Annotated in this window: 49 protein-coding genes and 1 pseudogene (2 of these 50 only partly in view); 28 read left to right on the top strand and 22 right to left on the bottom strand. The window is 64.0% G+C overall.

The features are described 5' to 3' along the window. From hrpB to nhaA, 4 genes are all read left to right on the top strand, one after another. Positions 1-752 carry the end of an ATP-dependent helicase HrpB gene (gene hrpB / locus NKI49_RS04395; RefSeq protein WP_352605310.1) on the top strand. Its footprint begins 1,708 nt before the window's first position, so 752 of the gene's 2,460 nt are visible here — the last part of the coding sequence; the start codon falls outside the window, past its left edge; its stop codon occupies positions 750-752. 117 nt (positions 753-869) lie between these two features. Then, on the top strand, positions 870-2,201 hold the full coding sequence (locus tag NKI49_RS04400) for an ActS/PrrB/RegB family redox-sensitive histidine kinase (RefSeq protein ID WP_352605312.1): 1,332 nt from the start codon (positions 870-872) through the stop codon (positions 2,199-2,201). 63 nt (positions 2,202-2,264) lie between these two features. After that, positions 2,265-2,828, top strand: coding sequence for an ActR/PrrA/RegA family redox response regulator transcription factor (locus NKI49_RS04405; RefSeq protein WP_352605314.1), 564 nt, complete (start codon positions 2,265-2,267; stop codon positions 2,826-2,828). 95 nt (positions 2,829-2,923) lie between these two features. Further along, complete coding sequence (gene nhaA, locus NKI49_RS04410; RefSeq protein WP_352605316.1) at positions 2,924-4,126, top strand: Na+/H+ antiporter NhaA; 1,203 nt, start codon at positions 2,924-2,926, stop codon at positions 4,124-4,126. 76 nt (positions 4,127-4,202) lie between these two features. Here nhaA and NKI49_RS04415 read toward each other — a convergent pair whose 3' ends face one another. Then, a complete protein-coding gene (locus NKI49_RS04415) occupies positions 4,203-4,703 on the bottom strand; it encodes an MmcB family DNA repair protein (protein WP_352605415.1) in 501 nt (166 codons plus the stop codon). A gap of 124 nt (positions 4,704-4,827) precedes the next feature. Between NKI49_RS04415 and NKI49_RS04420 the strand changes: the two genes are divergently transcribed. Then, entirely contained in the window at positions 4,828-5,121 is a 294-nt protein-coding gene (locus NKI49_RS04420) for a hypothetical protein (protein WP_352605318.1), read from the top strand. Between the two features lie 497 nt (positions 5,122-5,618). Here the strand turns inward: NKI49_RS04420 and cueR are convergent, their stop codons facing one another. Next, positions 5,619-6,041 (bottom strand): Cu(I)-responsive transcriptional regulator, encoded by a 423-nt coding sequence (gene cueR / locus NKI49_RS04425; protein WP_352605320.1) that lies wholly within the window; start codon positions 6,039-6,041, stop codon positions 5,619-5,621. A 225-nt stretch (positions 6,042-6,266) separates the two neighbouring features. Here cueR and NKI49_RS04430 point away from each other — a divergent pair, with 225 nt between their 5' ends. Beyond that, entirely contained in the window at positions 6,267-6,884 is a 618-nt protein-coding gene (locus NKI49_RS04430; RefSeq protein ID WP_352605321.1) for a L,D-transpeptidase, read from the top strand. A gap of 147 nt (positions 6,885-7,031) precedes the next feature. Here NKI49_RS04430 and NKI49_RS04435 read toward each other — a convergent pair whose 3' ends face one another. The 3 genes from NKI49_RS04435 to trpS form a co-directional block, all read right to left on the bottom strand. Further along, positions 7,032-7,601, bottom strand: a complete 570-nt coding sequence (locus tag NKI49_RS04435; RefSeq protein WP_027023737.1) for a NifU family protein — start codon at positions 7,599-7,601, stop codon at positions 7,032-7,034. Between the two features lie 144 nt (positions 7,602-7,745). Further along, a complete protein-coding gene (locus NKI49_RS04440; protein WP_352605323.1) occupies positions 7,746-8,237 on the bottom strand; it encodes a universal stress protein in 492 nt (163 codons plus the stop codon). Between the two features lie 103 nt (positions 8,238-8,340). Further along, complete coding sequence (gene trpS, locus NKI49_RS04445; RefSeq protein ID WP_352605325.1) at positions 8,341-9,408, bottom strand: tryptophan--tRNA ligase; 1,068 nt, start codon at positions 9,406-9,408, stop codon at positions 8,341-8,343. A gap of 163 nt (positions 9,409-9,571) precedes the next feature. Between trpS and NKI49_RS04450 the strand changes: the two genes are divergently transcribed. Then, the gene (locus NKI49_RS04450) at positions 9,572-9,730 is read left to right on the top strand and encodes a hypothetical protein (RefSeq protein WP_352695540.1); all 159 of its coding nucleotides are present in this window, start codon (positions 9,572-9,574) and stop codon (positions 9,728-9,730) included. A gap of 93 nt (positions 9,731-9,823) precedes the next feature. Here NKI49_RS04450 and murJ read toward each other — a convergent pair whose 3' ends face one another. Together murJ and NKI49_RS04460 are read right to left on the bottom strand one after the other, a co-directional pair. Next, entirely contained in the window at positions 9,824-11,422 is a 1,599-nt protein-coding gene (gene murJ, locus NKI49_RS04455) for a murein biosynthesis integral membrane protein MurJ (RefSeq protein ID WP_352605329.1), read from the bottom strand. A gap of 64 nt (positions 11,423-11,486) precedes the next feature. Continuing rightward, the gene (locus tag NKI49_RS04460; protein WP_352605331.1) at positions 11,487-14,288 is read right to left on the bottom strand and encodes a [protein-PII] uridylyltransferase; all 2,802 of its coding nucleotides are present in this window, start codon (positions 14,286-14,288) and stop codon (positions 11,487-11,489) included. A gap of 256 nt (positions 14,289-14,544) precedes the next feature. Here NKI49_RS04460 and NKI49_RS04465 point away from each other — a divergent pair, with 256 nt between their 5' ends. From NKI49_RS04465 to NKI49_RS04475, 3 genes are all read left to right on the top strand, one after another. Continuing rightward, complete coding sequence (locus tag NKI49_RS04465; RefSeq protein WP_352605333.1) at positions 14,545-17,046, top strand: heavy metal translocating P-type ATPase; 2,502 nt, start codon at positions 14,545-14,547, stop codon at positions 17,044-17,046. A 43-nt stretch (positions 17,047-17,089) separates the two neighbouring features. After that, positions 17,090-17,482: a CopM family metallochaperone gene (gene copM, locus NKI49_RS04470; RefSeq protein ID WP_352605335.1), complete on the top strand. Its 393-nt coding sequence runs from the start codon at positions 17,090-17,092 to the stop codon at positions 17,480-17,482. Positions 17,483-17,568: 86 nt separating this feature from the next. Next, positions 17,569-18,414 carry an aldo/keto reductase gene (locus tag NKI49_RS04475; RefSeq protein ID WP_352605337.1) on the top strand — a complete coding sequence of 282 codons (846 nt, stop codon included), beginning with the start codon at positions 17,569-17,571 and terminating at the stop codon, positions 18,412-18,414. 240 nt (positions 18,415-18,654) lie between these two features. On the opposite strand, the gene mutS is transcribed toward NKI49_RS04475, so the two are convergent. After that, entirely contained in the window at positions 18,655-21,423 is a 2,769-nt protein-coding gene (gene mutS / locus NKI49_RS04480) for a DNA mismatch repair protein MutS (RefSeq protein WP_352605339.1), read from the bottom strand. Between the two features lie 161 nt (positions 21,424-21,584). Between mutS and NKI49_RS04485 the strand changes: the two genes are divergently transcribed. Together NKI49_RS04485 and NKI49_RS04490 are read left to right on the top strand one after the other, a co-directional pair. Next, complete coding sequence (locus tag NKI49_RS04485; RefSeq protein WP_352605341.1) at positions 21,585-22,775, top strand: glycosyltransferase; 1,191 nt, start codon at positions 21,585-21,587, stop codon at positions 22,773-22,775. Positions 22,776-22,907: 132 nt separating this feature from the next. Beyond that, positions 22,908-25,187 (top strand): NADP-dependent malic enzyme, encoded by a 2,280-nt coding sequence (locus NKI49_RS04490; protein WP_352605343.1) that lies wholly within the window; start codon positions 22,908-22,910, stop codon positions 25,185-25,187. A 30-nt stretch (positions 25,188-25,217) separates the two neighbouring features. Here the strand turns inward: NKI49_RS04490 and NKI49_RS04495 are convergent, their stop codons facing one another. Continuing rightward, positions 25,218-25,928 (bottom strand): antitoxin Xre/MbcA/ParS-like domain-containing protein, encoded by a 711-nt coding sequence (locus NKI49_RS04495; protein WP_352605345.1) that lies wholly within the window; start codon positions 25,926-25,928, stop codon positions 25,218-25,220. Positions 25,929-26,201: 273 nt separating this feature from the next. Further along, positions 26,202-27,194, bottom strand: a complete 993-nt coding sequence (locus tag NKI49_RS04500; protein ID WP_352605347.1) for an adenosine kinase — start codon at positions 27,192-27,194, stop codon at positions 26,202-26,204. Positions 27,195-27,426: 232 nt separating this feature from the next. Here NKI49_RS04500 and NKI49_RS04505 point away from each other — a divergent pair, with 232 nt between their 5' ends. Both NKI49_RS04505 and NKI49_RS04510 read left to right on the top strand, forming a co-directional pair. Continuing rightward, positions 27,427-28,329, top strand: a complete 903-nt coding sequence (locus NKI49_RS04505) for an EamA family transporter (protein WP_352605349.1) — start codon at positions 27,427-27,429, stop codon at positions 28,327-28,329. 177 nt (positions 28,330-28,506) lie between these two features. Continuing rightward, positions 28,507-29,223, top strand: coding sequence for a sulfate transporter family protein (locus tag NKI49_RS04510; RefSeq protein WP_352605351.1), 717 nt, complete (start codon positions 28,507-28,509; stop codon positions 29,221-29,223). Here the strand turns inward: NKI49_RS04510 and NKI49_RS04515 are convergent. From NKI49_RS04515 to NKI49_RS04535, 5 genes are all read right to left on the bottom strand, one after another. Then, on the bottom strand, positions 29,220-30,218 hold the full coding sequence (locus NKI49_RS04515; RefSeq protein WP_352605354.1) for a proline racemase family protein: 999 nt from the start codon (positions 30,216-30,218) through the stop codon (positions 29,220-29,222). The two genes, NKI49_RS04510 and NKI49_RS04515, sit on opposite strands and share 4 nt — an antisense overlap. Positions 30,219-30,231: 13 nt before the next feature. Continuing rightward, positions 30,232-31,035 (bottom strand): isocitrate lyase/PEP mutase family protein, encoded by an 804-nt coding sequence (locus tag NKI49_RS04520; protein WP_352605357.1) that lies wholly within the window; start codon positions 31,033-31,035, stop codon positions 30,232-30,234. Positions 31,036-31,224: 189 nt separating this feature from the next. Then, positions 31,225-31,890: an HAD family hydrolase gene (locus NKI49_RS04525; RefSeq protein ID WP_352605359.1), complete on the bottom strand. Its 666-nt coding sequence runs from the start codon at positions 31,888-31,890 to the stop codon at positions 31,225-31,227. Then, positions 31,890-32,375 (bottom strand): dUTP diphosphatase, encoded by a 486-nt coding sequence (dut, locus tag NKI49_RS04530; protein WP_027023720.1) that lies wholly within the window; start codon positions 32,373-32,375, stop codon positions 31,890-31,892. The genes NKI49_RS04525 and dut overlap by 1 nt, the downstream gene beginning before the upstream one ends. A gap of 228 nt (positions 32,376-32,603) precedes the next feature. After that, a complete protein-coding gene (locus NKI49_RS04535; protein WP_352605361.1) occupies positions 32,604-33,074 on the bottom strand; it encodes an Lrp/AsnC family transcriptional regulator in 471 nt (156 codons plus the stop codon). A gap of 116 nt (positions 33,075-33,190) precedes the next feature. On the opposite strand from NKI49_RS04535, the gene NKI49_RS04540 reads away from it, so the two are divergent. Then, complete coding sequence (locus NKI49_RS04540; protein ID WP_027023718.1) at positions 33,191-33,439, top strand: DUF6356 family protein; 249 nt, start codon at positions 33,191-33,193, stop codon at positions 33,437-33,439. 15 nt (positions 33,440-33,454) lie between these two features. Continuing rightward, positions 33,455-34,255, top strand: coding sequence for a class II glutamine amidotransferase (locus NKI49_RS04545; RefSeq protein WP_352605364.1), 801 nt, complete (start codon positions 33,455-33,457; stop codon positions 34,253-34,255). A gap of 52 nt (positions 34,256-34,307) precedes the next feature. Here the strand turns inward: NKI49_RS04545 and NKI49_RS04550 are convergent, their stop codons facing one another. After that, positions 34,308-35,258, bottom strand: a complete 951-nt coding sequence (locus tag NKI49_RS04550; protein ID WP_352605367.1) for a hypothetical protein — start codon at positions 35,256-35,258, stop codon at positions 34,308-34,310. Positions 35,259-35,583: 325 nt separating this feature from the next. Between NKI49_RS04550 and NKI49_RS04555 the strand changes: the two genes are divergently transcribed. Further along, on the top strand, positions 35,584-35,826 hold the full coding sequence (locus NKI49_RS04555) for a hypothetical protein (RefSeq protein ID WP_352605369.1): 243 nt from the start codon (positions 35,584-35,586) through the stop codon (positions 35,824-35,826). 123 nt (positions 35,827-35,949) lie between these two features. Next, positions 35,950-36,174, top strand: a complete 225-nt coding sequence (locus NKI49_RS04560) for a hypothetical protein (RefSeq protein ID WP_352605371.1) — start codon at positions 35,950-35,952, stop codon at positions 36,172-36,174. Positions 36,175-36,244: 70 nt separating this feature from the next. Here the strand turns inward: NKI49_RS04560 and NKI49_RS04565 are convergent, their stop codons facing one another. Continuing rightward, positions 36,245-37,318: an NAD(P)/FAD-dependent oxidoreductase gene (locus NKI49_RS04565; RefSeq protein WP_352605374.1), complete on the bottom strand. Its 1,074-nt coding sequence runs from the start codon at positions 37,316-37,318 to the stop codon at positions 36,245-36,247. A gap of 142 nt (positions 37,319-37,460) precedes the next feature. On the opposite strand from NKI49_RS04565, the gene NKI49_RS04570 reads away from it, so the two are divergent. Beyond that, positions 37,461-39,053, top strand: a complete 1,593-nt coding sequence (locus NKI49_RS04570) for a peptide chain release factor 3 (protein ID WP_352605377.1) — start codon at positions 37,461-37,463, stop codon at positions 39,051-39,053. Between the two features lie 157 nt (positions 39,054-39,210). Here the strand turns inward: NKI49_RS04570 and NKI49_RS04575 are convergent, their stop codons facing one another. Next, positions 39,211-39,681, bottom strand: coding sequence for a VOC family protein (locus tag NKI49_RS04575; protein ID WP_352605379.1), 471 nt, complete (start codon positions 39,679-39,681; stop codon positions 39,211-39,213). A gap of 257 nt (positions 39,682-39,938) precedes the next feature. On the opposite strand from NKI49_RS04575, the gene ilvD reads away from it, so the two are divergent. After that, complete coding sequence (gene ilvD, locus NKI49_RS04580) at positions 39,939-41,783, top strand: dihydroxy-acid dehydratase (RefSeq protein WP_352605382.1); 1,845 nt, start codon at positions 39,939-39,941, stop codon at positions 41,781-41,783. Between the two features lie 44 nt (positions 41,784-41,827). Here ilvD and NKI49_RS04585 read toward each other — a convergent pair whose 3' ends face one another. Beyond that, complete coding sequence (locus tag NKI49_RS04585; protein WP_352605384.1) at positions 41,828-43,582, bottom strand: ABC transporter ATP-binding protein; 1,755 nt, start codon at positions 43,580-43,582, stop codon at positions 41,828-41,830. 153 nt (positions 43,583-43,735) lie between these two features. On the opposite strand from NKI49_RS04585, the gene NKI49_RS04590 reads away from it, so the two are divergent. Together NKI49_RS04590 and NKI49_RS04595 are read left to right on the top strand one after the other, a co-directional pair. Further along, complete coding sequence (locus NKI49_RS04590) at positions 43,736-45,016, top strand: amidohydrolase family protein (protein WP_352605386.1); 1,281 nt, start codon at positions 43,736-43,738, stop codon at positions 45,014-45,016. Between the two features lie 109 nt (positions 45,017-45,125). Then, positions 45,126-46,049 (top strand): DMT family transporter, encoded by a 924-nt coding sequence (locus NKI49_RS04595; protein WP_352695543.1) that lies wholly within the window; start codon positions 45,126-45,128, stop codon positions 46,047-46,049. Positions 46,050-46,064: 15 nt separating this feature from the next. Here the strand turns inward: NKI49_RS04595 and NKI49_RS04600 are convergent. Next, positions 46,065-46,961 (bottom strand): annotated as a pseudogene (locus NKI49_RS04600) (phosphotransferase); the annotation flags it as partial. Between the two features lie 78 nt (positions 46,962-47,039). Here NKI49_RS04600 and NKI49_RS04605 point away from each other — a divergent pair. Continuing rightward, on the top strand, positions 47,040-47,699 hold the full coding sequence (locus NKI49_RS04605) for a class I SAM-dependent DNA methyltransferase (protein WP_502899570.1): 660 nt from the start codon (positions 47,040-47,042) through the stop codon (positions 47,697-47,699). On the opposite strand, the gene NKI49_RS04610 is transcribed toward NKI49_RS04605, so the two are convergent. Then, entirely contained in the window at positions 47,696-50,149 is a 2,454-nt protein-coding gene (locus NKI49_RS04610) for a GcvT family protein (RefSeq protein WP_352605390.1), read from the bottom strand. The genes NKI49_RS04605 and NKI49_RS04610 overlap by 4 nt on opposite strands. Beyond that, positions 50,146-51,033, bottom strand: coding sequence for a phosphotransferase (locus NKI49_RS04615; RefSeq protein ID WP_352605392.1), 888 nt, complete (start codon positions 51,031-51,033; stop codon positions 50,146-50,148). The genes NKI49_RS04610 and NKI49_RS04615 overlap by 4 nt, the downstream gene beginning before the upstream one ends. A gap of 438 nt (positions 51,034-51,471) precedes the next feature. Here NKI49_RS04615 and NKI49_RS04620 point away from each other — a divergent pair, with 438 nt between their 5' ends. The 5 genes from NKI49_RS04620 to NKI49_RS04640 form a co-directional block, all read left to right on the top strand. Next, positions 51,472-52,248: a DeoR/GlpR family DNA-binding transcription regulator gene (locus tag NKI49_RS04620; protein WP_352605394.1), complete on the top strand. Its 777-nt coding sequence runs from the start codon at positions 51,472-51,474 to the stop codon at positions 52,246-52,248. 167 nt (positions 52,249-52,415) lie between these two features. After that, on the top strand, positions 52,416-53,342 hold the full coding sequence (locus NKI49_RS04625; protein ID WP_027023699.1) for a LysR family transcriptional regulator: 927 nt from the start codon (positions 52,416-52,418) through the stop codon (positions 53,340-53,342). 126 nt (positions 53,343-53,468) lie between these two features. After that, positions 53,469-54,623, top strand: coding sequence for an ABC transporter substrate-binding protein (locus NKI49_RS04630; RefSeq protein ID WP_352605396.1), 1,155 nt, complete (start codon positions 53,469-53,471; stop codon positions 54,621-54,623). 233 nt (positions 54,624-54,856) lie between these two features. Further along, on the top strand, positions 54,857-55,855 hold the full coding sequence (locus NKI49_RS04635; RefSeq protein ID WP_352605398.1) for an ABC transporter ATP-binding protein: 999 nt from the start codon (positions 54,857-54,859) through the stop codon (positions 55,853-55,855). 73 nt (positions 55,856-55,928) lie between these two features. Beyond that, positions 55,929-56,799, top strand: the 5' portion of a protein-coding gene (locus NKI49_RS04640) for an ABC transporter permease (RefSeq protein ID WP_352605400.1). 95 nt of this gene lie beyond the right edge of the window; 871 of the gene's 966 nt are visible here — the first part of the coding sequence; its start codon is at positions 55,929-55,931; the stop codon falls past the right edge of the window.

The raw sequence follows: 56,799 nt of genomic DNA on the forward strand, positions 1-56,799 counted from the left end.
ATATCCGCGCCGCGCTTGCCGACCGGATCGAAACGCGCCGGCAAACCAGCTTCGACCGCGAGCGCCGTGCCGTGCGCGTGCGCGAGACGGTGCGTCTCGGCGCCATCACGCTCGCCGAACGCATGCTGCCGCCGCCAACCGGCGGCGAAGCCGATCGCGCCATTCTCGACGCCTTGCGCGAACATGGGCTTTCCCTGCTGACCTGGAGCAAGGAGGCGCAAACCCTGCGCCAGCGGCTGTCCTGGCTGCACCGCGGCCTTGGCGCGCCTTGGCCCGATATGTCCGACACGGCACTTCTCGAGCGACTGGACGACTGGCTGCTACCGTTCCTGCCCGGCGCCGCATCCTTCGCCGCCATCGATCCGGGTGTCATTTCGGCAGGGCTGGCCACGCTCGTGCCGCATGATCTCCAGCGCCGGATCGATGTGCTGGCGCCGACCCATTTCGATGCTCCGTCGGGCAGCCATGTGCCGATCCGCTACGACGGCGAGTGGCCCGTCCTGGCGGTCCGCGTGCAGGAACTGTTCGGCCTCGACCGCCATCCTTCGATCGCCAATGGCACGGTGCCGCTGACGCTCGAACTGTTGTCGCCGGCGCACCGGCCGATCCAGACGACGCGCGACCTGCCCGGCTTCTGGCGTGGCTCCTGGGCCGATGTGCGCGCCGACATGCGCGGCCGCTACCCCAAGCACGTATGGCCGGAAAATCCGCTGCTCGCCGCCGCCACCAGCCGCGCCAAGCCGCGAGCATGATCCCAAAAAGTGGGAACCGGTTTTTGGAAAAGATCATGCTCAACAAGAAGTAGAGCTCCAATCCGAATCGATCGGATTGGAGCGGACCTAGCGCTCGCCCTCTCGCGGCTGTATTTCATGGCCATGATCAACGTTTTGCGCTTGCCCGATTTCCAGCAGAGCCAGAGACTGCGCCTCAACACGCTGATCCGGCTGCGCTGGCTTGCCATCGTTGGTCAGAGCGTGACGGTGGTAGTCGTCGCCTACGGCCTGAAATTCCCGCTGCCGGTCAGCCTCTGTTTCGCGCTGATCGCCTGTTCGGCCTGGATGAACCTGTTTCTGGCTTTCCGGTTTCCGGCCGCGCATCGGCTCACGCCGGTCGCGGCGTTCGGCATCCTCATCTTCGACAGCCTGCAACTCGCCGGGCTGCTCTACATGACCGGCGGCCTGACCAATCCGTTCTCGCTGCTGATGACCGTACCGGTCGTCATTTCGGCGACGTCGCTGCCCCTGCGCCTGACCGCGATCCTTGGTGGGCTGGTGATGGTCGCGGCAACGCTGCTGGTCTTTTTCCATTTGCCGTTGCCCTGGTCTAAAGGCGCGCCGCTGGCCATGCCCTTCATCTATGTCGCCGGCATGTGGATGGCGGTGCTGTCCTCGATCGCCTTTACCGCCATATATGCCTTCCGGGTTGCCGCCGAGGCGCGGCTTCTGGCCAATGCGCTTGCCGCCACCGAACTGGTGCTGCAGCGCGAGCAGCACCTTTCGGCGCTCGACGGCTTGGCGGCGGCGGCGGCGCACGAACTCGGCACGCCACTCGCCACCATCACGCTTGTCGCCAAGGAGATGGAAAAGGCGCTTGGCAAGGATCCCGTATACGGCGATGACGTCAAGCTTCTGCGGTCGCAGAGCGAGCGCTGCCGCGAAATCCTCAAGCGCCTGACCAGCCTGTCGTCCGAGGGCGAGGCGCATCTATCCCGGCTGCCGCTGACCTCGCTGGTCGAGGAGATCACCGCGCCGCATCGCGATTTCGGCATCTCGATCAAGCTTCGTCCTGGCGAACGCATCGGGCCCGAGCCGGTCGGGCGCCGCAATCCGGGCGTCATCTACGGCCTCGGCAATCTGGTCGAGAATGCCGTGGATTTCGCCCGCAAGAGCGTCACCGTGCGCTGGAGCTGGGACGAGGCCACTGTCAGCTTTTCGATCATCGACGACGGCCCCGGCTTTCCACCCGAGATCATCGACCGCATCGGCGAGCCCTATATGTCGACGCGCCAGGGCAATGAGGCCGGCGGCGGCCTGGGGCTCGGCCTGTTCATCGCCAAGACGCTGCTCGAACGCTCGGGTGCCACGCTCGACTTCCGCAATTCGAGTGGCCTGGGCGAGGGCGCCATCGTGCGGATATCGTGGCCGCGAACTGTCTTCCTGAACCCGGAAGCAGCTCCCGCGACGATGTTTGACACCGCGTGAATTGGACAATAGCGACGCAAAACTATATCTGCGTAAAAATAAGGCAGCAGGAATTTAAAGACGATGACTGGCGATGAGAATATTGGCGCGATGGTTGAAGGCGAGGACACCTCGCTGCTGATCGTCGATGACGACAAGCCGTTCCTGACCCGCCTGGCCCGCGCCATGGAAACCAGGGGCTTCGTGGTCGAGACGGCGGAGAGCGTCGAGGAAGCTGTCGGCAAGGCGCGCGCCAATCCGCCGGCCTACGCCGTGGTCGACATGCGGCTCGGCGACGGCAACGGCCTCGACGTCGTCGCCGCCATCCGCGAAAAGCGCCAGGATTCCCGCACCATCATCCTGACCGGCTACGGCAACATCGCCACCGCGGTGACTGCGGTTAAGCTTGGCGCCGTCGACTACCTCTCCAAGCCTGCTGACGCCGACGATATCTTCGCCGCGCTCACCCGCACGGCCGGCGAGCGCGCCGCCCCGCCGGAAAACCCGATGTCTGCCGACCGCGTGCGCTGGGAGCATATCCAGCGCGTCTACGAAATGTGCGAGCGCAACGTCTCCGAGACGGCGCGCCGGCTCAACATGCATCGCCGCACCTTGCAGCGGATATTGGCCAAGCGCGCACCGCGCTGAGTTGCTACGCAGGCAGTCGCGTCGGACCAGTTTCCACTTGCGGCGCCAGCGCTCGAAAATGACGCCGCACCGGCAGGCGGCATGACGGAGGCGACATGCAGGACTTGAAGCAGCGGCCGTTTTCCATTTTTCGCGAATTTCTCGATGGCGAGGCGGCCGGCGGCATCATCCTGATGGCCGCCGCCGCCCTTGCCCTAGTCGTCGCCAACTCGCCGCTGGCGGAAACCTACTTTGCCGTCCTCCACGCCTATCTCGGCCCGCTCAGCGTGTCGCACTGGGTCAATGACGGGCTGATGGCGGTGTTCTTCCTGCTTGTCGGGCTGGAGATCAAGCGCGAGATGCTGGACGGCCAGCTCTCGACATGGCCACGCCGCGTCCTGCCCGGCATCGCCGCCGCTGGCGGCATGGTGGTTCCGGCACTGGTCTATGTCGCGATCAACCGCCACAATGCGGCGGCACTGTCCGGCTGGGCGATCCCGACCGCCACCGACATCGCCTTCGCGCTCGGCGTGCTGTCGTTGCTCGGCAGCCGCGTGCCGGCCTCGCTGAAGGTTTTTCTCACGGCGCTTGCCATCATCGACGACCTCGGCGCCGTCATCATCATCGCCATATTCTACACCAGCGGCCTGTCGCTCGCCTATCTCGGCGCCGCCTTCGCGATCATTGCCGTGCTCGTCGTGCTCAACCGCATGCGGGTGATCACGCTGGTGCCCTATCTCGTGCTCGGCGCCATATTGTGGGTTCTGGTGCTGAAATCGGGCGTCCATGCAACGCTTGCCGGCGTGGCGCTGGCATTGACCATCCCGCTCAAACGGTCCGCCGGCATCAGCCACGATCTTGACCATTCGCCGCTGCACCGGCTTGAACATGGCCTACACAAGATAGTGCCCTTTTTCGTCATCCCGGTCTTCGGCTTCACCAATGCCGGCGTTTCGCTCGCCGGCCTGAGTTTTGGCGCGCTGATCGAGCCGTTGACGCTAGGCGTCGCCGCCGGCCTGGTGATCGGCAAGCTGGTCGGCGTGCTGGGTTCGTCCGCGCTTGCCATCAGGCTCGGCCTTGCCGACCTGCCGGCCCATGCCGGCTGGACGCATATGGTCGGCATTTCGCTGCTGTGCGGCATCGGCTTCACCATGAGCCTGTTCATCGGCCTGCTCGCCTTCGCCAGCAATGTGGCGCTGCAGGACGCCGTCAAGGTCGGCATCCTCTCCGGCTCCTTCATCGCCGCCCTCCTCGGCGCCGCCGTGCTTTTGCTGGCGCCGGCCGCAAGTGAGGTGGAAGAGGCCGAGGCCGAGGAGTAGGGACCGATCGCGGTTCTTGGTCCCGCCAAGCGGTCCCACTTCGTGGGCGAGGAACCCAGGTTCTGCGAAGCAGCCGCTACTCGCTCTCACCCTCCAGCGCCGGCACCGATACGCCGGCAAGCTCCGCCGCCAGCAGCCGCGAGGCACCGGCGCGCGCGATGCGCAGCATCAGCGCTTTGCGCGTCGCCGCCGCCATCCGGTGCTCGGGCGCGTCGCGCAGGATCTCGGCGCCGTAGCCGTCGGACAGGATGAAGCCGCACTCTTCCGGGAAGATCTCGGAGGGTACGCCCGGATGGGTGGCGAAAAAGAAGCGGTCGGAGTGCAGCCGGTAATCAGGCCATTTGCGGTCGACCCGGAAATCCTCGACCGACGATTTGATCTCGATGATCCAGATGTCGCCTTGCCGGGTCAACGCCACGAGGTCGGCGCGGCGGCCGGTGGCCAGCGACAGTTCAGGCAGCACATGCGCGCCCATGTCCCTCAACAGCCGCTGCACGCCGCGCCGCACCAGCATGGCGCGCTCCGACTGGCGACCGTCGATGAGTGGGTTCAGCGGAATCGGTGAGATGATCGGCATGGCGGCACCATGCCAGAGTTTGTTCACGGTTTGAACCCCTGCCGGGCAAATATCCGCTTGACAAACCTGGCAACATAGGAATATAATCTCAAACGATCGACTGCCGCAAGAGGGACACGACGCCATGGCCGAAACACCAGAGGAAGTGCTGCTGATGAGCATATGCTTGCGTTGGATCGCATCCCTGATTGGTGCCATCTTCCCATTTGGGACGGTCAAGAAGATCCTGAAGTCCTGGACGGGCGGGACCGGCTTTAGGGCGCGGCCGAAGCGTGCCTGCTCCCCCTCGGCCATGTCATCCAGATCGGGCAGTCCGGCCGGTACGGCGGGAGAGATGATTGGCATGGCGCACACCACGCCAGCTTTTGTTCTCTGTTTGACCCGTCTTTTGCACGGTGGACCGACACGACGAAATTAGGCATATGGTCCTAAAAAGCCAGCAACCGAAAGGACATGAAGCTTGTCATCCTCCACTACGTCGCGAAGGCGCTCGGACTTTTAGAGATGCCAAACGGTTCAATGAGAGCGTGAAGGTCGCCGCAAGCGCCATCAATGCGCTTGCTGTAGGTATGATAGGTGGTTCGGTCGTCGTACCGGCAATTAACCACCAGAGCCTACAATGGTGGTCATTCGCTTGGGCGATAGGTGGGTTCGCCCTACATACAGTAGGACACTTGGTCCTAAGCCTATTGCGGAAGGAGGACGGCTATGAATGAGATCGGAATTTTCGTGCCCCTCGCTGGCTTGGTGTTTGGGGCGGCGCTTTATCTCGCCTTGCGAGGCGTGAAGCATCCCAAACCGCGCTTGGGACACTCGAAGAAATAGAATGAAGAAACCCGCTTCGGCGGGTTTCTTCGTTTTAGGCGCGTTCACTTCCCGTAACGCGTGCGAACTCTCCACGGGAGACCACAGCCCCTATGCCGACGCTGAAGCGCCCTTGTCGCCTGGCAACGCAGCCCTTGCCATATCATCGAGGATCGGGCAGTCCGGCCTGGCATCGCCATGGCAGGCGTGGATCAGCGTCTGGAGGGTCGAGCGCATCGATTGCAGCTCGCGCACTTTCTCTTCGATCGCCTTGACATGGGCCGCCGCGATCTCGCGCACGTCGTGGCTGGCGCGGCTGCGGTCTTGGTAGAGCGCCATCAACTGCCGGCAGTCTTCGATGGAAAAGCCGAGATTGCGCGCGCGGCGCAGAAAGGCCAACCGGTGGATGTCGTCGCCGGAATAGTCGCGGTAGCCGTTGCCGGCGCGCGCGGGCGCGATCAGCCCGATCTCTTCGTAGTAGCGGATGGTCTTGGCCGGCAGGCCAGAACGGTTGGCGGCGTCGCCGACATTCATGGCGGAATTCCCCGATCTTGCGGGACCTGCGATTCAGGCCCATTGAATTTCCTTCACAATCCAGCGAAGGCTGTTGCCGAAATGCCATAGTAATGCGCTTACCAGCATGTGAGCCCCTGCATATAGGCATCGTGCGCTTGGCAAGCAAAGCAAATGCCAGCATGAATGATGAAGAGAAAGCGGCCGACTCGTGCCGCTGAAGTTTGGCGGGGCACCGATCAACTCATGCGCATGAAGTCGTTTGCAATAATCGCCGCATTGGCGCTGACCACTGCTATCGCCGGTTGCAGCACCATCGGCGGGCAGATCTTCTCCAACGACTATGGCGCTGTGACGGATGCCGGTTACCAACTGCCGCGCATCCCGATCGAAAAGGTGCCGTCGAAGTATCACCGCCAGGAAGTGAACTACGACACCCAGGAAAAGCCTGGCACCATCATCGTCGATACGCAGAACAAGTTCCTCTACTTCGTCGAGGGGGACGGCCGGGCAATTCGTTACGGCATCGGCGTCGGCCGCGAGGGCTTCGAGTGGCGTGGCACCGCCCATATCGCGATCAAGCGCGAATGGCCGACCTGGACGCCGCCCTCGCAGATGATCAAGCGCCAGCCGGAACTCGCCAAGTTCGCCGGCGGCATGGAACCGGGCCTGAAGAACCCGCTCGGCGCGCGCGCCATGTATCTGTTCAACAAGGGTGGCGACATGGGCTACCGCCTGCATGGCAGCCCGGAATGGAATTCGATCGGCAAGGCGATGTCGTCGGGCTGCATCCGGCTGATGAATCAGGACGTCATCGATCTCTATGACCGCGCCTCGGTCGGCGCCAAGGTCATCGTTCTCTGACCCTGATCAAGGATCAAGGTCGAACTGGAAGACAAACCTTTCGTAAGCGGACCGTCTAGGCAACAACGGACGTCCCAAACAAAAAACCGGGCAATTTGGCCCGGTTTTTTGTTTTTCTCGTCAGGGAATGGTGTTGGGAGGCGGTTTCTACGAGACCTGCTCGACCTGCTGCACCTCGGGCACAAAATGCCTCAGCAGGTTCTGGATGCCGTGCTTCAGCGTCGCCGTCGATGACGGGCAACCGGCGCAGGCGCCTTTCATATGCAGGAACACGGTGCCGTTCTCGAAGCCGCGGAAGGTGATGTCGCCGCCGTCCTGGGCCACCGCCGGGCGCACCCGCGTGTCGAGCAGCTCCTTGATGGTGATGACCAGTTCCTCGTCGGCCTTGTCATAGAATTCGCCGGTCTGGCTGGTCTCGGCGGCCGGGCCGGCTTTGGCCATGACAGGCAGGCCGGACATGAAATGCTCCATGATGGCGCCCAGGATCGCCGGCTTCAGGTGCTGCCAGTCCGGGCCGTCCTTGGTCACGGTGATGAAGTCGTAGCCGAAGAACACGCCGGTGACGCCGGGAATTTCGAACAGGCGCCCGGCCAGCGGAGAGGCCGTGGCCGCGCTGTCGGCGTCGCGGAAATCGGCGGTGCCTTCCAGGAGCACTTCCTTGCCGGGCAGGAATTTCAGCGTCGCCGGGTTGGGCGTCGATTCGGTCTGGATGAACATGTCCGTCTCCGTGCCCGTTTCGGGCAGATAGTTTGGAATAATTCTAAATAAGCTCTATCGGCTGGACATTCAAGCGAAACGCGTCGCCCGAACGGCTGGCTGGCGGAATGTTCTTGCTGGCTGGGATCGAATCCCTGGCGGGCTTCAGGCGAGGCTGTCGATTTCCTCGTCCGAAAGGTTTTGCGGCACCACGGTCACCGGAATGGGAAAGGCGGCACCCTTGCCGGCCACCGCGCCGACCAGCGGCCCTGGCCCTTCCTTGCCGGCGCCCGCGGCCAGCACGAGGATGGCGATATCCTGGTCTTCCTCGATCAGCCTGTGGATCTCTTCCGTCGGCTTGCCTTCGCGCACCACCATCTCCGGCTCGATGCCGAGCTTCTGGCGCACCTTGTTGGCGTAGCTGTCGAGCGCCGCGCGCGCCGTGGCGTTCGCCTCCTCGCGCATGATCTTCTCGACGCCCAGCCAATGCTGGAAATCGTCCGGCTCGATGACATAGAGCAGCACCAGCGTGCCGCTGGTGCTCAGCGCGCGCTTCGAGGCGTAGGCGACGGCGCGCTCGCACTCCGGCGTGTCGTCGATGATCGCCAGGAACTTGCGGCGGTGGCCGGCTTCGCGGCTGAGGCGTTTGGAGACCATGTCTGTCTGCTCGGTATCTTTGGGCTGCAATCTGCCACCGCCGCCGACCGGCGGCAAGTCGCCGGCCTTGGGCCAGTGTCGGTGCAGTGCACTACTGTCTGGATCAGCCCTGCAGCAATCCGATGATGTCGCGCACGGTCTTCATCGTCGCTTCGGCCAGCACGCCGGCGCGTTCGCCGCCATCCCTGAGCACGGCGTCGACATAGGCGCGGTCGCCCTGGATGCGGCGCATCTCGCTGGCGATGGGCGCCAGCTTCTCCACCGCAAGATCGGCCAATGCCGGCTTGAACACAGAAAACTGCTGGCCGGCGAATTCCTTCAGCACGTCCGCCTTCGAAATCTCGGCGAGCCCCGCATAGATGCCGACCAGGTTCTCCGCCTCGGGCCGGGTGGCAAGGCCGTCGACCTGGCTCGGCAACGCCTCCGGGTCGGTCTTTGCCTTGCGGATCTTCTTCGAGATGGTATCGGCGTCGTCGGTCAGGTTGATGCGGGACAGGTCCGACGGGTCCGACTTCGACATCTTTTTCGAGCCGTCCCGCAACGACATGATGCGCGCCGCCGGCCCGCCGATGACAGGTTCGGTGATCGGGAAATAGCCGTTCACGGTCTCCTCGCCGACCTGCATCTCGACGCCGACGCCAAGCTTGGCGATGCGGTCGGAAAAATCGTTGTTGAATTTCTGGGCGATGTCGCGGGTCAGTTCCAGATGCTGCTTCTGGTCTTCGCCCACCGGCACATGGGTGGCGCGATAGAGCAGGATGTCGGCAGCCATCAGCGAGGGATAGGCGAGCAGGCCCAGCGAAGCATTCTCGCGGTCCTTTCCGGCCTTGTCCTTGAACTGCGTCATGCGGTTCATCCAGCCGATGCGCGCCACGCAATTGAAGATCCAGGCGAGTTCGGCATGCTGCATCACCCGCGACTGGTTGAAGACGATGTGCTTCTTCGGGTCGATGCCGGAGGCGAGGAACGCTGCCGTGATCGACCGCGTCTGGTCGGCAAGGTCCTCATAGACGAGCTGCGCGGTCAGCGAATGCAGGTCGACGACGCAATAGATGCAGTCGGACGTATCCTGCAGGGCGACGAATTTCTTGATGGCGCCGAGATAGTTGCCGAGATGCAGGTTGCCGGTCGGCTGGACGCCGGAAAAGACGAGTGGCTTGAAGGCGGTCATGATGTCCTCATGGCTTGTGGAGGGCCGTTTCGCGCGCGGCGAAAGTCTTGCGACGGCGCGCTTATGGACGAGAGTGCGGGGAGGATCAAGAGGTTGCCGGCTACGAGCACGAACATCGGAAGCGCTAAGTCAGGCGTCTTGACGCGGAGATGTGGATAGCTAGATGGCTGAACTACATTCTCATTTGCGAGGCCAGCCGATGATGAAGATCAGCACCGAAGCTTCTGCGACTGCCACGCATGAAGCCCTGGAGCGCCGACGCAAGCGCGAACGCCGTTGGAAACGGCGGCTCGGCTCCGAGCCGAATCCGGCATTGAGCTGAGCAAGCAGGCGCGCAATCCGCTGCCACGCTCGGTCTATGACGAATTGTCTGGCGAAGACTGATGTGTCGTTATCATGACGGGCGAATTCCGGCTCACGGATCTGGAGACTGTTCCTTAGTCGGCGGCGATCCCTTTCGCCCGATGTTGCGCCGGATCATGCCAAAATCGGCGCCGCCGGTGGCAAAGGCGGTGGCGAAGTAGAGCAGGGCGCCGCCGGCGACCAGCGCCAGAAGCGTCGTTGCCTTGATCACCAGCGGCGAGCCCGGACCGAGCCTGACGGCAAGCCAATGCTCGGCGAAATAAAGCGCGGCCGCCATCACCGCCGCCGACAGCACCAGGCGCGGAATGCGCTTCAGCAGCGGCACGTCGCGGCCCCAATGGCCGCGCCGGATCAGCATGGCAAGCAGCATTAGCGCGTTGACCCAGCCGGCCACGGCCGAGGCCACGGCAATGCCGGGTGCGCCCATCTTCGGAAACAGCGTCAGGGCGGTGGCGACGTTCACCGCCACCGAGATGGCGGCGAACATCATCGGCGTGCGCGTGTCCTCGCGCGCGAAATAGCCTGGGGTGAATGCCTTGATCAGCACGAAAGCCGGCAGACCGAGGCCGAAGATCGCCAGGATCGCGGCCACTGTCGGCGTCGAATGGTTGGCGGCAAAGGCACCGCGCTCGTAGACCAGCCGCACGATCGGCTCCGACATGACCCAGAGGGCGGCCGCCGCCGGCAAGGTCATGAACAGCGTGAATTCGACGGAGCGGTTCTGCAGATTTGCGGCCTCGATCAGATTGCCGGATTTCAGTGCCCGCGACAGTTCGGGCAACAGCACGATCGCCACCGCGACGCCGACCACGCCGAGCGGCAGCTGATAGATGCGGTCGGCATAGGCAAGCGAGGAGACGGCGCTGTCCTGCGCCGAGGCGATCGCCGTGCCGATCAGCTGGTTGATCTGGGTGATGCCGCCGGTGATCGCCGCCGGCAGCGCCAGGATCAAGAGCCGCTTGACCGCCGGCGTCATTTTCGGGCGGCGGAAGCCGATCGTGATGCCGGCATGGCGCACCGCCACCCAGACGATCGCCAGTTGCACCAGCCCCGCCGCCAGCACGCCCCAGGACAGGCTGAAACCGACATCATGCGCGTCGAGCCCATTATACCAGGCATAGGCGAGCACGCCGATCAGGATGACGTTGAGGAACACCGGCGCGACCGCGGCGGCGAAATAGCGGCGCAGCGAATTCAACATGCCCGCCATCATGGCGCCAAGCGACATGCAGATGAGATAGGGGAACATGATAGTCGCAAGCCGGACGGTCGTTTCGAACTTGCCCGGCGTATCGGCGAAACCCGGCGCCACCAGGTAGCGCACGATCAGCGGCATCGCCAGTTCCATGACGATGGTCAGCGCCAGCAGCGCGGTGAACAGCACGCCGAACACTTCCTCGGAGAAGCGCTTGGCGCCCTCGGTGCCGTGCGTCTCGATCTCCTTGGCGAACAGCGGCACGAAGGCGGCATTGAAGGCCCCTTCGGCGAACAGCCGGCGAAAAGTATTGGGGAACTGGAAGGCGGCGTTGAAGGCGTCGGCGACCGGCCCGGTGCCGAGCGCTGCCGCCATCAGCATTTCGCGGCCGAAACCGAGCGCGCGGCTCATCAGCGTGCCGGAAGCGACCGTTGCGAATTTCTTGACGAGGCTCATGCGTTTGGAGACTGCCTGCGGGATTGGGACAAAGTGATGATGCCAGGCGCTGGGATGATAACAGTCACTCGGCGGCGGCCTTGGCCTTGCCGCCGCGTTCGGGCGCGATGCCTTCCAGGGCCGCGATCAGCCGGTTGCGGATGGTAGCGGTGCGGGCCGGGCTGTCGATCTTCTGACCCGTAAGATCGGTGACATAGAAGGTGTCGATGACCTTTTCGCCGAAGGTGGTGATGTGAGCCGATGCGATGTCGAGCGACAGGTCGGAAAGCGTTCCGGTGATCTCCGACAGCAGCCCGGGCCGGTCGAGGCCCTCGACCTCGATGACCGAAAAACGGTTCGACAGCGCGTTGCGGATTTCGGCGCGCGGCGGAATCTTGAACACCTTGGCCCCGCGCCGCGGCTTTGTCCGCTTCTCGATCATCTCCGGCAGCCAGCTCTTGCCCGACAGCACGTCCTCGATCAGCCGGCCGACGCGCTCGGCACGGCGGCGCTCGTCCTCGTCGCGGTCGAATTCCCGCGAAATCAGGATCGTGTCGAGGGCGCGGCCATCGGATGTGGTGAAGATCTGCGCGTCGACGATGTTGCCGCCGGCGGAGGCACAGGCGCCGGCGATCACCGACAGCAGGCGGGGATGGTCCTGCGCCAGCACCGTGATTTCGGTCACCGCCTCGAACTGGTGCGTCTTGACCATGGTGGCGAGCTTGTTGCCCGCCGCGTCCGCCTCGCGGATGAATTCGGCGTGGCGGAGCTGGTCCGGCAGGTCGACGGTCAGGAGATAATTCTCATAGTGCAGGCCGACATAGCGTTTGCGGGCCTTGTCCGGCCAGTCGGCGAGCGCTTCGGCCAGGCGTTCGCGGGCCGCCGCCGTCCGCTGCGCACGCGAAACTTCCGAGAAGCCGCCGGTCAAAAGCAGCTCGGTCTCGTAGTAGAGGGTGCGCAGCAGCTGGCCCTTCCAGCCGTTCCACACACCCGGCCCGACTCCCCTGATGTCGCAGACGGTGAGGATCAGGAGCAGCTTCAACCGCTCGACCGATTGCACGATCGCGGCGAAATCCTCGATCGTCTTGCGGTCGTTGAGATCGCGGGTCTGCGCCGTCATCGACATTACGAGATGGTTCTCGACCAGCCAGGCCACCGTTTCGGTGTCGGCGGCCGATAGCCCCATATGCGGGCAGATACGGCGCGCGATCCTGGCGCCGGCCTCGGAATGATCCTCCGGCCTGCCCTTGGCGACATCGTGCAGCAGCACGGCGACGTAGAGCGCCTCCCGGCTCTTCTTCAGCCCCGGCATCAGCGTGTGGGAAAGCGGATGGACCTTCTCGCCGTCGCCACGCTCGATCTCGGCCAGCACGCCGATGCAGCGGATCAGGTGCTCGTCGACGGTGTAGTGATGATACATCGAGAACTGCATCATGGCGACGATCTTGCCGAAATCGGGGATCAGCCTGCCCAGCAGCCCGGCCTCGTTCATGCGCCGCAGATTGAGTTCGGCATTGCGGTCCGACGTCAGGATGTCGAGGAAAAGCCGGTTGGCCTCCTCGTCGCGCCGCAGCGATTTGTTGACCAGGCCGAGCGAGCGGGTCAGCAGCTTCAGCGCGTCGGGGTGGAATTCCAGCCCGTGCTTGTCGGCGAACCAGAACAGCCTCAACAGATTGACCGGATCGCGTTCGAACACCTGGTCGTCGGCGATGTTGATGCGGTGGTTGTCGACGATGAAATCCGACGTGCCGGCGAGCTTGCGCTTGCGGCGCTGGAAGGTGAGAAAGATGCGGTTGAAGCCAGGCACATGCTTGGCCTGCTCCTCCTCCAGCGCGGCACAGAAGATGCGGGTCAGGTCGCCGACATCCTTGGCGACGAGGAAGTAGTGTTTCATGAAGCGCTCGACCGCCGACAGGCCGGGATGGGTAGTATAGCCCAGCCGTGCGGCGATCTCGCGCTGGATGTCGAAATGCAGCCGCTCCTCCGCTTTGCCGGTAAGGAAATGCATGTGGCAGCGCACCGCCCAGAGGAAATCTTCGGCCTTCTGGAACTCGCGGTATTCGGCCTCGGTGAAGACGCCCTTCTCGACCAGTTCCTCGCCCGTGCGCACCCGGTAGAAATATTTGCCGATCCAGAACAGCGTCTGGAGGTCGCGCAGGCCGCCCTTGCCGTCCTTGACGTTGGGTTCGACCAGATAGCGGCTTTCGCCGGCCTTGGCATGGCGGTCGTCGCGCTCGGCGAGCTTGGCCTGCACGTATTCCGGCCCGGTCGTGCGCACCACCTCATGGTCGAAGCGCTGCATCAGCTCGTCATAGAGCTTGAGCTCGCCCCACAGGAACCGCGCCTCCAGGATCGAGGTGCGGATGGTGATGTCGGTACGCGACAGGCGCAGGCATTCGTCGATGTTGCGGGTGGCGTGGCCGACCTTCAGCCCGAGATCCCACAGCATGTAGAGCATGTATTCGACAGTCTGTTCGCCCCAGGGCGTCTGCTTGTAGGGCAGCAGGAACAAAAGGTCGATGTCGGATCCCGGCGCCAGCGTGCCGCGGCCATAGCCGCCCACCGCGACGACCGCCATGCGTTCCGCCGAGGACGGGTTCTTCACCCGGTAGACATGGGTCGCGGCGAAATCGTAGAGCGCGCGGATCAGTTCATCCATCAGATGTGACAGCCGCTCTGCGCAGGCATTGCCGCCGCCATCCACCTTCAGCATGGCTTCGGCTGTTCTGCGGCCTTCGGCAAGCCGGCCCTTGAGCAGCTGGAGAACGCCGGCGCGGGCAGCATGCCCGGAGCCGTCGCCGACCGTGGCCGCGGTCAGCGCGGTCATTTCGCGGCGCAAGGCTTCGCCGTCGATCAGTTCGTCGAGCTTCAGAGAGATTTTCGCCATGGGTACCGGTGGCCTTGCCTTTTGGGCGGCGTCTATAGCGTGTTTTCGTGGCTCTGGGTATGGATTCCGCCGACGGCCCGGCAGCAGGTCTATTCCTCCGCCTCGGGCGGATCGTTGGCCGCGGGCTTGGCAGGTACATCGTGCAGGTACATCGTCTTGCCAAGCGCGTGAGTGAGAAAAGCCAAAACGGGCCCTTGACCTTCCAGTTACTGGAAGCACTACCTCCGGCCGAAGCAGTTGCACAGGGGCATTCGCAATGACGCATTCAGAGCACGATCATCACACACATGGCGGGTGTTGCGCGACGAAAGCCGCGGCTGGAGATACGGGCGTGGTGCGCGATCCGGTCTGCGGCATGACCGTCGATACCGCCGCCGGCAAACCGACCGCCGAACATGGCGGCCGCCTTTATCATTTCTGCAGCGAAGGCTGCCGCACGAAATTCCAGGCAGAGCCGGAAAGCTTCCTCTCGGCCACCGATCCCGTCTGTGGCATGAGCGTCGACCGCGCCACGGCGAAGCACTTTGTCCGCCATGAAGGCCAGGGCTTCTATTTCTGTTCTGCCGGCTGCAAGGCTAAGTTCGAAGCGGCGCCGCAAACCTATCTCGGCGACAGGCCGGCGCCCCAGCCAGCACCCAAGGGCACGCAATACACCTGCCCGATGCATCCCGAGATCATCCGCGACAAGCCTGGCGCCTGCCCGATCTGTGGCATGGCCCTTGAGCCGATGGGCGTGCCGACGGGCGATGAAGGGCCAAATCCCGAGCTGGTCGATTTCACCAGGCGGTTTTGGGTAAGTGCCGCGCTTTCCGTGCCCCTTCTGATCATCGCCATGGCTCCCATGACAGGCCTCTCGCTCGAAGGCCTGGTCGATGACCGGACGAAGGTCTGGATCGAGTTGGTCCTGGCAAGTCCGGTGGTGCTCTGGGCTGCCTTCCCCTTCTTTCATCGCGGCTGGGATTCGATCCTCAACCGCAGTCCCAACATGTGGACGCTGATCTCGCTCGGCGTCGGCGCTGCCTACTTGTACAGCCTGGTCGCCACGCTCTTTCCTGACATTTTCCCGCATCAGTTCCGCGGCCATGGCGGTGCGGTGCCGGTCTATTTCGAGGCCGCCGCCGTCATTGTCGCGCTGGTTTTCCTCGGCCAGGTGCTGGAGCTGCGCGCCCGCGAGAAAACAGGTTCGGCGATCCGCGCCTTGCTCGATCTCGCGCCGAAGACGGCGCGGCGTATCGCCGAGGACGGCACCGAAAGCGATGTGCCGCTGGACGGCGTCAAGGCCGGCGATCGCCTGCGCGTTCGCCCCGGTGACGCCGTGCCGGTCGACGGCACCGTGCTGGAAGGCCGTTCGTCCATCGACGAATCGATGATCACGGGAGAGCCCCTGCCTGTCGAGAAGGTCGAAGGCGATGCCCTCACCGGCGGCACGCTCAACAAAAACGGCTCGCTGATCATGCGCGCCGAGCGGATCGGCGCCGAGACCACGCTCTCGCGCATTGTCGACCTGGTTGCCAAGGCACAGCGTTCGCGCGCGCCGATTCAAGGCTTGGCCGATCGCGTTTCCTTCTACTTCGTCCCGGCCGTGGTTCTGGTCGCGATTGCAGCCTTCATCGCTTGGGCGATATTCGGCCCCGAGCCGAGCCTGATCTTCGCCATCGTCTCGGCTGTCTCGGTGCTGATCATCGCTTGTCCCTGTGCGCTGGGTCTCGCCACGCCGATGTCGATCATGACCGCCACCGGGCGCGGAGCGCATGCCGGCGTGCTGATCAAGGAAGCCGCCGCGCTCGAACGCTTCGCTTCGGTCGACACGCTGATCGTCGACAAGACGGGAACACTGACCGAAGGCCGGCCGAAACTGACCGATGTCGTGGCTGCCGGCGGCTTTCCCGAGGACGAACTGCTGGCGCTCGCCGCGGGCCTGGAGAAGGGGTCTGAGCACCCGCTGGCGGAAGCCATCGTCGAAGGCGCCGGCCAGCGTGGCCTAGAGATCGCCGAGGCCAGCGGCTTCGAGGCGGCCACCGGCAAGGGCGTCTCGGGCACGGTGTCGGGCAAGAAGGTCGCGCTCGGCAACGCGGCGATGATGCGCGACCTCGGCGTCGATATTTCCGCCATATCCGCCAACGCCGAGGCGCTGCAGGGCGACGGCAAGACGGCGATGTTCGTTTCCGTCGGCGGCAAGCTGGCCGGCATCGTCGCTGTCGCCGATCCGGTGAAGGCGACCACCGCCGAAGCGATCCGGGCCCTGCACCGCAGCGGGTTGAGGATCATCATGGCGACCGGCGACAATGAGCGCACGGCCGGCGCCATCGCCAGAAGCCTTGGTATCGACGAGATTCGCGCCGGCCTGCTGCCGGAACAGAAAGCCGCTCTCGTCGACGAGCTGCGTGCCGCAGGCGCCGGCGTCGCCATGGCTGGCGACGGTGTCAACGATGCCCCGGCCTTGGCCAGCGCCGATGTCGGCATCGCCATGGGCACCGGCGCGGATGTCGCCGTCGAAAGCGCCGGCATCACTTTGGTGAAGGGGGATCTCAACGGCATCGTCCGCGCCCGCACGCTGGCCCGGGCGACGATCGGCAACATCCGCCAGAACCTGTTCTTCGCCTTCCTCTACAACGTGCTCGGCGTGCCGGTGGCCGCGGGCGTTCTCTATCCGCTCACCGGCACGCTTTTGTCGCCGATGCTGGCGGCGGCGGCGATGAGCCTGTCCTCGGTGTCGGTCATATCGAACGCATTGCGGCTGAGAACGTTGAAACTCTGATCCCAGCTCCCAAATACGAAACCCAGTCAACAGGAGACCATGAATGACCTTGGCTAAGAAACTCGTGCTTTTGCTGATGGCGGCTGGAATGCTGGTTGCCGTTTTCCTCGAAAGCATTCCGGCGCAGAGCGAAGAGATGAAACATGACATGGGCGCGATGGCGATGGGGGCCGATAGCCCTTCGACGTCGGGCTACAAGGCCGCCATGGACAAGATGCATGCCGACATGATGGCCTCGGAATACACCGGCAATGCCGATGTCGATTTTATCAGGGGCATGATCCCGCACCATCAGGGCGCCATCGACATGGCCAAGGTCGAGCTCGCCAACGGCAAGGACCCGGAGATCCGCAAACTGGCCGAAGCGGTCATCAAGGCACAGGAAGCCGAGATCAAGCAGATGCAGGACTGGCTCGCCGCCCACCCGGCGAAGTAAGCCTTTCGCCAAGGAGGAACCGGCGAGAACTCCTCTGGATTTCTCGGCCGGCCTGTGCTGCGATCTCGCGTCAACGGGAGCCCGCCATGCCATCGACGGTCAGAACCACCACGCTGCCCTCCGGCGAAGCCGTCCCCATTCTCGGTCAGGGCACGTGGAAGATGGGCGAGGATGCCCGCCGCCGTGCCGATGAGGTCGACGCCCTGAAGCTTGGCCTCGACCTTGGCGTCACGCTGATCGATACCGCTGAAATGTATGCCAGTGGCGGCGCCGAGGAAGTGGTGGCGCAGGCCATTTCCGGGCGCCGCGACGAGGCCTTCCTGGTCTCGAAAGTGCTGCCATCCAACGCCTCGCGCGCCGGCGTGCAGCGCGCCTGCGAGGACAGCCTGAAGCGCCTGCGCACCGACCGCATCGATCTCTATCTGTTGCATTGGCCTGGCGGCGTGCCGTTGACGGAGACGGTCGCGGCTTTCGAGGCGCTGAAGAAGGCCGGCAAGATCCGCCATTGGGGCGTCAGCAATTTCGACACCGACGAGATGGAGGACCTGGTCGGCCTGCCCGACGGCGGCAATGTCCAGACCAACCAGGTGCTTTACAATCTTTCCCGGCGCGGCCCCGAATTCGATCTGGCACCCTGGAGCCGGAAACGCGGCATCCCCTTGATGGCCTATTCGCCGGTCGAGCAGGGCGCCTTGGCGCACAATGCCAGGCTCGACGCCATCGCTGCCCGCCACAACGCGACCGCGGCGCAAATCGCCCTGGCCTGGGTGATGCAGCAGGACGGCGTCATCGCCATTCCGAAGGCCGGCAGCCACGAGCACATCCGCCAGAATGTTGCGGCGCTCGATATAGAGCTTACGGGCGAAGATCTCGCCGATCTCGACCGGATGTTCCCACCGCCGACGCGCAAGCGCGGGCTGGAGATGATTTGAAAGCGTGAAGCTGCCAATCTCCCCCCTCGTGGGGGAGATGCCCGGCAAGGCAGAGGGGGGCGCTGTCCCGCCAACATATCAAACGACTGCTTCCGCATGCCATTCTCCGGCGAGCATCATCAGAGGGCAAGTTAAGCAAGGTCAGTACTCTACGACGCCCCCCTCTGTCCTGCCGGACATCTCCCCCACGAGGGGGGAGATTGGCTGTTTCGGCGACACCGCCATGCCAGCAGTTCCAACCTACGTCCCCACCAATCCCTTCAGCCGGTACAGCGCCTCCAGCGCTTCCCTGGGCGTCATCTCGTCCGGGCTGATCGCACCGAGCGCGTCACTGAGCGCGTCATTCTTCACCGGCTTCGGCGTTTCCCGCTTCACGGCCACGGAAAACAGCGGCAGGTCGTCGACCAGCCGGTTCGTCTTGCCCGAAACTTCGCCTTCCTCGAGCTGGTGCAGCACTTCCTTAGCCCGATCGACAACCGCTTCCGGAAGGCCGGCGAGCCGCGCTACCTGCACGCCGTAGGAGCGGTCGGCCGCGCCTTTGCCGACCTCGTGCAGGAAGACGACGTCGTTCTCCCATTCCTTGACCCGCATGGTGACGTTGTGGAGCCGCGCCAGCTTGCCCGCCAGCGAGGTCATCTCGTGGAAATGGGTGGCGAAGATCGCACGGCAGCGGTTTTTCTCGTGCAGATATTCCACCGCCGCCCAGGCGATCGACAGGCCGTCGAAGGTGGCCGTGCCGCGGCCGATCTCGTCGAGGATCACCAGCGCGCGTTCGCCCGCCTGGTTGAGGATGGCCGCCGTCTCCACCATCTCGACCATGAAGGTCGAGCGGCCGCGGGCCAGGTCGTCCGAGGCGCCCACGCGCGAGAACAGCCGGTCGACGACACCGATATGGGCCGATGTCGCCGGCACGAAAGAGCCGGTCTGGGCCAGGATCGCGATCAGCGCATTCTGCCGCAGGAAAGTCGACTTACCGCCCATGTTAGGGCCGGTCAGCAGCCAGATCGCGCCGTTCCTGGCACTGCCCTCCGGCGACAGGTCGCAATCATTGGCCACGAACGGCCCTTCGCCCGAGCGCCGCAACGCCTGCTCGACCACCGGATGCCGGCCACCGCTGATCTCGAAGGCGAGGCTGGAATCCACCACCGGCCTGCACCAGGCCTCGCTCTCCGACAAAAGCGCGAGTGCCGCCGACACGTCGATCACGGCAAGCGCGTCGGCGCCGGCGCGGATCTTCTCCGCCTCGCCCACCGCTTCCGTCGTCAGCGCATCGAAGGCGGCAAGCTCGATACTGAGCGCGCGATCGGCGGCGTTGGCGATCTTGGTCTCGAGTTCGGCGAGTTCCGTCGTGGTGAAACGCATGGCGTTGGCCATGGTCTGGCGGTGGATGAAGCGCGCCTTGGCGCCGTCGCTGCCGGTCATCACCGCATGGTGATTGGCCGTCACCTCGATGTAGTAGCCGAGCACATTGTTGTGCCGGATCTTCAGCGAGCGGATGCCGGTCTCGTCTATCAGCGAACGCTCCAGTCCGGCGATCACCTTTCGCGATTCGTCGCGCAGCGCCCGCATCTCGTCTAGCTCCGGATGGTAGCCGCCACGGACGAAGCCGCCATCGCGCTTCAGGAGCGGCAGTTCCGCGCCAAGCGCCTGCGTCAGATGCCCGGCAAGCGCTTGCGGCAGCGCCCGGATCGCGGCGAGCGCCGCCGCCAATTCCTGGGGCGGGGCGGTCGCGGCGAAGGTCTCGGCGATCGCGCCGGCCGCCTCGAAGCCGGCGCGCAAGGCGCCGAGGTCGCGGGGGCCGCCGCGGTTGAGCGCCAACCTGGACAGCGCGCGCGGCATGTCGGCAACGCTCTTCAGGCTCGTCCGCACCGCCTGACAAAGCCGTGTCTGGGAACGGAAGAACGATACCGAATCCAGCCGTGCGCCGATCTCGGCGGGATCGGTTAGCGGCGCCATCAGCCGGTCCGCGAGCAGCCTGGCGCCGCCGCCGGTCACCGTGCGGTCGATCGCCTTGAACAGCGAGCCTTCGCGGCCGCCGGAAAGCGTGCGCAGCAGCTCCAGATTGCCCCGCGTCGCCGGATCGATGAACAGCGTCGAACCCTGCTCCTCGCGCTCCGGCCGCGACAGCGGCGGGCGCTCGGCCTTCTGCGTTTTCTCGACATAGGCGATGGCGCCCGAGATCGCCGACAGTTCGGCGCGCGAAAACGTGCCAAAGCTGTCCGGCGTCGCCACGTCGAAGAAGCGGGCGATGCGCCCGGTGGCCGAAGCCGAATCGAACAGGCTCAGCGGCTGCGGGCTGGCGACACGGCCGAGCAGGTCGAATACCGGCTTCAACTCCGGATCATGGAACACCGGCTCGGCAACGATCAGCTCGCGCGGATCGACGCGGAATATGTCGGCCAAAAGCCTGTCGGCGGTGGTCTCGGTGACACGGAAGGCGCCGGTCGAGATGTCGATCCAGGCCAGCGCGAAACTTCCTTGGCCACCTGTCGCGCCACCGCGCTCCCCGCCTCTTGGCTCGGATCCACCCTTCACCCGCCCCAGCGCCATCAGGAAGCTCGATTCCGATGGCGCCAGCAATTTGTCCTCGGTGATGGTGCCCGGCGTCACCAGCCGCACCACGTCGCGGCGCACGACGGATTTCGAGCCGCGCTTCTTGGCCTCGGCCGGATCTTCGATCTGCTCGCAGACAGCGACGCGAAAACCTTGGCCGATCAGCTTCTGCAGATAGTCGTCCGCCGCATGCACCGGCACGCCGCACATCGGGATGTCGTGGCCCTGGTGCTTGCCGCGCTTGGTCAGCACGATGCCCAGCGCCCGGCTCGCCTTCTCGGCGTCGTCGAAGAACAGCTCGTAGAAATCGCCCATGCGGTAGAACAGCAGCGAATCCGGGTTCGCCGCCTTGATCTCGATGAACTGCTCCATCATCGGCGTGACGCCGGCCGTGCCGGGCTGCATCGGCGACATCGCCTCGGGGGCGTCGGGCTCGTTCGGGCTATGCATGTTCATGCGCGGCACGCTAGCAGATGTGGCGGCGGGGTTTAATGGCGCCCGCTTGAAAAGCAGGGGAAGACCGTGGCGATGCTGCCATTGATAGCCGGTTCAGCCGCATTGCCTGAGGCAGCAATCGCGAATATTGGTCATGCCCGGGCTGAGATGACAGGGGCGTCATGGACAGGGACGGGCACGAGACTTTCGAGGAGATGGTGGGACCGATCGTCTCACCACTCGAACGCCTCCGGCTCAAGGCAGCGCTGCACGCCAACCAGACGGTGGGCAGCCTGAGGCTTTTGGCGCTCAAGAAGGTTCCTTTCCTGCTTCCCGTCCGCGGTCCCTTGTCCGGTCTCGATGGCGCCATCCGGGTCGCGGTCCACGTGCTCAGCCATGATCCGCTGCTGATCTATACGTCGATCGGCGGGCCGCGCCCGCTCAACTCCATAGTGGCGATCAGCCGTCGCCTGGGCTCGCGGCGCGCCGTATTCCTGATGATCCCCAGCTGGACGCTCGAGCGGCCCCACGTCATCGAAAAGCTCGGCAAGGACTTAGCCTGGCATCGCGAGCGCTTCCCGCATCATGAGCTGATTTTTCTTTGCAATACCGAGGCGGAACGTCGCCTGGTCACCGCGGTCGGAGGAACCGCGATCTTCTCCAATCACAATCTGATGGTTTCCGAGGAAATCTTTCGGCCGTTGCCGGATGTTCCGGTCGAATTCGACGCCGTCTACAATGGCCGCATCTCGCACACAAAGCGTCACCATCTCGCTTTCGATGTCGAAAGGCTGGTCCACATCACCTTTTCGATCGGCGAACTGCCGCCAGCCGGCGACCGCGCCTTTATCCGTCGCATGCGGAAGCAGTCGCCGCTGCATCGTATCGCCAACCCGATCGTAGATGGCCTGCCTGCTCCGCTGACACCGCAGGCGGTCAATGGCGTCTACAACCAGGCTGCGGTCGGGCTCTGCTTGTCGGCCGCCGAAGGGGCGATGTGCTCCAGCATGGAATATTTGATGGCCGGGTTGCCGGTGGTCAGCACGCCCAGTCTCGGCGGCCGAGACGTCTTTTTCGATCCGGACTACTGCATCATTACCGAGCCCGAGCCGGCGGCGATCCGGCGTGCCGTCGACACCTTGCGCGACCGCGCCATATCACGCGAGGAGATCCGCGGCCGCACCCTGGCAAAGGTATGGCCGCAACGACGGGAACTCATGGAATTCCTGGCTGCGTTGCTCGATCGGATGGGGAGCAGGGAGCCGCCGCTTTCGCAATGGCCCTTTCCCGGAACCCGGACACTGCGGCGGTGGGCAACGGTGCGCCAGCATGCGCGTGAGATAGCGGCGCATGCGGTCGAAGATCGCCCCTGACCGGCCCTTCCGCCTTGAAGCAGCTTTGCCTGGCTTGGCGGTTTACACGCGGCGGCGGGTAGTCTTAATTCGGAACCCTACAAAGCACCCGCTTCAACGAGGTGCCGCACCGGTGAGGAAATCAAAAGCATCATGGCCAGGAAAACCGAGAACAGCGGTCCGTCAGTCAGCGCACAGGAAGCATTCGAATTCCACGCCATGGGTCGGCCCGGCAAGCTGGAGATCGTCGCCACCAAGCCGATGGCGACGCAGCGCGATTTGAGCCTTGCCTATTCGCCTGGTGTAGCGGTTCCTGTTCTGGCCATCGCCGAGGACCCCAGCCGCGCCTTCGACTACACGACGCGCGGCAATATGGTTGCCGTCATCTCCAACGGCACCGCCATCCTTGGCCTCGGCAATCTCGGCGCGCTGGCCTCCAAGCCGGTGATGGAAGGCAAGGCGGTGCTGTTCAAGCGCTTCGCCGACGTCGATTCCATCGACCTCGAGGTCGACACCGAGGACGCCGACGAGTTCATCAACTGCGTGCGCTTCCTCGGGCCGTCTTTCGGCGGCATAAACCTGGAGGACATCAAGGCGCCGGAGTGCTTCATCATCGAGCAGCGGCTGCGCGAATTGATGGACATCCCGGTCTTCCATGACGACCAGCATGGCACCGCCATCATCTCCTCCGCCGGCCTGATCAATGCGCTGGAGATCACCGGCCGCGACATGAAGACTACGAAAATGGTCTGCAACGGCGCCGGCGCGGCCGGCATCGCCTGTATCGAACTGATGGAGGCCATGGGCTTTGCGCCGGAAAACATCATCCTGTGCGACACCAAAGGCGTGGTCTTCCAGGGCCGCACCGAAGGCATGAACCAGTGGAAGTCGGCACATGCGGTCAAGACCGAGGCGCGTTCGCTGGCCGAGGCGCTCGACGGCGCCGATGTCTTCCTCGGCCTCTCGGCAAAAGGCACGCTGACCACCGCCATGGTGCGGTCGATGGCCAAGAACCCGATCATCTTCGCCATGGCCAATCCCGACCCGGAAATCACGCCGGAGGAAGTGGCCGAAATCCGCACCGATGCCATCATGGCGACCGGGCGTTCGGACTATCCGAACCAGGTCAACAACGTGCTTGGCTTCCCCTACATCTTCCGCGGCGCGCTGGACGTGCGCGCCACCACCATCAATGACGACATGAAGATCGCGGCGGCCCGTGCGCTGGCGGCATTGGCGCGCCAGGACGTGCCCGACGACGTCGCCGCAGCCTACCAGGGCAACCGGCCGAAATTCGGCCCCAACTACATCATTCCGGTGCCGTTCGATCCCCGCCTCATCTCGGCCATCCCGATCGCCGTCGCCAAGGCGGCGATGGACTCGGGCGTCGCCCGCAAGCCGATCCTCGATCTCGACCGCTACGCGCAGGAGCTGTCCGCCCGCCGCGACCCGATCGCCTCGACCTTGCAGCGCATCTACGATCGCGTGCGCCGCCAGCCCAAGCGCATCGTCTTCGCCGAGGGCGAGGAGGAGCAGGTCATGCGCGCCGCCGTCTCCTATGTGAACCAGCGGCTCGGCACCGCCATCCTGCTCGGCCGCGACGACGTCATCAAGGAGAACGCCAGGCACGCCGGCATCGACCTCGACAAACAAGGCCTCGAGATCATCAATGCCAGGCTGTCGCGCCGCAACTCGATCTACACCGACTATCTCTACGAGCGCATGCAGCGCAAAGGCTTCCTGTTCCGCGACTGCCAGCGGCTGATCAACAACGACCGCAACCACTTTGCCGCCTGCATGGTGGCGCTGGGCGATGCCGACGGTGTCGTCACCGGCGTCACCCGCAACTATTCCACCGCGCTCGACGATATCAGGCGCATCATCGACGCCAAGCCTGGCCACCGCGTCATCGGCGTCTCGATCGTGCTTGCGCGGGGCCGAACGGTGCTGGTCGCCGACACCGCCGTGCACGACATGCCGAATGCCGAGCAGATCGCCGATATCGCCGAGGAGGCGGCGGGCTTCGCGCGGCGCATGGGCTATGAGCCGAGGCTTGCCATGCTCGCCTATTCCACCTTCGGCCATCCGCAGGGCGAGCGTTCCGAGCGCATCCAGGAAGCCGTGCGCATCCTCGACAAGCGCCGCGTCGATTTCGAATATGACGGCGAAATGGCCGCCGACGTCGCGCTCAACGCCCGCGCCATGGCGCAATACCCGTTCATGAGGCTGACCGGCCCGGCCAATGTGCTGATCATGCCGGCGTTCCACTCGGCCTCGATCTCGACCAAGATGCTGCAGGAACTCGGCGGCTCGACGGTGATCGGCCCGCTGCTGGTGGGACTGAACAAGCCGGTGCAGATCGTCTCGCTGAATGCCAAGGACAGCGACATCGTCAACATGGCGGCGATCGCGGCCTATACCGCGGGGGCTTGATCAGCGAGCTTCGAACAACCCACGCGGCCTTCACCCCGGCGCGAATACGCGCGCGGCCTCGACAACCTCCTCGACCTGGTCCTGGCGGAGCAGGTCGATCGGAATGCGGCCATTGAGCTCAGCAGAAGGACGCGTCAGCCACAGCCACGCCAGCCTCTGATTGCCGATCAGGGACAGCACGCCGCTTATGCCGGCCACAGGCCTGCCGTCGACGAACTGCGCCAGCGGGAAGACATGCTTGCGGCCGCCCTTGCGCAAGGCAACGACGTCGCCCCGCCTTTGCCAGCGGTGCAATGTCGACCGCGCAATGTGCAAATTGTCTTCCAGGTAGGTCGAACCGGCGACTCGTCCCGCCCAGTCCTCGATCAGCATCGATTCGAGATCGTCGGACTGGTTGCGTAGGCTCGGCAGGGCCCGCCCATCGACATCCGTGAGCGATGCCGCCGGCGGGCTTGTCGCGGTGCCGGCCTCGCCGCGCCGCGCGGCTTCCGCCGCCAGCGCGCGCACGAATTTCGAGGCGAGGCCGGGAAGGTCGGCATGGATAGTGTCGATGGCGCGCTGATGCTTCGGCGACAGCAAGGTAACGGCGGACGCTATGCTGCCGGCGATCTTGCCCACCGAGACCATGGTGGGCTTGTTGATGGCCTCGTCATACCGGGCGAGCGCGCGTTCGACGTGCTCCGCGACCATCGCCGCGAAGTCGTCCTGCGTGATACCGGTAGGGATTGGAAATCTGTTCATGCATCTATCTTCTCGGCCGCACTCCTCCCCGACTGCGGCCGCTGTTCAAGGGCTATGGTGGAAGAGGAAATCGTACTGGCAACAGATGCAGCGACCCGACAAGATGCTGTCTTGCATTTCTACATCCCAACTGACTGAGGGCGCCCCGAAATGTCAGTCGCGGAGCGCCTCGATTTGCGTGTAGGTGCGATGTGTGACAACTGCGCGACGGGGGCGGGACGTCGACGCTGCCGATCTCCCCCCTCGTGGGGGAGATCGGCGGCTCGACGATCGCTACAGCAATCCCGCCTGTTCGGCCTCGCGGCGCAAGTTTTGCCGGGGCCTTGGTCCGATCTGCTGGATCACCAGTCCGGCCGCCAGTGAGCCAAGATCGCCGCAGGTCTGGAGGTCGCGGCCTTGCGTGTAGCCGTGCAGGAAGCCGGCGGCATAGAGATCGCCGGCGCCGGTCGTGTCGACCAGTTCCTTGATCGCGGTCGCCTTGATGACCACCGTCTCGTCGCCGCGCACGATGACCGAGCCCTTTTCAGACCGCGTCACGGCGGCGATACGGCAATCCTTGCGGATCTGCGCCAGCGCCTCCTCGAAGGACGATGTCTGGTAGAGCGATTTGATCTCGTGGCTGTTGGCGAAGACGATGTCGACCGTGCCTGAACGCATCAGATCGAGGAACTCATCGCGATAACGGTCGACGCAGAACGAATCCGACAGTGTCATCGACACTTCGCGGCCCGCTGCGTGCGCCAGCTTGGCTGTCTGCCGGATCGCTTCCTTGGCGCGGGGCGGGTCCCACAGATAGCCCTCGAAATAGGTGACCTTGGCGCCGGAAGCCTTGTCGGCCTCGACGTCCTCCGGGCCGAGCTCGACGCAGGCGCCGAGATAGGTGTTCATCGAGCGCTCGCCGTCGGGGGTGACGAAGATCATCGAGCGTGCCGTCGGCGGCTCGCCCTTGAGCGGCCTGGTGTCGAAGGCGACGCCTTGCGCATGAATGTCGTGGGCGTAGATCTCGCCGAGCGCATCGTCGGAGACCTTGCCGAAGAAGGCGGCGCGGCCGCCAAAGCTGGCGACGCCGGCCGCCGTGTTGCCGGCGCTGCCGCCAGACGCTTCGATCGCCGGGCCCATGCGGCTGTAGAGCAGTTCGGCGCGATGGGTATCGATGAGGTTCATCGCACCCTTGATGATACCGTTGGTCTCGAGGAATTCCTCGTCGCACTGGGCAATGATGTCGACAATGGCATTGCCGATGCAAAGCACGTCATAATCCGGCATCGAAGTCTCCGCCAAAACCCAGCCGGCTTCTTGCCACGCCGGCCGGGCGCGGGTCTAGCGATTCGCAACGGCTTTGCCTAGACGCGGCGCGCAACTTTGGCGAATCACGCCAGAACAGGTCGAAATCCTGATCGTCGCCAGGCACGGCGACAATTCGACCGTGGCCGAAGCATTTCGCCGCGGCGTCGCCTACAACACGGTTGTTCGATCCCGGCCCGAAGTGAGCCAGCCCATGCGCGCAAGAAACGATTTGACCACAGATTTGGCGCTGCTCGCCCTGCTGGCGGTGCTGTGGGGCGCCTCCTACACTTTCATCAAAATCGGAGTCGAGACGATCCCGCCGGTCACGTTTATTGCCGCTCGCACCTTGATCGCCGGCGGCATCCTGTTTGCAATCATCCGCTGGCGCGGGCTCGCCATGCCGGGCGATGCGGCAAGCTGGCGCCGTTTCGCCTTCCAGGCATGCCTCAACAGCGTCGTGCCGTTCACCTTGATCGCGGCGGCCGAGCGCTCGGTCGATGCCGGCCTCGCCACCATCCTGAACGCGACCTCGCCGATCTTCACCTTCCTGCTCACGGCGCTGATCACCCGCCACGAGCCGGTCACGACGCGCAAACTGCTTGGTGTCGGCGCCGGCATTGCCGGCATCTGCCTCATCATCGGCACCCAGGCGCTGGATGGTCTCGGCCACCAGCTCTGGGCGCAGCTTGCCATCGTCGCGGCAACGGTCTGCTATGCAGGCGCCGCGATCTTCGGTCGTGGCTTCAAGGGCCTCGACCCGATGCTGCCGGCCGCCGGGTCGATGCTCTGCGGCGCAATCATGCTCGTGCCGCTCAGCCTTGTGTTCGACCAGCCGTGGACGCAGATGCCATCGACCGCGTCGATCCTGGCCCTGCTCGCCCTGTCGGTCTTTTCGACCGCGCTGGCCTTCGTCATCTATTTCCGCCTCATCCAGACGCTGGGTTCGGTCGGCACGACGTCGCAGGCTTATCTGCGCGTGCCGATCGGCGTCGGCATCGGCGCCCTCTTCCTCGGCGAAAGCCTGGGTTCGACGGCATGGCTGGGAATGGGTTTTATCGTTGCTGGCGTCGCTGCCATGACCATCCCGGTTCGAATGCCGGCGCTCGCTCGATAGCCAAGGCAATCGCTTCAGACCAATGACAGTTTCCGACTTGGGGCGGAGACCGACAATTGTCGAAGTCAGCGGCAGGCAGGGCGGCGCCAGCGTTCGGAAATAGCAATCCGTGCTTGTGACGGGCAAGCGGGTCTCTTATTTGCGGGACGGTCTAATCGATCTGAGGTTGGAAGCATCGTGATCTCCAGCGCCGCCCGCGCCGCCGCCAGCCAGTTGTTCTCACCTGAGTTCCGTCCGGTGTTCACCAAGACGCTGGGCCTGACCTTGCTGGCGCTGGTGGCCTTGTGGTTCGGTTTGGCCAGCCTTGTCGAGTGGTTGGCCCTGCCGTGGCTCCACACGTTGTTGCCTGGCATGCCGTCCTGGGCAGGCTGGCTGGGCGGCATCATTGCCGCCATCGCGCTTGCCTTCGGCATGGCGCTTTTGATCGCGCCGGTGACCGCGATCGTCGCCGGCCTTTTCCTCGACGATGTCGCCGAAGTGGTCGAGCGTACCGATTATCCCGACGAGCCGATCGGGCGCGCCATGCCGGCGCTGCGGTCGCTGGTGCTGTCGATGAGATTCCTCGGCGTCGTCATTCTCGGCAACATCGTCGCATTGCTGCTTCTCCTGGTGCCGGGCATCAACATCGCCGCTTTCTTCATCGTCAACGGGTATCTGCTCGGGCGCGAGTTCTTCGAATTCGCCGCAATGCGCTTTCGCCCGGAGGAAGAAGCCAGGAGCCTGCGCAGGCATTATGCCGGCACGGTGTTTCTTGCCGGGCTGGTGATATCAGCCTTCCTTGCCGTGCCGCTGCTCAACCTGGTGACGCCGCTCTTCGCCGCGGCCATGATGGTTCACCTGCACAAGGCGATTTCGGCGCGGGAAGCGGCCAGATCCGGATATAGGCGCGCTTAACGCAAGAGGAACCCGCGTCCGAGCTCGTCATCGGCTTCGACGATGAATTCCGCTCGCCCGGAATAGTAGGCGCGGCCGCCGACGCGGGCGATGATTGCCTCGTGCGGGCCGGCTTTGGCCGGCCTCGCCACGGCTCCGGAAAAACGCGAGCCGGCGATGCTCTCGAATGTGCGCGTCTGCCCGATGCCGATCTCGCCCTTGGCGTGCATGGCCGCAAGCCGGGCGGTGACGCCCGAGCCGGTCGGCGAACGGTCGACTTCGGCTTCGGCGAAGACGCAGATATTCTTCGTTACCCCGCCCGAAAACGCGTCGAGGCCGTCGGTCAGGATGGTGCCGTAGAGAAAGGCGAGATCGGCATGGTCGGGATGCCACAGCGGAAATTCCTTCTTCAGCTTTCCAGTCAGCGATGTTGCGGCATCGACGAAATCGCGCACCCGGTCGCGACCGAATTCGAGGCCGAATTGGTGGCAATCGGCCAGCGCGTAGAAGGCGCCGCCATAGGCGACGTCGAAGCCGATCGTGCCATGGCCTGGCAGTTCGATGTGCTGGTCGCCGGCGAACAGGAATGCCGGCACGCTTTCGAACGACACCGCGCCGGCCTTGCCGTCCCTGATCTCGACCGAGGCGATGACCAAACCGCACGGCGCCTCGATGTTGACCGTCGTCACCGGCTCCCGCTTCGCCACCAGCCCTTCATCGACGGCGTAGCGGCCGAGCGCGACGATGGCATGGCCGCACATGGTCGAATAGCCCTCATTGTGCATGAACAGCACGGCGAGATCGGCTCCGGGCAGGTCCGGTTCGACCAGCAAGGCGCCGTACATGTCGTAGTGGCCGCGCGGCTCGAACATCAGGATCTTTCTGAGATGATCGAGATGGTCGCGCACATAGGCGCGCTTTTCCAGGATGGTGCCTTTCGGGATATCGGGATAGCCGCCGGTGACGATCCTGAGCGGCTCGCCACCCGTATGCATGTCGACGACGGCAAGTGTCATGCAACAGGCCCCATCAAGCCGAAGGTTCGGCGAACAGCGCCTGCAATTTGCCGAACGGCATGGCGGCGCGGGTGAAGCCGAACGTACCGTCCTGCTGGATCTCGCGCGCTGCCGTTTCCAGCATGCCGTAGGCGAAATTGGTCAGCCATGGCCCGAGCGAGATGCGTTTCACGCCGGCCATGGCGAGGTCGGCGACGGTGAAGCCAGGTCTCGCCATGACGTTCACCGGCTTGGTGACCGCCGCGCAGATCGTGCGGACCATTTCGACGTCGCCGATGCCTGGCGCATAGAGCACGTCGGCGCCGGCCTTCTCGAAGGCCTGCAATCGCTTGATGGTGTCGTCGAGGTCGGACTTGCCCCACAGGAAATTCTCGGCTCGCGCGGTGAAGACGAAATCCCGCTTCAATGCGCGGGCCGCCTCCACCGCCGCCGCGACGCGTTCGACCGCGTGCGAGAAATCGTAGATCGGGTTTTCCGGATCGCCGGTGTGGTCCTCGATAGAGCAGCCGGCAAGGCCGGCGGCCTCAGCCGCGAAGATGGTCTCGGCGGCCTGCTCGGCGCTGTCGCCCTTGCCCTTTTCGAGATCGGCCGAGACCGGCAGGCTGGTCGCTGCCGTCACCTCGCGGCAATGGTGGATCATCGCGTCGAAGGTTACCGCCCCGTCCGGCAGGCCGCGCGAAAAGGCAAAGCCGGCGCTGGTCGTCGCCAGCGCCTTGAAGCCGAAGGAACCAAGCAGTTTCGTCGTGCCGATATCCCAGGGGTTGGGCATGACGAAGCTCGATGCATGCAGGTCACGAAAGATCTTGCCCTTGTCCATGAGAATTCCCCCATAGTGTGCGGTTGGCGGAGTGGATTTTAGCTTGCTGTCCTTGCCCGGGCAAACGAATGCCGTTGGCTCAGAAGCGTTTGGCGTTCTCTGCTGACAAACGCTCATGCGTGGCCTCGAGTTGCCGGTGCCAAGCTAGCACGGACAATCAGGCCCTACAGCCATGGGCTGAAGATCAGATCAGTGGATCGGCACCAGTCCGGCGAGTTCACGCATGTCGTCGAACAGGATGCCGCCGGCCTGGATCAGGCCGTCACGGTCGGAATGGGGATCGCCATGATAGGAAAACACCCGCATGCCGGCGGCGATGCCTGCCTGCGTGCCGGCGACGCTGTCCTCAATGACGATGCAGTCGGCTGGCGCGAAGCCCATCGTCTTTGCCGCATGCAGAAACAGGTCGGGAAACGGCTTGCCGCGGGCGACCATCGTCGAACTGAACATCGCATGATCGAACAGCGGCAACAGCCCGGTCTGGCCAAGTGTGATGTGCATCTTCGACACCCTGGCCGAAGTAGCGACGCAATAGGCGATGCCGGCCGCGCGGACGGCCTCGATGAACTCACGGACGTAGGGAATGGCCTCGACCCCGTGCGCGAACAGGTCCGGCAGGCCGGCATTCCAGCGCTCGACGAAATCGGCCCCGAGCCTGACCTCGGTCTCTTCTTCGATCTCTTTCTGCACCGACGCCATGCTGCGGCCGGAAAAATTCTTGCGGCAATGTTCGAAGCTGGTCGCATAGCCTGCGGCCGTCAGCCATTCGGCGAGGCGCCGATTGGCAAGGTTCTCGGTGTCGACCAGAATCCCGTCGCAGTCGAAGATCACGAGTTTCGGCAGGGGGCCTTGCATCAGGCGGTGCCGGTCGATCCGAACCCGCCAGCGCCCCGTGTCGTGCTCCCGGCCAGCGAATGCTCCTCGATCGCCACTTGCGTCACCGCTGCGAAAACGATCTGCGCGATGCGCATGCCGCGCGTCACGGCAAAGTCTTCGTCGCCGAGGTTGATCAACAGCACCTTGACCTCGCCGCGATAGTCGCTGTCGACGGTGCCGGGCGTGTTGAGGCAGGTCAGCCCGTGTTTGAAGGCGAGGCCCGAGCGCGGCCGGACCTGGCCTTCCATGCCTTCCGGAATTTCCAGGATCAGCCCGGTTGGCACCAGGGCGCGTTTGCCCGGCAGGATCAGCAGCGGCCTGTCGTCGGGCACCGCGGCACGCAGATCCATGCCGGCGGCGCCGGTGCTTTCATAGGCGGGGAGGGGAAGTCCTTCACCATGCGGCAACCTGACGATGCCGACAGTCGGACCGATGACGGAGGGAGTTTGAAGGGCTGCGCGCATAAAATCGATCCTATCGGCGCGAACGGCGATTCGGTCAACTCGACTACACCGCTATCAACGGCTTTCTTTCGGGCGTTACTATGGCTTAGTTTCTCGGTGCAGAAGTTTTGGTGGGTTTGGTTGCGCTGACGGATCGGCGACTGGCGAGAAGACCCATCGCTTCATCACCCTCGGGTCTTGGTGGCGGAGCTTCGCTCCTGCGTTCGGCCAATCTCGAATGCGCCGCCGTTAGCGCAGTTCCATCGGAACGACCGTCGTCTCCTTGATCTCCTCCATCACGAAGGAGGCGGAAACATCCGACAGCGGCACCTTGGCGATCAGCCGCTGATAAAGCCGGTCGTAGGCCTTCACGTCGGCGACGCGGGCACGCAGCACATAGTCGAGATCGCCGGACATGCGGTAGACTCCGATGATCTCTGGAAGACCGGTGACCGCCGCGCGGAACTTCTGCAACCAGTCGGGATCGTGATTGGACGTACGGACCAGAATGAATACCGAAAGGCCAAGCCCGAGCTTGTCTGCGTCGACCAGCGCCACCCGCCCGGTGATGACGCCATCCTCTTCAAGCCGCTTGACGCGGCGCCAGCATGCGTTGCGCGACAATGCCACCCGTTCCGACAACTGGTCGACCGACAACGTGCCGTCGCGCTGCAACTCGGTGAGCAATTTTCGGTCGATTTCGTCGATTTCCAACGTCATGTGGGATGTTTGTCCCACGGACTGGCCAAACGCAAGGACATTTTGAGACCAATGAACCGACGAAGCATGTCAGGATACTCATATCAGGAACTTCAAAGCGCTGAAGGGGAACCAGCATGTCGGTCGCAAGGATTTTTACCTCTCATCCGGCCAAGGTCGGCGAAACCTATTTCGGCCATATGGCCTTTGCCGCTTGGTTCTCATCGCGGTTGCTGATGGCGGCTTGTGCAGCGCTCGTTCACGCTTTCTTGCCATTTCTGTTTGAGACTACCGCCAGCCGAATCGTTCGCGAACTTTACGAGCGGACTCACAACAGAGGCACACACGCGATCAAGGAGCCTGCGGCTCTTATGGATCGCGCCTAGAGGACGACAGAAGCGATGTGCCGATGGGCGGCCTATCTCGGTGAAGCGGTCTTTCTCGAAGACATCCTCACCGCACCCTGTCACTCGCTGATCGCCCAGAGCCATTGCGCCCAGGAGGCGAAGTCGCCGACCAATGGCGACGGTTTTGGCCTCGCCTGGTATGGCGACCGACCGCAGCCCGGCCTCTACCGCGACATCCTGCCGGCGTGGTCCGATCCCAATCTGAAAAGCCTGTGCCGGCAGATCAAATCCGGCCTGTTCCTCGCTCATGTGCGTGCGTCGACCGGCGGCGCTACCAGCCGCATGAACTGCCATCCCTTCGTGTCCGGCAACTGGTCTTTCATGCATAACGGCCAGATCGGCGGCTTCGAGAAGATCCGCCGCGCGCTGGAGAATTCGCTGTCCGATGCCATCTTCGACCAGCGCGAAGGCACCACCGATTCCGAATTGTTTTTTCTCCTGATGATCGACGAAGGCCTGCCGGATGACCCGCAAGGTGCTGTCTCCCGCGCCACCAGCCGGGTAATCGAGGCGTCGCGCCGCGCCGGTCTCGATCCGGCGCTGAAGCTCACCGCCGCCTTCTCGGACGGACAGGCGCTGCATGCGGTGCGCTATGCCACCGACGCCCACGCGCCGACGCTCTACACCTCCGTCCTGCGCAAGGGCGGCGGCCGCTGCATCGTGTCCGAACCCTTCGATCGCGAGGGCGGCGACTGGCAGGCGATCCCGCCGTCGAGCTTCGTCACGATGGCCCGTGATGGCATTGCCATTCGTCCGTTTGTTCCGGCCGCGGCGAAGCTGGCACTGGCCGTCTAGTCGCAAATGAGGCCAACGTCGCGGGACAGCGTCCTCGGCAGGCTACCACCGTTCAGGGGCTTTGCGGCGCGCTGGAATGCCTCAGCCAATGGCGATCGAAGACATCGAGGATGGCGCGGAACTCGGCCGGCGGGACCTGGTGGATGCCGCCATCGCTGCCCCCAACCAGGAACCGCATGAGCTGTCGGTCGATCTGCTCCGGCTGCTCGATGGTTATGCCGAGCGTTGCCAAATCCTTCGATATCGACTGGTCGGGCAGCAGGTATCCGCCCCACAAGGTGGCGCCGGGCGCCGGATCGCGCAGGCGTACGACGAGGATTCTTGTCAGTGACGGCAGCGCCTCCGGACCCATAACGGCGGTTCCGCACATATAGCCGCCAAGCACGCTTCCCGGCTGCGACTGCGGCAACAGGCTGATGAAGAACTGGGCATCGCCGCCGGCTTCCTTCAGATGCACGTAAAGAGCGCGCTTGGCCGGCGTGACCGGGCCGCCAAGCACCAACTGGCCCGTCGGCAAGGCTTCGCGATAAGTGGCGGTCAGACCATGCAGGCCAGGTCCTGCCTCGATCGACAGGATGCCTTTGATGAACTGGCCGCGATAGTAGGGCGACCAGGCGCGTGAATAGCATGCGTAGGTTCCGGTCAGCGCGAAGGCGAGGCTACGCTCCTCATGGCTGGACGAGGTCTCGAATTGAGTGACGGCGCGGCGTTCGAGCACTGCGCTGTCGATGCCGTGGCGGGCCGCTATGGCGGCGGTGAAGTGCGGCAGGTCGCAGTCGGCGATCCATGCGCCCGGCTGCTCCAGGCGAAGCAGCTTCGCCCAATCGTCATAGACACTGTGCTCGCGTGGCTGGGCGCGGCCCTGCAGCCATTTGTCGGCGCGGCCGAGGTCGAACGCGGTCTTCGGATTGACGGCCCGGAAAGCCGCCGCCAGTTCCTTGCGGGTGACGGTCCCCAGCAACGCCGAAGTCAGCCGCAATTTCTGCGCAATGTGCTGTGCCATACGGCGGCCTCTTGCTGCTCGCTGTCTGCCACAACACGCGGCGACCTATTCTCCCATTGTTACTTTAACATTGGCTAATATTCCAGGAATTCCAGAGAATTCCACGGTATTCCACACGGACTGCCTTTTCGGTTCGCGGGCCGGCGCTAAGCTCGCGGAGGGCAAGGGGCATATCGTCGGCAAAAAACGTGCTGAACGTGGGCTGAGCACGTCCCTTCCTTCGCAGAGCAGTGACACGCTCCAATTCGAGCAACGGCGAAACCAGGCTCAAGGACCCTGGTAGCAACCGAACCGTAATGCCACCTCAACCTGAAGGAACGACCAGATGACCTCAAACGCCTCTTCCAGACTGACGTTCATTGTATTTACCGCGGGTTGTATCGCCTTGGCGCTGCTCTTCCGATACGCCCCGGCGGGTGAATTTCCTTCGAAATATGTCAGGGCCGCACCCGTGGCACTCGCCGCAAAGCCGACGCGCATCGATGTCGACAATGAGGCGCACGCCATACGCTTCTACGTCGATGGCAAGCAGGTCGCCTTGCTCGATCAGTCCGGTTTCAGGCAGTGAGCCACGAAGCAGCGCATGGCCGCGGGGCTGTTTGAGACGACTTGCGTGAGACGAGAACTTGGGCGTGATGCATCGGGGATCCAGAAAATGCGGAGCGCTTTGGAGCCAGAGAGGAAAACCGTCATGAAACTCGTTTTGTCCGCATTGCTGGTGCTGTTTGCCTTGTCGCAGGCAGCGGAGGCGAAGAAGAAAGTTCTGCTGACGCCGGACGATGCCGCCAAGGCGCAGGCAACCCGGCCGCCGCTCGACAACGCATCGACAGGCGGGATTAGGCCGGCTGCGGATGCAAAGGCGCCAGCCACCGACGGGACGCAGTACCCGCCGGCGCTGTATTTCAATTTCCTGTAGGCTGTTGCTCGCCGGCGCCGGATCGATGACCCGCGCGGCCATTGACCGGCGGCTTTCGCCGTCCACGAGGCTATTGAGCGAAGCGCGACAAGCCATAGGGCGCTAAAAGCGGATCGCGCTCGCCGTCGAGGATTTCCCGGGCCGCGAACAGGCCGACGGCCGGCGCCAGCGTGATGCCGGAATGCATCACGGCGACGTAGAGACTGTCCATGCCATCGGCGCGGCCGATGATCGGAAAACCGTCGATTGGCGTCGGCCGATAGCCGACCGTGTGAAAATCCAGTTCCAGCCCCTCGCTGCCGCGCAGCATGGCTCTCATGGCCGCGAACAGTTCGCGGACAGTGACTTGCGGATCCATGCCCGGGTCGGCGCCCCCGAAATCCGAGCCGGCGACGATGCGGCCCTCCGCCGTCTGGCGCATGTGCAGCCGCTCGGCCAGCACCAGCCCGTTGAGCAGCTTTTTGTAAGGTCGCGAGTGGACGATCAAGCCGGGCGGCGTTTCGATCGGTAGGTTGACTCCGACGGTCGCGGCGACATCCGGCGAGCCGGCACCGGCCGCGATCACCACTTCATCGGCGGCAACAACACCGTGCGATGTGTCAACGCCGGTGATACTGCCGCCGGTTTCGACCACAGCCGTGACCGTGCTGAAGATGATGCGTGCGCCATGTCGTTCCGCATCGGCCAGCAGCGCACGAGTGGCAGCCACCGGCTCGGCGACGCCTTCGGCGGCCACATGCAGCGCAAAATCTGGGAGTTCGGTGAGATTGGGCTCGATGCGCGCCGCGTCGTCACGGCCGACGCGGCGGATGCCGTAGCCCCAGGACAAATGCTCTGTGGCATAGGATTCGAGCTTGTCCGCCGGCAGGTCCCAGCACAGGCCACCGCACCAGGAGAGCGGAATGCTGGGCAGTTCTCGCGCCAGCCGTGTCCATTCGCCCATCGCGCGGGTACGCAGCCGGAAATACGGCTCCGGATTGCCCCAGCTTGCATTGATCCAGGCAAAGGAGTTCGGCGTCGCCACCCCGCCGGCGGCACTGTCGGCAATGACCGTCACCCGTGCGCCCGCCCTGGTCAGATGCCACGCAATCGAGGCGCCGATAATGCCGGCACCGATGACGATCACTTCTTTCGCCGTGTTCATGTCGACCCTCGATTGAACTGGGCCTTTTGATGCCATCGCGGCAGGCCCATCTCAAGTCCCAGCAGGTCAATCCGGGCAAATCTGTTCGACAGGCCGGAAAAGCGCTGCTAGAAGCCGGCGCCACAGACAGGATTCCAAAAAATTGGCTGAAGACATCGAACAGGCGGTATCACGCCGCCGTACCTTCGCGATCATCGCGCACCCGGACGCCGGCAAGACGACGCTCACCGAAAAGCTGCTGCTGTTCGGCGGCGCCATCCAGCTTGCCGGCGAGGTCAAGGCCAAGAAGGACCGCATCCAGACCCGATCCGATTGGATGAAGATCGAGCGCGAGCGCGGCATTTCGGTCGTCACCTCGGTGATGACCTTCGAATATGAGGACAATGTCTTCAACCTGCTCGACACGCCCGGCCACGAGGACTTCGCCGACGACACCTACCGCACGCTGTCGGCGGTCGACTCCGCCGTCATGGTCATCGACGCCGCCAAGGGCATCGAGCCGCGCACGCTGAAGCTGTTCGAGGTCTGCCGGCTGCGCGACATCCCGATCATCACCTTCATCAACAAGATGGACCGCGAAAGCCGCGATCCGTTCGAGATACTCGACGAGATCGAGCAGAAGCTGGCGCTCGATACCGCACCCATCACCTGGCCGATCGGCCGTGCCAGGACGTTTTCCGGCACTTATCACCTGGCGCTGAACGCCGTGCGCAAGGGCGACGACGAGAAGGAGCGCACGCCGGTCAACGGTCCCGATTCGAACCGCGTCGCCGGCCTGCTGCCGGAAAATGAACGCGAGGCCTTCATCGAGGAACTCGAACTGGCGCGCGAAGCCTGCCGTCCGCTCGACATCGACGCTTTCCGCGAGGGCCATCTGACGCCGGTCTATTTCGGCTCGGCGCTGCGCAATTATGGCGTGCGCGACTTGATCGAGGCGCTCGGCGCCTTTGGTCCGCCGCCGCGCGCGCAGGAGGCCGACACCCGCAAGGTCGAGGCGACCGAGGAGAAGATGACCTCCTTCGTCTTCAAGATCCAGGCCAATATGGATCCCAACCATCGCGACCGCATCGCCTTCGTGCGTGTCTGCTCGGGCAAGCTCGAGCGCGGCATGAAGGCCAAGCTGGTGCGCACCGGCAAGCCGATGAGCCTGTCGGCGCCGCAGTTCTTCTTTGCCCGCACCCGCGTCACCGCCGACGAAGCCTTTGCCGGCGACGTCGTCGGCATACCCAACCATGGCACGCTGCGCATCGGCGACACGCTGACCGAGGGCGAGGAAATCCTGTTTCGAGGCGTGCCGAATTTCGCCCCGGAAATCCTGCGCCGTGTCCGCCTGGGCGACGCCATGAAGGCCAAGAAGCTCAAGGAAGCGCTGCACCAGATGGCCGAGGAGGGCGTCGTGCAGCTGTTCTCGCCCGAGGACGGCTCGCCCGCCATCGTCGGCGTTGTCGGCGCCCTGCAGCTCGACGTCCTCAAGGAGCGGCTGAACTTCGAATACACGCTGCCCGTCGAATTCGAGATGTCGCGCTTTTCCGTCTGTCGCTGGATATCGGCCGACGACAAGGCGGAGGTCCTCCGCTTCATAGAGGCGCATCGCGGCGACATCGCCCGCGACCTGGACAACGATCCGGTATTCCTCGCCCAGCACGCCTTCTCGCTCAATTACGAAGCCGAACGCTGGAAAGCGATCCGCTTCGCCACGATCAAGGATTACCAGGTCCGCGACAAGGCGGCGTAAGGCCCCGCTTTTTCCTTCTCCCCGTTCACGGGGAGAAGGTGCCCGAAGGGCGGATGAGGGGCAGCGCCGACCTCGAAAATCAACGGGCAATTTGCCCTGCCCTTCGCAGGCTCAGGGCATTTCGAAACGCGAAAAGCCAAGCTGCGCGGGCCGCTTCTTACCCCTTCGCCGCCTCTTCGATCTTCGCGATGTCTATCTTGCCCATCTGCATCATGGCACTCATCACCCGGCCGGCCTTTTCCCGGTCCGGATCCAGCAGCAGCCGTGGCAGCTGTTCCGGCACGACCTGCCAGGAGACACCGAATTTGTCCTTCAGCCAGCTGCACACGCCGGGCTCGCCGCCATCCTCGGTGAGCTTGGTCCAGAAGTAATCGACCTCTTCCTGTGTCTTGCAGTCGATCGACTGCGACATCGCCTCGTTGAACTTGAAGTTCGGGCCGCCATTGAGCGCCTGGAATGGCACGCCGTCGAGCTCGAACGTGGTCAGCAGCACTTTGCCTTCGTCGGCATGGCCCTTGGGCCAGCGCAACACGCTCAGCACCTTCGAATTCTTGAAGATGGAGACGTAGTGGTTCATCGCCTCTTCGGCCTGTCCATCGAACCACAGGCAGGTGGTGATCTTTTGCATGTCGTGCTCCTCGGGCTGGTTTTGTGTAATTCAATCATGAAACGGGCGGCCGGGCGACTGGTGCCGTGATCCATCCGTTGTCCCAAGGACGCAGGGGCCGAACCCAATCCGACAGTGGTCCTCGAATTTCTTCTTGAAAATCTGGCGCATCGCAAAATTGTGGCCAGACCAGGCTAGCGCGTCTATAAGGCCTGCGATCCGAATTCAGTGCCGCCACGCTCCGCATCGAGCGCCGCCAGCCAGCCAAGGAAAAATCGATGCCCGCCTATCGTTCCCGCACGACCACCCATGGCCGCAACATGGCCGGCGCCCGCGGCCTCTGGCGCGCCACCGGCATGAAGGACAGCGACTTCGGCAAGCCGATCATCGCGGTGGTCAACTCCTTCACCCAGTTCGTGCCGGGCCATGTCCACCTGAAGGACCTCGGTCAGCTGGTCGCGCGTGAGATCGAGAAGGCCGGCGGCGTCGCCAAGGAATTCAACACCATCGCCGTCGATGACGGCATCGCCATGGGCCATGACGGCATGCTCTATTCGCTGCCGTCGCGCGAACTGATCGCCGACTCGGTCGAATACATGGTCAACGCGCATTGCGCCGACGCCATGGTCTGCATTTCCAATTGCGACAAGATCACGCCCGGCATGCTGATGGCGTCGCTGCGCCTTAACATCCCAACGGTTTTCGTTTCTGGCGGTCCGATGGAAGCCGGCAAGGTGGTGCTGGCCGGCAAGGCGCAGGCGCTCGACCTCGTCGACGCCATGGTCGCGGCCGCCGACGACAAGATCTCCGACGAGGACGTCAAGGTGATCGAACGCTCGGCATGTCCGACCTGCGGCTCCTGCTCGGGCATGTTCACCGCCAATTCGATGAACTGCCTCACTGAGGCACTCGGCCTGTCGTTGCCGGGCAACGGCTCGACGCTGGCAACGCATGCCGACCGCAAGCGGTTGTTCGTCGAAGCCGGCCATCTCGTCGTCGATCTGGCCCAGCGCTATTACGAACAGGATGACGAGAGCACATTGCCGCGCAGCATCGCCTCGAAGGGCGCCTTCGAGAACGCCATGACGCTCGACATCGCCATGGGCGGCTCGACCAACACGGTGTTGCACATCCTGGCCGCCGCCCATGAGGGCGAGGTCGACTTCACCATGGAGGATATCGACCGGCTGTCGCGGCGGGTGCCGGTGCTGTGCAAGGTGGCGCCGGCCAAGTCCGATGTGCATATGGAGGACGTCCACCGCGCCGGCGGCATCATGGCGATCCTGGGCCAGCTCGACGAAGCCGGACTGATCAACCGCGATCTGCCGACGGTACATACCGCGACCCTCGGCGAGGCGCTCGACCATTGGGATATTTCCCGCACCACCAGCCAGAACGTCCGCGATTTCTTCCTCGCGGCTCCGGGCGGCGTGCCGACGCAGGTCGCCTTCAGCCAGGATCGCCGCTGGGATGAACTCGACACGAACCGCGAAACGGGCGTCATCCGCTCGGCGCGGACGCCGTTTTCGAAAGACGGCGGCCTCGCCGTGCTGAAAGGCAATCTCGCGCTCGACGGCTGCATCGTGAAGACCGCGGGCGTCGACGAGTCCATCCTGAAGTTCACCGGGCCTGCGCGCGTGTTCGAAAGCCAGGACGCCAGCGTCAAGGCTATCCTGTCCAACGAGATCAAGGCCGGCGACGTCGTCGTCATCCGCTATGAAGGGCCGCGCGGCGGCCCCGGCATGCAGGAGATGCTCTACCCGACCAGCTATCTGAAATCGAAGGGCCTCGGCAAGGCCTGCGCGCTGATCACCGACGGCCGCTTCTCGGGTGGCACGTCGGGCCTGTCCATCGGCCATGCATCGCCGGAAGCAGCCGAAGGCGGCACGATCGGGCTGGTCAGGGAAGGCGACACGATCGAGATCGACATTCCCAACCGCACCATCCGCCTCGCTGTCAGCGACGAGGAACTCGCCACCCGCCGTGCGGCGATGGAGGCCAAGGGGGCCGACGCCTGGAAGCCCGAGGAAAAGCGCAAGCGCAAGGTGACGACCGCTCTGCGCGCTTACGCGGCCTTCGCCACCAGCGCCGACAAGGGCGCGGTGAGGCACGTGCCGGAGTAAGTCAGGCTGCGACCCCTACCTCCCCACAAGGGGGAGGGTAAGGCTCACGGCATCAGCTGATACTCATAAAGTTTCTGGTAAAGCCCGCCCTGCTTGAGCAGCGTCTTGTGCGGGCCGCTCTCCACCACCTTGCCGGCTTCCAGCACGACGATCGTGTCGGCCTGATGCACGGTCGACAGGCGGTGCGCGATGACGATCGTGGTGCGCCCCTCCGTCAGTTGCTGCAGCGCATCGCGGAACAGCGCCTCCGACTCGGCGTCGAGCGCGCTGGTCGCTTCGTCCAGCAGCAGGATTTCGGCATTGCGCAGCATGGCGCGCGCGATCGAGATACGCTGGCGCTGGCCGCCCGACAGCAGGCCGCCATTCTCGCCGACATCACTCTCATAGCCCTTGGCCGTGGCGCTGATGAAGTCGTGCGCGTTGGCTGCCTTTGCGGCGGCGATCACCTCTTCGTCGGTCGCCTCCTGCCGCCCGAGCCGGATGTTGTGCATGATCGTGCCGGCAAACAGGAACGTGTCCTGGCTGACATAGGCGATCTTTTCACGCAGCGAAGCGAGCGTCGCGTGGGAGATATCCTGGCCGTCGAACAGCACCTTGCCGCTCTGCGGATCGTACATGCGCATGATCAGGTTCAGAATAGTCGACTTGCCGCTGCCGGAGGGCCCCACCAGCGCCGTCATTTTGCCGGGCGTGAAGGTCAGGTCGAACCGGTCCAGCACCGGCGGGCCGTTCTGGTAAGCGAAGCCGACCGCGTCGAACCGGATTTCGCCCGGTCCGGCTAGAAGCGGCGTTGCGTCCGGCTTCTCGGCCAGCGTCAGCGGTTCATCGGCCAGTTGGAACATCATGCGCACGCCGACAATGCCGGTCTCCAGCGAGATCCGCACCCGGGCTAGACGCTTTGCCGGTTCATAGGCAAGCAGCAGCGCGGCGATGAAGGCCATGATACTGCCCGGCGTCTGGCCGCCCTGCAGGACCAGAAGGCCGCTGACCAGGACGGCGCCGGCGATCGCCAGTCCGGCGAGCGTTTCCATCACCGGGCTGGTGACCGCCTCCAGCGTGGCGATATTGTTGGCCCGGTCCTCGACGTCCGACACCGCTTTGTACATGCGCTTGCGCATCGCGCCTTCGAGGTTGAAAGATTTGATCACGCGCACGCCGATTGCCGTTTCCTGCATCACCTGCACGATCTGGCCAAGTGAGCGGAACTCCATGGCGGCGAACTTGCGGACGCGCTTCAGGATGCGGTTGACGCCGTAGATGGCAAGGGGGCCGACGACGAAGCAGATCAACGACAGCGCCGGCTGCTGCACGATCATGACCAGCACCAGGGCGACCAGGGTCACCAGATCCCGCAAATAGGAGGTGACGATGAGGTCGAGCACGCTACGCGCCGCCTGCGCGTTGTTGGTCATGCGGGTGATAAGGTCGGATGACGAGGTCGAATGGTAGAACTCGATGCCTTGCGCCAGGATGCGGTCATAGATCTTGCGCTGCCGTTCGGCGATGATGGCGTTGCCGACGCGGCTCATGAAGTAGGTCTGGACGAAATTGGCGATGCCCTTGACGATGAAGATCGCCGCGACCGCCACGGCGATCACGTTGACGCGGTCGATCCTTTTGTGGATCACGAATTCATTGGTTATTTCGCGCAGGATCCAGGCACTGGCAGCCGTCATGCCTGCCACCACCAGCATTGACAGGATGGCGGCGCCGTAGCCGGCCCTGTGCTGCCGGAACGATTCCCTGAGCAGCCTTGCGACGAGGCGCTGGTTTTCCGTCGAGCGGAAGAAACGAAACAACGGCTGATCCTTGATGCCGGGATGACGAAGGCGGCTTATAGAGGGAGTTGCGGCGAGATGGAACCACCGGCGTCGCCGGGAAACAAACCGCTGCGGCAAGCTGTCTTTTAAGACACGATGAAACAGGTGATTCTTCAAGCGGGATGACGACAGATGGATTTCGATCTTATCGTTCGCGGCGGCACGCTGCCTGATGGCAGGGTTGCCGATATCGGCATCAGCGGCGAGACCATCGCGGCGATCGAGCCCGCATTGAAGAGCTCGGCAGGGAGCGAAGTCGACGCGCGCGGCAATCTGGTCTCGCCACCCTTCGTCGATCCGCATTTCCATATGGACGCAACGCTGTCCTACGGCATTCCGCGCATCAACGCATCGGGTACGCTGCTGGAAGGCATTTCGCTGTGGGGCGAACTGAAGCCGCTTTTGACGCATGAGGCGGTGCGCGACCGCGCGCTCGCCTATTGCGACTGGGCGGTGTCGATGGGGCTGCTCGCCATCCGCACCCATGTCGATGTCTGCGACGACCGGCTGCTCGCGGTCGAGGCCCTGCTCGACGTGAAGAAAACCGTCGCGCCTTACATCGACCTCCAATTGGTGGCGTTCCCGCAGGACGGATTCTACCGCTCGCCGACGGCACGCGAAAACACCGTCCGTGCGCTGGACATGGGCGTCGACGTCGTCGGCGGCATTCCGCATTTCGAGCGCACCATGGCCGACGGCAAGCGCTCGGTGACGGAACTGTGCGAGATCGCGGCCAGGCGCGGGCTGATGGTCGACCTGCATTGCGACGAGACCGACGACCCGCTGTCGCGCCACATCGAGCAACTGGCCTTCGAGACGCAGCGGCTCGGCCTGCAGGGCAGAGTGGCCGGCTCGCACCTCACCTCGATGCATTCGATGGACAATTATTACGTCTCGAAGCTCCTGCCGTTGATTGCCGAGGCGGGTGTTTCGGCGATCCCCAATCCGCTGATCAACATCATGCTGCAGGGCCGCCACGACAGTTTCCCGAAGCGCCGTGGCCTGACAAGGGTCAAAGAGATGCTGGCGCTCGGCATCCGCGTCGGCTGGGGCCAGGATTGCGTGCTCGACCCCTGGTATTCGCTGGGCACCGCCGACATGCTCGACGTCGCTTTCATGGGCCTGCATGTGGCCCAGATGTCGAGCCCGGCCGACATGGCGCGCTGCTTCGACATGGTCACCAACGTCAACGCGTCGATCATGGGGCTCGATCATCTCGGTCTGGCGGTCGGCAAGCGCGCCAGCCTGGTCGTTCTCGATGCCGGCAATCCGATCGAGGCCTTGCGCCTGCGCGCCGAACGGATTTGCGTCGTCGCCAGGGGCAAGGTGGTGGCGGAAAGGACCAAGCAGGATACCAGGCTTTCCGTCCCGGGCAGGCCTGCGCTGGTGAACCGCAGGCATATATCCACCTAGACCCAGCCGATTCCCGGCGCTGGTCTTACCGATTTCCTGATTTCTCCTCGTCAAAGCAGCAGCTTCCGTCTACGACGCGAGCTTACGCCAGGGAGGGGTCGGGATTGGCATGACGCAGCCCGAGACACGGAATTCGACTATCAGGAACGTGCTCCTGGCCGGCATTCTGCTGATGCTGGCCGGCGACTTCCTGTTTGCGCTGAACGACGCGATGGGCAAGTGGCTGGTCGCCAGCTTCTCCGTCGGCCAGGTGGTACTGATCCGTTCCATCGGTGCTTTCTTCGTGCTTGGCCCGATGATCGCCCATCAGGGCACGGCCAAGCTATTTCGCATGGAACGGCTTGAGTTGCAGATCTTGCGTGTCGTCATGACCACGCTCGACACCGCGCTGTTCTATGCCGCCGTCGTCTACCTGCCGCTCGCCGATGTCATGAGCTTCTATATGGCCGGGCCGATCTATGTCGCGGCACTCTCGCATCTCTTGCTCGGCGAAAAGGTCGGCTGGCGCCGCTGGGTGGCGATCCTGCTCGGTTTCTGCGGCGTGTTGATCATGCTGAAGCCGTCCTCGGCGGCGTTTTCCTTGTCGTCGAGCTTCGCGCTCGCCGGCAGCATTGCTTTCGCCTTTGCCATCATCCTCAACCGGCGACTGCGCGGCACCAGCGACACCAATCTGGTTACGTGGCAGACCATCGGCACGCTGGTGGTCGGCGGCGTGCTGACCATCGGCGCCTGGCAGACGCCGTCGGCGCTCGATTTCGGCGCCATGCTGCTGCTCGGCATCGTCTCCTGCGGCGCGCATCTGATGATCACAAGGGCGCTCAAGTTGGCGCCGGCTTCGACGCTGGCGCCGCTGCATTACACGCTGCTCTTGTGGGCGGTGGTGTTCGGACTGGCGTTCTTCGGCGACGTTCCGGGTCCACGCATCCTCGTCGGCTCGGGCATCGTCGTGCTGGCCGGCATGTTCATCTTCCACCGCCAGAAAGTGGTCGAGACCGCCGTGCCGCCGGAGAACGTGCCGAAGGGCGTCAATTAGGGTTTCCGCGTTGTAACCCCGGCGTATCGCCGCCAGGTGCCGTGAAAACTCCGGCGTCTCCATCAGCGCCTTGCAGCGCGCGAACCGTCCATCGGCATAGGCGCGGAAATCGTCGACGGGGTTGTTGTTGGCGAGCTGGATCAGTCCCCACAGCGTCCATAAGAGGTCGCACATCGCCTTGTAGATGGCGATGCGGCCGCGCTCGGCCGGCCTCGCTTCGCCGCCGAAATAGGCGCGCATCATCTCTTCGTCCTGCGCGGCGTCGAACTTGCCTTCCACGCTGAGATCGCCGAGGTCCCAGAGCGGATCGTTCATGCCGGAATACTCCCAGTCGACGATCCACATCCGCTCGCCCGTATCGAGAAAGTTCTCGCACAGCGGATCGCAATGGCAGGCGACCGGAGGCAGTGGATGGGCTGCCAGAGCCGACCGCACGCTTCCGGCCTCGCGCACCACGTCATGATAGCCGGCGGGGAGAGCGACCTCCTTGGTCGACAGCACTTTTAGATAGTCGTCGATCATGGCAAACAGTTCGAAGCGGAAGGGAAACACCGCGCCGGAAGCGTGCAGTTTGCGGAAGGCCTCGCCGGCGCGTGCCGGGCTGCCCGGCCGAACCTTGAATTTCTCCGGCGACATCGTCTCGGCGCCGGCGATGAAACGCGTCACCATCACCCCGGTGCCGGCGTCGACATGCAGCACCTCCGGGCTGACTCCCGCCTTTGCCGCTTCGCGCGCCGCCACCGCCTCGTTGGCGCGGTTGATATATTCCTCGGTGCCTTTGCCCGGAATGCGCAGGCAAAAATCGCCGGCGCTGAAGACGAGATTGGTGAGGCCACCCAACCGATCCAGCGGCCCTGTGTAGGCGGCCAGCATGGGAATGCCGGCAAGTGCTGCACGCGGCTCGTCTGTCATAACGCCTCACCCCAAACGCCGTTATTTCTCGCGGCAACGGTTCCACAATTTTCGCCGGTTGGCTATCATCGCTGCGAGATGAATGGATTGGTGGACGGACTGGAAGTGGCGGACAGCAGACATCATAGGGCGCTTGGCGAGGTCTACGCGGCCAAGCGACCGGAGGAGGTGGCCGGGCTCTATGACCGCTGGTCGCAGACCTATGACGCCGATATGTCGGCCGCCGGTTACCGCCATCCGACGATCTGTCTGGCGCTGCTTGCCCGGCATCTGCCGCGTGGTTCCGCACCGCTGCTCGATGCCGGCGCCGGCACCGGGCTCATCGGCGAATGGTTGAACATCGCCGGTTATCCCCAGGTCGAGGCTCTCGACATCTCACAAGGCATGCTGGACCAGGCCGCGCGCAAGGGCGTCTATTCGGCGCTGCATTGCCTGGCGCTCGGCGGTGAGTTGCCGTTCGCGGACGATTCCTATGCCGGAATCATCTCGGCCGGCGTCTTCACCTCGGGTCATGTCGGCGCCGACGGGTTGGACGAATTGATCCGGATCTGCCGGCCCGGCGGGGTAATCGTGCTGACGGTCAAGAACACGCTGTGGGATGCCGGCTTTGCCGCGCGCATCGCCGAATTGGAGGCTCAGGGCCTCGTCACCCGCGTCGAGGAGACACGTCCCTACGTCTCGATGCCGGGCGAGGCCGATACCGTGCCAAGCCGTGGTCTTGCTCTGCGGGTCAGCTAGGCCTTCACTCTCTCCCCCGCCGGATCGTACATCGGCTCGAGATGGATCTTTGCCGGCGTCCGGTCCATGGCAACAACCAGCTCATAATCGCCCGAGGCGAGAAAATCGTCACTCACCCCGTCGGCGTCGCGCACATAACCGTAGCCGATGTTTTTTCCCAGCGTGTAGCCGTAGCCGCCGCTGGTAAGATAACCGACCGGCTCGCCGTTGCGCAGGATCGTTTCGCGCCCAAGCAGTACGACCTCCGGGTCGTCAACCGTAAAGCCGGCAAAGCGCTTTTTCAGCATTGTGCCGCCGGCCTTTTCCAAAGCGCGCCGTCCGACGAAATCGGTATTCTTGCGCAGCTTGACCGCCCAGCCGAGCCCCGCTTCCTGCGGTGTGTCGTTGGGCGTGATGTCGGAACCCCAGGCACGATAGGCTTTTTCCAGCCGCAGCGATTCCAGTGCGCGGTAGCCGACGGGGCGGATGCCGTGTTTCTTGCCCACCGCCATCAGCACGTCGAAGATCTCGCCGGTGGCCGCTATCGGCACATGCAGTTCCCAGCCGAGTTCGCCGACATAGGTGACGCGTAGCGCCCGGACAACGTGTCCGGCGATGGCTATTTCGCGCACATGGCCGAACGGGAAGGCGGCGTTCGACACATTCGCATCGGTCACACCAGCCAGGACGTCGCGGGCTCGAGGACCCATCAGCGACAGCGTGCCGAAATCCTCGGTGACGTCGGTGAGCCTGGCATCGAGACCCTCGCCGATATGGTCGCTGATCCACGAGAAATCATGCGAGCGGAAACCGGTGCCGGTGACGATGTAGAATTTCTCCTCGCCAAGCCGCGCCACCGTCAGGTCGGCCTCGATGCCGCCGCGTGTGTTGAGAAGCTGCGTATAGGTCAGCCGCCCGACCGGCTTGTTGACGTCGTTGGCGCAGATCCAGTCCAGCGCTTTCGCCGCGTCGGGCCCGCTCAGCTCGTATTTGGCGAAGGACGACTGGTCGAAGATGCCGACCTTTTCGCGCACATGCCGGTGCTCGTCGCCGACCGCCGCGAACCAGTTCTGCCGGCCCATCGAATAGATGTCCCGCGGCTCGACGCCCTCGGGCGCGAACCAGTTCGGCCGCTCCCAGCCGAGCTTTGAGCCGAATACGGCGCGCTGCTGTTTCAGCCTGTCGTAAAGCGGCGAGACGATTCGCGGCCGGCCAGAGAGATATTCCTCGTGCGGGAAGCCGATCGTATAGTGCTTGCCATAGGCCTCGAGCGTGCGGTCGCGGACCCATTGCCGGTCGCGGTGCAGGTTGGAAAAGCGCCTGATGTCGACCACCCAAAGGTCGAGCGGCGCCTCGCCGTCGACTACCCATTGCGCCAGCACCCAGCCGGCGCCGCCGCCCGACGCGATGCCGAATGCGTTGAAGCCGGCGCCGACGAACATGTTGGCGCATTCGGGCGCCACGCCGAGGATGAAATTGCCGTCGGGCGTAAAGCTCTCCGGACCGTTGATCATCTGCTTGACGCCGACGGTTTCCAACGCCGGCACGCGCGCGATCGCCTGTGTCATGTGCTGCTCGAAATGATCGTAGTCGTCATCGAAGAGACGGAACTCCCAGTCGTTGGGCACGTCGCCCCCAGGGAGGTCGGTCGTCCACGCCTGCGGGTTCGGCTCATAGCCGCCCATCACCAACCCGCCGACCTCCTCCTTGAAATAGGTGCGCCGGTCGGGGTCGCGGATGGTCGGCGCGTCGGTCGCCAGTCCGTCGATCTTCTCTGTGATGATGTACTGGTGTTTCACCGGCTGCAGCGGCACGCTGATGCCGGCCATGGCGCCCACCTGCCGCGCCCACTGCCCGGCGCAGTTGACCACCTTGTCGCAAGTGATGTCGCCCTTGCTGGTCTTCACTTTCGTAATGCGGCCGTCCTTCGTCTCGAAGCCGGTGACGCGGACATCCTCGAACAATTTGGCGCCATGCATGCGCGCGCCCTTGGCCAGCGATTGCGTGATGTCGGAGGGGCTCGCCTGGCCGTCGGTCGGCAGCCAGGAGGCGCCGACGAGATCGCCGGTCTCGAGCAGCGGCCACATTGCCTTGACCTGCCCCGGCGACAGCAGCTGCATGTCCATGCCGAAACTCTTCGCCGTGGTCGCCAGTCTTTTGTACTCGGTCCAGCGGTCGGCATTGGTCGCCAGCCGCAGGCATCCGGTCATCTTCCAACCGGTGGCAAGGCCGGTCTCCGCCTCCAGCCCCTTATAGAGGTCGACGGAGTATTTGAGCACGCGGGTGATCGAGGCCGACGAACGCAATTGTCCAACCAGGCCGGCGGCGTGCCATGTCGAACCCGAGGTGAGCTTGCCCTGTTCGAGCAGGACTACGTCGGCCTTGTGGTCGCGTGCCAGATGATAGGCTGTCGAACAGCCGATAATGCCGCCGCCGATGACGACGATCGCGGCCTGGTCAGGCAAGGTCATGATTTCAGGATTCCGTATTTTGTCCGGTAGCTGTCCAGCGCCGCGTCGAGCCGCGTCAGGTTTTCCTCGGTATAAGCGACATAGTCGATGCCCGGCACGTCGAGATAGAGTTCCGACACCATGCTCCACATCGCCTCGCGCAGCAGCGAGGCGCACTGCATGGCCGCGTGCGAGCGGCGGATCGCCTCGTCCGGCTCCTTCATGAAATAGGCGGTCAGGAAGGCGAAGGATTCCGCGTCGCTCATGCCGGCGTTGGAGGCGACGCCGGCCAGATCGAACATCGCCGTGTTGAAGCCGGCATATTCGTAATCGATCAGCCAGAGCCTATTGCCGTCGTCGAGAATATTAGCCGGCAAAAGATCGTTGTGGCCGAAGACGATCGGTAGCAGTTTCTGCGCGCGCTCCAGTTCGTCGGCTAGCGCCAGATAGTGGGGCAACCCGTCCCGCTTGCGGCTGCCGCCCTCTTCCAGCGTGCGCGCATAGTCGCGGATGACATGGAACACCCAGAACATGAAGCCGGGGCCGGAAATGTGGTTGGGCATTTCGCGGTGGAAGCCGCGCATCAGGGCCGCGACACGACGGATATTGGCGCGCACGTCCTCGGCGGCATAGGTTCTGGCGCCGAGATATTCCGTCACCATGATGCCGGGTTCCGTGTGGCGGACCGCCGGTGCGAAGCCGGCGGCGTGTGCCGCGCGCGCGGTCATTACCTCGCGCTCGCGAAAGACATGGTGGAACGGATAGTCCTGGCCGAAGCGCACGACGTGCCTTCCCGCCGCATCCTTGACCAGATAATTGGCGTTGCTCAAGCCGCCCGGCAGCGGCGCGATCTCGATGTTGCCCGCCCAGCAGGGCAGGGCACGGATACGATCTTCGGCGATCATGGAGTGGCCCCTTGTCGGATAGGGCATCGACGGAGCGGCCCGGCGCGGAGCGCGCATCGTTTCGCCGAATGCTCATTTGGGCAAAGACCTCGTCGGCGCGGCATTCGGGATCGGTATCCCGCGCCGCACCGACGAGCCCCATGTGCCGGGCTCTTCGAGGCCGGCATCCGCCCCCGCGGATTCGAAAAATTCCTTCGCCCATATGCCAGACAGTTTTCAGGCTTTTGGGCATGCAAGTTTGTATGCGGCTCTGCCATCGTTCTCCCGTGGCAGTCCGAGCCTGTCACCCTTCAGTGTCACGCCGTGGAGCCTCGGTTGTCAACGGGATACTGTGGCTTTTTCTGGCTTTGTGACCGATTTGCCTCAGCAATTCTTGTAATACGCAGCAAGTTTGCCATAGAAGCAGTCAGTTGCGATCATGCGAGCGAAAGCAGCCCGATGACCCATTCGAAACGACATGGCGAAATCCTGCGGCTCCTGCAGGAAGAGGGAACCGTGACCATCGCCAGCCTGGCCGACCGGTTGGGCGTTTCGCTCGAGACCGTGCGCCGTGACATCAAGCCGCTCACCGGCGACGGTTCCGTGCTGAAGATGCATGGCGCCGTCGGCCTCCCGTCGATGATCGGCGAAGCGCCGTTCGAACGGCGTATGCGCGAGAATGCCGATGCCAAACGTGTGATTGCGCGCATGGTCGCCGCAACCATCCGCGATGGGGAATCGATTATGCTCGACACGGGCACGACGACCTCGTTCCTGGCGCGCGAACTGCTCGGTCACCGGCGCCTGACGGTCGTCACCAACTCGTCCGACATCGCGCGCACACTGGCGACCATCAACGGCAACAAGGTCTATATGGCCGGCGGCGAACTGCGCAGCGATTCAGGCGCCGCCTTCGGTGCTTCGGCCATCGACTTCGTCAGCCGCTTCTCGGTCAGCCATGCCGTCATTTCCACCGGCGCCGTCGATGCGGTGACGGGCGTCATGGACTATGATCTGGACGAAGCCGAATTCGCCCGCATGGTGCTGTCGCGCGGCCAGCGCTCGCTTGTCGTCACCGACCACACAAAATTTGGCCGCCAGGGCCTGGTCCAGGTCTGCGGCTTCGACGGATTCTCCGAACTCGCTACCGATCGATCGCCGCCGCACGACATTGCCGCCGCTCTTTCTCAAGCCGGCGCGCGGCTCAGCATCGCCGGCGGCGATGCAGGATTCTAAAGCCCGAAAGAGCTTGGGGCCTGACGACCGATGCCGCTGCACGTGAACTGGCAGGCTGACGCGGGTTTCAAAATACGTCCATCATCCGGCCAGGCAATCTGGCCCGAGACGAGGAAAAGCTCCGCCTTCGGCTTTCCTTGCGCTTCGTGCCGGTGTTTAGTCCGGCCATGGCTTTCACCATCCGTCAGTTGCAGTTCTTCATCGCCGTCGCCGAGCAGGGCACGGTGTCGGGTGCTGCGCAGAACCTCTCCATTTCGCAATCCTCGGTCACCGAAGCGATCAAGGAGCTCGAGGGCGATCTCGGCGTCGAATTGTTCGACCGCCATCCGCGCGGCCTCAACATCACCCACAAGGGCCACCAGTTCCTGCGCCACGCCACCAAGATCCTGGCCGATGTGTCCGATGCGCGCCGCGCCTTCCTCGGCGAGCAGGCGACAGCAGGCGGGCGTTTGCAGCTCGGCGTCACCTCGCTGGTCGCCGGCTATGTGCTGTCGGACCTGCTTGCCCGCTACCGCCGTGCCTATCCCGGCGTAGAGGTCTCGGCCATCGAGGACAATGGCGACTATCTCGAACACCTCTTGATCGGCGGCAAGCTGGACATCGCCGTCATGGTCACGTCCAATCTGCGCGACCGCACCGCGCTGCAATCGGAAATCCTCGAAGTCTCGGCCTATCGCCTGTGGCTTCCACTCGGCCATCCGCTCGCCGGCGCCGATATCATCGGCATCGGCGACATCGCCTCGGAGCCGCTGATCATGCTGACCGTCGACGAGATCGAGGAGAACACCGGCAAGCTGCTGACCGCGATCGGCGCCAAGCCGCATGTCGCCTTCCGCACCCGTTCGGTGGAAGCGGTGCGCAGCCTGGTCGCCACCGGCGCGGGCGTGGCGCTGCTGCCCGACCTCGTCTACCGGCCGTGGTCGCTGGAAGGCGACCGCATCGAGTCGCGCGACGTCTCCGGTGCGTTGCCTGTCGTCCAGGTCGGGATGGTCTGGCGCCGCGGCTCCGGCCTGCCGCAGGCCGCGCGCGATTTCATCGGCCTCGCGCAGTCGCAGCGCATGGTTCGCCAGCGCCCTGACAAGAATGGCCGTTGATCCATCGGAAAAACCGATATCGCCCTTCTGATAAATGAATTTGCGAAACCGGGATTTTCACAGCACCTTCGCTTCAGGGAACAAAGCCGCCGCCGAAGCGCGGGCCCTATCAATGGGAGATCGACGATGAATTCATTCCTGAAGTCCTGCACTGCATTGACGGTCGCGTTGGCCTTCTCCGGCCAGGCCGTCGCCCAGGTCACGGAACTCGGCAAGGGTGAAGGCGAGGTCAATATCGTCGCTTGGCCGGGCTATATCGAGCGTGGCGAGACCGACAAAGGCTATGACTGGGTCACAGCCTTCGAGAAGGAAAGCGGCTGCAAGGTCAACGTCAAGACCGCCAATACGTCGGACGAGATGGTCTCGCTGATGAACGAGGGCGGCTTCGACCTCGTCACCGCGTCGGGCGATGCCTCGCTGCGCCTCGTCGCCGGCAAGCGGGTGCAGCCGATCAACACTGATCTCATCCCGAGCTGGAAGACGGTCGACGACCGGCTCAAGGATGCGCCCTGGTTCACGGTCGACAAGGTTCACTACGGCGTCCCCTATCAGTGGGGCCCCAACATCCTGATGTACAACACCGAGGTCTTCAAGGAAGCGCCGAAGAGCTGGAACGTCGTCTTCGAGGAAATGAAGCTGCCGGACGGCAAGTCCAACAAGGGCCGCGTCCAGGCCTATGACGGCCCGATACACATTGCCGATGCCGCCAACTACCTGATGTTCCACAAGCCGGAACTCGGCATCAAGGATCCCTACGAGCTGAACGAGGACCAGTACAAGGCGGCACTCGAATTGCTGCGCGTCCAGCGCACGCTGGTCGGCCGCTATTGGCACGACGCCGCCATCCAGGTCGACGATTTCCAGAACGAAGGCGTGGTTGCTTCCGGGTCATGGCCATACCAGGTCAACACGCTGGTCGCCGCCAAGAAGCCGGTCGCCTCGACCGTGCCGGAAGAAGGCGTCACCGGCTGGGCCGACACCACCATGATGGAGGCCGACGCGGCGCACCCGAACTGCGCCTATATGTGGCTCGAACATTCGCTGTCGCCCAAGGTGCAGGGCGACGTCTCGGCCTGGTTCGGTTCGCTGCCGGTGGTACCCGCCGCCTGCAAGGGCAACGAGCTCCTGACCGACGAAGGCTGCAAGACCAACGGCTACGACAATTTCGACAAGATCAAGTTCTGGAAGACGCCGGTCTCGAAATGCGCCACCCAGAACAACCAGTGCGTGCCCTATTATCGCTGGGTGTCGGACTATATCGGCGTCATCGGCGGGCGGTAATTTCGCCTCTTTGCTGAGCTCGGCGCCGCCCCTCACCCTTACCCTCTCCCCGTGAAGAACGGGGAGAGGGGATCGCCAAGCGTTGGAGTGCTTCTCTTCTCCCGTCACTATACGGGGAGAAGGTGCCGGTCCACCCTCCGCAGCTGCAGCGCAGCTGCTGCGGAGGACGGGCAGGCGGATGAGGGGCAGCGCAACCGCCTGAATTTGATGAGCCTGACAGATCAGGACAGCCCATGACATCAGCCGTTTCCTTTCAAAAAGTCTCGCGTCATTTCGGCAGCGTGCGCGCCGTCGACGCCGTCGACCTCGACATCGCGCCGGGCGAGTTCTTCGCCATGCTCGGTCCGTCCGGTTCCGGCAAGACCACGTGCCTGCGCCTCATCGCCGGTTTCGAGCAGCCGACGGCGGGTTCGATCTCGATCTTCGGCGAACGCGCCGAGGGTGTTCCGCCCTATCGCCGCAACGTCAACACCGTGTTCCAGGACTATGCGCTGTTCCCGCATCTGAACGTGCTCGACAATGTTGCTTACGGTCTGATGGTCAAGGGCGTCGGCAAGGCCGGGCGCCACAAGGCGGCTGAAGAAGCGCTGTCGCTGGTGCGGCTGCCCGGCTACGGCGCCCGCCGCCCCGGCCAGCTTTCCGGCGGCCAGCGCCAGCGCGTCGCCCTTGCCCGCGCGCTCGTCAACCAGCCCAAGGTGCTGCTGCTCGACGAACCGCTCGGTGCCCTCGACCTCAAACTGCGCGAGAACATGCAGGAAGAGCTGAAGTCGCTGCAGAAAGCGCTCGGCATCACCTTTGTTTTCGTCACCCATGATCAGGGCGAAGCGCTGTCGATGGCCGACCGCGTCGCCGTCTTCAATGACGGCAAGATCATGCAGATCGGCACGCCCGAGGATATCTATCAGCGACCGAAGACGCGTTTCGTCGCTGATTTCGTCGGCTCATCCAATGTGCTGCCGCCGGATTTTGTCCAGCGCTATGCCGGCCAGCATCGCTGGGGGAGCTTGCGCCCCGAATCCATTCGCGTTGGCAGGGCGGCACGTGGCGAGGGCGTTTCCGCCCGGCTCGTCTCGACCAACTATCTCGGCGCCACCACCAGGCTGGCGCTCGACGCCGACGGGCTGAAGCTGCATGCCATCATGCCGGCCGGCACGGCACTGCCTGCGGAAGGCGAGGCGGTGGTGCTCACCTTCAACCGCGAGCACCTGCATCTGATGGATGAACAGGCATGATTGAGGTTTGCGCGAAGCACCCCCCTCTGTCCTGCCGGACATCTCCCCCTCAAGGTGGGAGATTGGCTGCATCATGACAATCGCCGCGCTCAACCCCAATTCCACGCCCGCCATCCTGCCCGGCAGCGGCGGCATGCGTGGTGCGCTTTCCGACCTGTTCTGGCGCAGGCCGCAACTGCTTCTTCTGCTCATGCTATTGCCGCCCGTACTGTGGCTCGGCATCGTCTATATCGGCTCGTTGTTCGCCCTTTTGGCGCAGAGCTTTTTCTCGATCGACGAGTTTTCCGGCCTTATCAATCGCGAGTTCACGCTGAAGACCTATGGCGACCTGTTGCAGGCCGCCAATCTCGACATCATCCTGCGCACGGTGACGATGGCGGCACTGGTCACGCTGGCCTCGGCCGTCGTCGCCTTCCCCATCGCCTACTACGCGGCACGCTATGCGCGCGGCCGCTGGAAGGCCCTGTTCTATCTCGGCATCATGCTGCCGCTGTGGTCGAGCTACCTGGTCAAGATCTACGCCTGGAAGCTGATCCTGGCCAAGGAGGGCATCCTCACCTGGCTGCTCGCCAAGTTGCATTTGTCGTGGCTGCTCGATGCCTGGCTGTCGTTGCCGGTCGTCGGCGGCAACTCACTGTCGGTGTCGTTCACCGGCACCTTTATCGTCTTCGTCTATGTCTGGCTGCCGTTCATGATCCTGCCGGTGCAGGCGGCGCTCGAGCGCGTGCCCGGCAATCTTGTCGAGGCCTCGTCCGATCTCGGCGCCTCGCCCGGCCAGACCTTCCGCAATGTGCTGTTCCCGCTGGCGCTGCCCGGCATCGTCGCCGGTTCGATCTTCACCTTTTCGCTGACGCTTGGCGACTACATCATCCCGCAGATCATCGGCACCTCGCGCCTGTTCATCGGCCAGGCCGTCTATTCGCAGCAAGGCACCGCCGGCAACA

This window comes from Mesorhizobium sp. M0587 (genome assembly GCF_040320945.1).
Taxonomy (GTDB): Bacteria; Pseudomonadota; Alphaproteobacteria; order Rhizobiales; family Rhizobiaceae; genus Mesorhizobium.

Excerpts from the sequence above, each read along its gene's own strand:
- NKI49_RS04635 (WP_352605398.1), top strand. The coding sequence starts at position 54,857 with ATGACATCAGCCGTTTCCTTTCAAAAAGTCTCGCGTCATTTCGGCAGC.
- NKI49_RS04545 (WP_352605364.1), top strand. The coding sequence starts at position 33,455 with ATGTGCCGATGGGCGGCCTATCTCGGTGAAGCGGTCTTTCTCGAAGAC.
- NKI49_RS04610 (WP_352605390.1), bottom strand. The coding sequence starts at position 50,149 with ATGACCTTGCCTGACCAGGCCGCGATCGTCGTCATCGGCGGCGGCATT.
- nhaA (WP_352605316.1), top strand. The coding sequence starts at position 2,924 with ATGCAGGACTTGAAGCAGCGGCCGTTTTCCATTTTTCGCGAATTTCTC.
- NKI49_RS04465 (WP_352605333.1), top strand. The coding sequence starts at position 14,545 with ATGACGCATTCAGAGCACGATCATCACACACATGGCGGGTGTTGCGCG.
- NKI49_RS04550 (WP_352605367.1), bottom strand. The coding sequence starts at position 35,258 with ATGGCACAGCACATTGCGCAGAAATTGCGGCTGACTTCGGCGTTGCTG.
- dut (WP_027023720.1), bottom strand. The coding sequence starts at position 32,375 with ATGCGCGCAGCCCTTCAAACTCCCTCCGTCATCGGTCCGACTGTCGGC.
- NKI49_RS04535 (WP_352605361.1), bottom strand. The coding sequence starts at position 33,074 with ATGACGTTGGAAATCGACGAAATCGACCGAAAATTGCTCACCGAGTTG.
- NKI49_RS04475 (WP_352605337.1), top strand. The coding sequence starts at position 17,569 with ATGCCATCGACGGTCAGAACCACCACGCTGCCCTCCGGCGAAGCCGTC.
- NKI49_RS04505 (WP_352605349.1), top strand. The coding sequence starts at position 27,427 with ATGCGCGCAAGAAACGATTTGACCACAGATTTGGCGCTGCTCGCCCTG.
- NKI49_RS04560 (WP_352605371.1), top strand. The coding sequence starts at position 35,950 with ATGAAACTCGTTTTGTCCGCATTGCTGGTGCTGTTTGCCTTGTCGCAG.
- NKI49_RS04450 (WP_352695540.1), top strand. The coding sequence starts at position 9,572 with ATGGCTGAACTACATTCTCATTTGCGAGGCCAGCCGATGATGAAGATC.
- NKI49_RS04405 (WP_352605314.1), top strand. The coding sequence starts at position 2,265 with ATGACTGGCGATGAGAATATTGGCGCGATGGTTGAAGGCGAGGACACC.
- NKI49_RS04590 (WP_352605386.1), top strand. The coding sequence starts at position 43,736 with ATGGATTTCGATCTTATCGTTCGCGGCGGCACGCTGCCTGATGGCAGG.
- NKI49_RS04515 (WP_352605354.1), bottom strand. The coding sequence starts at position 30,218 with ATGACACTTGCCGTCGTCGACATGCATACGGGTGGCGAGCCGCTCAGG.
- NKI49_RS04520 (WP_352605357.1), bottom strand. The coding sequence starts at position 31,035 with ATGGACAAGGGCAAGATCTTTCGTGACCTGCATGCATCGAGCTTCGTC.
- ilvD (WP_352605382.1), top strand. The coding sequence starts at position 39,939 with ATGCCCGCCTATCGTTCCCGCACGACCACCCATGGCCGCAACATGGCC.
- NKI49_RS04460 (WP_352605331.1), bottom strand. The coding sequence starts at position 14,288 with ATGGCGAAAATCTCTCTGAAGCTCGACGAACTGATCGACGGCGAAGCC.
- NKI49_RS04490 (WP_352605343.1), top strand. The coding sequence starts at position 22,908 with ATGGCCAGGAAAACCGAGAACAGCGGTCCGTCAGTCAGCGCACAGGAA.
- NKI49_RS04435 (WP_027023737.1), bottom strand. The coding sequence starts at position 7,601 with ATGTTCATCCAGACCGAATCGACGCCCAACCCGGCGACGCTGAAATTC.
- NKI49_RS04540 (WP_027023718.1), top strand. The coding sequence starts at position 33,191 with ATGTCGGTCGCAAGGATTTTTACCTCTCATCCGGCCAAGGTCGGCGAA.
- NKI49_RS04605 (WP_502899570.1), top strand. The coding sequence starts at position 47,040 with ATGAATGGATTGGTGGACGGACTGGAAGTGGCGGACAGCAGACATCAT.
- NKI49_RS04430 (WP_352605321.1), top strand. The coding sequence starts at position 6,267 with ATGCGCATGAAGTCGTTTGCAATAATCGCCGCATTGGCGCTGACCACT.
- NKI49_RS04565 (WP_352605374.1), bottom strand. The coding sequence starts at position 37,318 with ATGAACACGGCGAAAGAAGTGATCGTCATCGGTGCCGGCATTATCGGC.
- NKI49_RS04485 (WP_352605341.1), top strand. The coding sequence starts at position 21,585 with ATGGACAGGGACGGGCACGAGACTTTCGAGGAGATGGTGGGACCGATC.
- NKI49_RS04575 (WP_352605379.1), bottom strand. The coding sequence starts at position 39,681 with ATGCAAAAGATCACCACCTGCCTGTGGTTCGATGGACAGGCCGAAGAG.
- NKI49_RS04415 (WP_352605415.1), bottom strand. The coding sequence starts at position 4,703 with ATGCCGATCATCTCACCGATTCCGCTGAACCCACTCATCGACGGTCGC.
- NKI49_RS04525 (WP_352605359.1), bottom strand. The coding sequence starts at position 31,890 with ATGCAAGGCCCCCTGCCGAAACTCGTGATCTTCGACTGCGACGGGATT.
- murJ (WP_352605329.1), bottom strand. The coding sequence starts at position 11,422 with ATGAGCCTCGTCAAGAAATTCGCAACGGTCGCTTCCGGCACGCTGATG.
- NKI49_RS04420 (WP_352605318.1), top strand. The coding sequence starts at position 4,828 with ATGGCCGAAACACCAGAGGAAGTGCTGCTGATGAGCATATGCTTGCGT.
- copM (WP_352605335.1), top strand. The coding sequence starts at position 17,090 with ATGACCTTGGCTAAGAAACTCGTGCTTTTGCTGATGGCGGCTGGAATG.
- NKI49_RS04555 (WP_352605369.1), top strand. The coding sequence starts at position 35,584 with ATGACCTCAAACGCCTCTTCCAGACTGACGTTCATTGTATTTACCGCG.
- NKI49_RS04440 (WP_352605323.1), bottom strand. The coding sequence starts at position 8,237 with ATGGTCTCCAAACGCCTCAGCCGCGAAGCCGGCCACCGCCGCAAGTTC.
- NKI49_RS04620 (WP_352605394.1), top strand. The coding sequence starts at position 51,472 with ATGACCCATTCGAAACGACATGGCGAAATCCTGCGGCTCCTGCAGGAA.
- NKI49_RS04595 (WP_352695543.1), top strand. The coding sequence starts at position 45,126 with ATGACGCAGCCCGAGACACGGAATTCGACTATCAGGAACGTGCTCCTG.
- cueR (WP_352605320.1), bottom strand. The coding sequence starts at position 6,041 with ATGAATGTCGGCGACGCCGCCAACCGTTCTGGCCTGCCGGCCAAGACC.
- NKI49_RS04615 (WP_352605392.1), bottom strand. The coding sequence starts at position 51,033 with ATGATCGCCGAAGATCGTATCCGTGCCCTGCCCTGCTGGGCGGGCAAC.
- NKI49_RS04495 (WP_352605345.1), bottom strand. The coding sequence starts at position 25,928 with ATGAACAGATTTCCAATCCCTACCGGTATCACGCAGGACGACTTCGCG.
- NKI49_RS04630 (WP_352605396.1), top strand. The coding sequence starts at position 53,469 with ATGAATTCATTCCTGAAGTCCTGCACTGCATTGACGGTCGCGTTGGCC.
- NKI49_RS04400 (WP_352605312.1), top strand. The coding sequence starts at position 870 with ATGGCCATGATCAACGTTTTGCGCTTGCCCGATTTCCAGCAGAGCCAG.
- mutS (WP_352605339.1), bottom strand. The coding sequence starts at position 21,423 with ATGAACATGCATAGCCCGAACGAGCCCGACGCCCCCGAGGCGATGTCG.
- trpS (WP_352605325.1), bottom strand. The coding sequence starts at position 9,408 with ATGACCGCCTTCAAGCCACTCGTCTTTTCCGGCGTCCAGCCGACCGGC.
- NKI49_RS04625 (WP_027023699.1), top strand. The coding sequence starts at position 52,416 with ATGGCTTTCACCATCCGTCAGTTGCAGTTCTTCATCGCCGTCGCCGAG.
- NKI49_RS04500 (WP_352605347.1), bottom strand. The coding sequence starts at position 27,194 with ATGCCGGATTATGACGTGCTTTGCATCGGCAATGCCATTGTCGACATC.